Genomic DNA, 57,671 nt, shown 5'->3' on the forward strand with positions numbered 1-57,671 from the left:
GGGAGTGGGGGGCGGGGTGGGGGTGGGCGTCGGAGTCGGGGTGGGCGTCGGGTCGGTGCCCGGGCCGGGCGGGTCCCCGTAGATCTTGGTGCCGCCGGAGTACACCGGGATGTTTCGCACGGTCACCGGCGTCGCGCCGGGGGTGGTGGCGACCCCGGTGTAGGACCAGTCGTTGGCCGGATCCCAGGACCCCGACGAGCTAGCGATGCGGAACTGGACCTCCCGCCGCGACTCCGACTGCCCGGCGGGGGCGATGGCCGTGCCCGAGCAGTCGATCGTGACGTAGTAGACCTTGCCGGAGAACTGCGTCGGCCCGATCGGCGGCTTGCACTGGGTGTAGGCGGACGACAGCGTGATCTGGCTCGGCGTGGTGGCGCCGTCCAGCGTGAAGTAGTAGCGGAACGTGCCGTCCGCCAGCGCGCGTGCGGGCCAGGCCGAGTGGTTCACCACCAGCGCCTTGATCTCGGTGTAGGTGGTGCCCGAGGAGTTCACCGAGGCCTGGAGGTAGATCTCGGGCCCGTCCGGCGTCTCGGCGACCGGGAAGTTCGGCAGCGGGGATCCGCCGTACTCGCGGTACAGCCGGGCGAGCGCGCCGGTGAAGGCGGCGTTGTAGTCGGTGGCCACCTCGTTCATCACGTAGTCGCTGCGGCTGTCGGTGTAGGCGTCGTCGTTGGACTTCGGGCCGCCGACCAGCGCGCCGTACAGGATGTGCCTGCTGTCGGCCGGCTCGTTGAGGTTGTTGGACCAGGAGCCGTGAGCCGTACGGTGGTGCGGGCTCTTGGGCGGATTGGCGCCGAAGCCGATTACGTAAGAGGATTTGCGCGGGTTGTCGCCCAGCGCGTAGTTGATCTGCCTGACTCCGAAGTCGTGATATCTCGCCTTACGGGTGGCGTCGGTCAGCCAGTCGCTGTAGACGAGCGCGACGAACGAGGTGTTGGCCGCGTAGCGGAGCGAGCCCCACGAGTCGAGTGCGGCCTCCCCGCCCGGCGAGTAGTTCACCTTGGCGCCGTTCACGCCGATGGTCCACCAGTCGAGCCAGCGGTTGGCGTCGTCGGCGTACTTCTGCTTGCCGGTGAGCTTGGCGAGCAGCACGTAGGCGCCGTACGACTTGTCGTCCCAGGCGATGGTCCACTTGTAGGAGCGCGTCGTGGTCTGCGGCTCGGTGCCGAGGTTGTCGTAGTACGTCTCGGCCTTGGTCAGATACGAGGCGTCGTTGGTGGCGCGGTACAGCCAGATCGCGCCCCAGACGAGCTCGTCGTTGTAGCCGCTCCACGACTGGTAGTACCCGGCGGCGTCGGTGACGCAGTCGCTGTACTTCTTCCGCACCGTGTCGGCGAAGGTGTAGAGCTGCTTCGCGTGGCTGACCAGCGTGTCAGCATAAGTCGGATTTGTCGGGCGGAAGACCATCGACGAGGCCGCCATGGCCGCCGCGGTCTCACCCGCGAGGTCCGAGCCGCCGCACGATGCGTCGATCTTGTACGCCGGGCGGTCCATCGGCATGACCTCGGCGGGCCCCCACCACGCGTGGTCGGTGCCGCCGTTGCCCACCTGCCCGTACAGCACGTTCGGCGACGGGTGCGCCTTGATGAAGTAGTCGTTGACCCACTTGAGGCTGTCGAGCAGGTACGTCAGCTGTCCGGAGCTCTGGTAGGCGTCACGGTACTCGACACCGCCCCAGGCCAGCATGGTCGCGCTGGCCGCCATCGGCAGCCCGAACTTCACATGGTCACCGGCGTCGTACCAACCTCCGGTGAGGTCGAGGCCGGCTGACTTGCCGTCGTTCAGGCCGGAGTCGCCGCGCCAGGTGACGCGGTTGCCCGCGGGGAGGTCGCCGGAGCGCTGGGCCTCGTAGAAGAACAGCGACTTCTGCAACGCCTCGCCGTAGTTGTAGGAAGCCGCGGCCGCGGAGGAGGTGAGCACGGGGAAGAAGGTGGCCGACACGGCGAGGACGGCCAGGCCGGTGAGCGTGCGTCTGAGGGACATCTATGGCCTCTCGAACTGGAAGTGCAGGTGGAGCCTTTGGCCGCCCGAGATGGTGGTGAGCGGGGTGCGGTAGGGGTCAGGCCTGCCGCACCCCGCTGTCCGGGGGCGCGGTGGAGTGTCAGGCACCACCGCACCCCGCTGTTCGAGGATGCGGCGGAGTGTCAGGCTCCCCCGCATCCGCGGGCGGGTCGGATCAGGGGAACAGCCGGCCGTACTCGGCGAGGGCGACGGCGACGTCGACCTGCGCCCAGAAGCGGTGGTAGTTGAACGACGGCACCGCGCCGCCGTTCAGGTAGGCCTGGACCTTCGGCCAGTCCGGGTCGTTCTTGTACCAGGACCGGATGGAGATGAAGGTCGAGCTGGAGTTGATCGTGTCGCCGTTCGGCATCTTGCCGGTCCAGCCGGATGGGATGTAGATCGGGTCGTCCAGGCGGCTGTAGTCCGGCTTGGCCTCGGCCACCGACACGCCCTTGGCGTCCTGGTCGTTCTTCCAGATGCCGTCGAGCAGCCCCTTGGCCATGTTCTGCGCGGCGGTGTCGCCGGCCTTGGCGGCGTAGTACATCAGGACCTTGGCGTAGGCGCCGGCGACGCCGACATCGGTGGTGTAGTCGGCGATCGACACGTGCAGGCTCGCGTTGGAGCCCGGGCTGGACGCGTTCCATGTGTCCGGCTGGCCGGTCCACCTCAGCGTCGAGGGGATCTTGTAGGTCCCGTCGGAGTTGATGGTGGTGTTGGCCATGGCCCACTTGACCCACTTGTCGAGGATGGCCTTGGCGGTGGCGTTGCCGGTCTGGTTGTAGTACTCCGCCACCCGCTCCATCGACCATGCCTGGAAGCCGAACCACTGGTTGGACGGCGGGTCGTGGTACACCGGCTGCCAGTCGTAGGCCATGCCGTAGAAGGTCGGCGTGCCCGACGGCGGAGCGGCGTAGTGACCCTGCCAGCTGTTGGTCGCGCCACCCGCGATCGCACCTTCGGTGGACTGCAGCCAGCGGTAGAACTCCAGCTGCCGGGTCAGGCTGGTGCTCCAGTCGGTGACCGCGGTCGCGCCCTTCGGCTTGAGCACGTCCACGTTGGACAGGGCCCAGGCCGCGAGCGGGTTCTGGTAACCGGAGTGGTTGTGGCTGGAGCCGATGCGCCATGCCCAGCCGGCGGAGGTGTCGGTCGCGCCGCCCCAGGCGTAGTACCAGGAGAGCAGGTAGGCCGAGCTGTCCTTGCCGGTGCCCGCCGCGCAGGAGGTGCTGGTACAGCCCTGCTTCTTGAAGTACTTGTCGTACATCGCGTAGCGGAGGTAGTCGCCCATCTTCGCGGCCTTGGCCACCGTGGCCGAGATCTGCGAGTCCTTGCCCTGCGCCTTCGCCCAGGTGTACGCCCAGTACGCGGCCTGGACGGCGCGCGCGTCGGCGTCGGGGGCGTTGGTGTACTTCCACTGCTTGGCGTAGGAGCTGTCACCGGTGAACAGGTCCAGGTAGCCGTTCGGGCCGCCGAACTTCATCATGTCGCAGGACGGCTGGGGCACGGTCTCGAAGACCGACTCCTCGGGCCCGCGCTGGTAGGTGTTGATGTAGGCCGGCTTGGTGGTGCCGTCGCCGCAGCGGCCGAAGCCGTAGGTGTTGTCGACGTCGATCAGCCAGTGCATGCCGTAGATGTCGCGGGTGCCGTAGGCGCTCTGCAGCTCCGAGGCGATCGGGTCCCTTCCGACCGAGACGCTGTTGTCGAGCTTGGACGGGTACTGCTTGATGTCGTCCCACTCACCGGCGTAGGTGGCCGGCTTGCTCGCGTCGTAGAAGGAGTTGGTCGGCTGGTCGGCCGTGGCGGGGATGATGTACTTCTCCATGATCCCCCAGGCGTCGTTGAACCTGGTCCACGTGCCGGTGACCTGGCCGTACACCGCTTCCAGCCACAGGTAGTAGCTGAACGCCTCGGAGGTGGTCTCGTGGCCGTGGTCCGGCGCCTCGACCATCAGGGTCTCGACCGAGTGGTACGGCACGCCCTGCGGCGAGAAGTACCCGTTGGCCGGGTCGTGCAGCTTGTTGTACAGCGTCGTGAAGCGGGTGATGTACTCGTTGCCGCCGCTGCCACCGTCGTTGTCGGCCTCGGTGGCGGTCAGCGAGCCGCCGGTCCAGCCGCTGGCGGTGGAGTTGAACGTCGCCGTGCCCGCCGTGCTGTCGGAGTCCTCGGCCGCCCTGATGGTGACGGTCTGAGCGGTGTTCCAGTTCGACGTGGTGAACGTCAGGGAGCCGCCGGAGGACACGGTGAGGTCCGCGTCACCACCGCCGGCCTTCGAGGTCGCCACGGTCACGCTGCTCGTGGGGGCCTGGGACAGCTTGACCGAGTAGCCGGCGGTGCCGCCCTCGGGGACGACGAGGGTCGTCGGGCTCACGACGATGCTGGGCGTCGAGGCGCCGGAGACCGTGATGCCCACCGGGGAGGAGGTGGTCGCGGTGCCGGCGTTGTCGGTCGCCTTGGCGGTGAGCGAGTAGCTGCCGGCCGCGACGTTGGTCCAGCTGTAGGTATACGGGGAGCTGGTGTCGGTGCCGAGCAGCGTGGTGCCGTTGTAGAAGTCGACCTTGCTGACGGTGCCGTCGGAGTCGGCGGCGGTCGCGGCCAGGTTAACGGTCGCGGGCGCGGTGAAGGTCTGCCCTGCCGTCGGCGAGGTCAGGCTCACGGTCGGCGCCTGGTTGCCGGGGTTGCCCCCGCCGTTGCAGGTGGTGCCGTTGATCGTGAACGAGGCCGGCTTGCCGTAGGTGCCGGAGTAGGTTCCGTTGAAGCCGATGCTCGTCGACTGACCGGTATTGAGGTTGCCGTTCCAGCTCACGTTCGTGGCGGTCACGTTCTGACCGCTCTGCGACCAGTTGGCGTTCCAGCCCTGGCCGACCTTCAGGTTTCCTGGAAGGGTGAAGGCCAGGTTCCAACTGGTCCAGGCGTCACCGGTGTTCGTGATCTTCAGGTTGGCGCCGAAGCCACTGCCCCAGTTGTTGTCGGTGTACTCGACCGAGCAGGCGACGGCCGCGGATGCCGGTACGGAGGCCAGGACGGTGAAGAGGCCGGCCAGCAGGCTGGTCAGCGCTAGCCACACGCCACGTCTTTTCATCCCTAACCATGGGAGCGCTCCCGCCCCAAACGATGATGTTGACATTCTGGACGTACTCCAAAGTGATGAATGGCGATGGACGGTACAGAAGTTGGCACAGTGTCGGTCTCGTACCGGGTGGGGAAGATGAGGCGTGATGGGAGCGCTCCCACATCGGATTCTGGTGAGTACACCAAAGATGTCAATGACGTGTCAGGCGGATTTCACGTCGTAGCGGCGCCCATCCTCGCCAGCCTGCCCGTTCTTACCCGGGCCTTATGCCGGTCCGGTGAGAGGACCTGAAACTTTCAACTGATCGAGCGGCGTCGCCACGGGCGGTGCCGATACGGCGTCCACCGTCGTGCCGGGGATGAGGGCGCATGGGGGAGGGGCGCGTCGTGGCGGGCGCGGCGGCCGGGGCCGGCCCACGTCGCGGGCGGAAACCACGCGGCCGCCGATCTCTCGTCGCAGGGACGACGGGCGCGTCCCTGGACCGCTCGCATCGGGGGACCTAGATCACGAACGGGTCACAGGTGTGAGATATGCCGCTTTGTCAGGAGGTGACGGTTTCCGCTCGGGGGGTACAGGGTGGGGTTATGAACAGAGTCGATCCGAGAAACCTGAGCGTGCGAGACCTGCGCGCCGAGCTGCAAGAGCTCGAGGAGTCATGGATGGAGACGCTGCTACGCGGTTCTGAGGATGCCCTGGAGGACTTCGCGGATCGCACGCGCGAGTTGGAGGAGGAGTTCGATCGCCGCAAGGCAGGAGAGGCCCCGCCACCGGCCCCGGCCGGTGCCCACCACGGGGACGACGACGCCGCCGGCCCGGCGGACGTCCCGGAAGGAAGGTCGCCGGGGGAGGCGGCCTAGAAAGGTTCTCTACAGCGTTCGGGGCCCGTCCGAGGAGATCGGACGGGCCCCGCGAGCGTTCAGGCCGTCGCGTCCAGCCGGTGATGGAGACGCCGGGACGGTGCTGCGCCTGCCCGGGCAGACGGGCCGGGTGATGGTGTCGGTGTCCAGGGTGACGCCGCTGGTGCTTACCAGGACGCGGCCGTTCACGGTGACCCCCGTGCCGGCGGTGGCCGGGGTGAGCGCGAGGATGTTGCCGGCGAACGTCGCGCCCGCCCCGAACCCTGTCACGGTCATCCCCGGGCTCGCTCCGACCTTCCCGGTGCGACATGGGGAAGATTTAAATCCGAGCCCATCTGCGGATAAAATGGAAATGTGTCCCGTTGCCGGTGAATCGGGCCCCATTTTCCGTCCCCGGCCTTTTAGCGTGGCCCTGGTGAATCAGCCGGCAATAGTGCGGCCGTTTCGCGGGCGACGCGGGCGGGCGGTGCGCGCCCGCCCGGTCCTGCCTACGAGCAGATGAAACTCGCCGGGGCCGGCGTCGAGGGACCGTTGGCGGTGAAGCCCACGGAGACCGACTGCCCTGCGGCGAGGGTGGCCGCGTAACTCGGGGCCTTCGCGGTGAAGGTCGTCCCGCTCTGGGTGAACGTGGCGTTCCAGCCGCTGCCGAGGGTCACCCCGGACGGCATCGTCCAGCGCACCGACCAGTCGTTCCACGCCGCTGTGCCGTTGTTCTTGATGTTCAGCTCGGCCTGGAACCCGCCGGACCAGGAGTTGGTGATGGTGTACGTCGTCCCGCAGGTGGTGGACGTCGGGGTGGGCGTCGGCGTCGGGGTGGGCGTCGGTGTTCCGCCGCCACCGCCGCCGGCCGGCGGGATGAGGTAGGGCTGCAGGATGCTCTGCTTGGCCTGGTCGACCGTGGCCCAGTCGTCCTTCAGGATGCCGCCGGTGTCACCGGAGTTCGGGTTCCAGGACCAGTAGGTGAAGGACATGCCGTTCACCCCGGTGCCGGTGTACTTCATCAGCTCCTGGAGCCAGATCTTGTCGGTGTTGCTGGCCAGCGTGGTGCCGAACTCGCCCATCATGATGGGCGCGATGTTCTGCTTGTACAGGTAGCCCCAGAACTTGTCCCAGATGGCGGGCATGTTCGCGGGGTAGCTGGGGTCGTCGAACCAGGTCTGGTGGTAGACCGAGGTGGCGTACTCGTGGGGAGAGTAGACGAGCCGGTTGGCCACGTTGAGCCGTACGGGGTAGTCCTTGGCCTTGGACAGGTTGCCGCCCCACCAGCCGCACGGCTCGTCCGGGATGTTGTCCCAGGCGTTGGCGTTGCCGCCGCTCGGGCAGCTCACGCCCTCGACGAAGATCAGCCAGTTCGGCTGCACGCCGAGGATCGCGTTGCCGGCGCGCTCGGCGGCGAGCCGCCAGTCGCGGGCGGTGTCGCCGCAGCCCCAGCAGGAGCCGGTGCTGTTGGGCTCGGTGCCGTCCGCGTGCGGCTCGTTGTGCAGGTCGGCGCCGATGACGGTGGTGTTGCCCGCGTAGTGCTGGGCCAGCGTCTTCCAGTCGGCGATCCAGGTGCTCTCGGGCACGCCGCTGGTGTACCAGAGCGCGGTCTGGCCGGCCGAGGTGGGCCGGTGCCGGTCGAGGATGATCCGCATCCCCTTGCTCCCGGCGTAGTCGACGACCTTGTCGAGGATCTGCATCGGGGACAGGCCCACGAGGTCGGGGTTGCTGTAGGTGTTCACGCTGGTCGCGACCGCGCCGGGCTTGATCGCGTCATCGGAGAACGGCACCCGGATGGTGTTGTAGCCGAGGCTCGCCATGAGGTCGAGCTGGCTCTTCCAGGGGTTGTTCGCCCACAGGCCGTGGAAGGTCTTGTTGTCGGTTTCCATGCCGAACCAGTTGATGCCGGTCAGCCGGACGGTGGCGCCGGTGCTGTCGACGATCTTGTTGCCGTTCGTGTGGAGGTAGCCGGTTCCGGTACCGCCCGCCGCCTGGGCGGGGATCGAGCCGAGCGTGACCGCCAGCACGGTGGTGGCGGCGGTGGTCGCGACCGCGGTGAGCGCGGCCTGCCACCTCCTGCCGGTCCATGGAGATTTCATCGGGTGCCCTTCATGACTGAGGCGTGGCGCGACGGCCGGATACGGCGAGGCCGCTGGTACGCCGGGTCGCGCTGGTCATGGTTCGGCCGGATTTTCCGCCACGTCAACGGGAGCGGGGCGGTTCCCGTGATGACCTGGGCTGGGGCATGTAACTTTCAGCCAAACCTGGGAGCGCTCCCACGCCAGCCGGGACCGGAGACGCCTCCTCGATCGCGCCAGATGATCGCCCTGGACGGCATCGGCGTCGTCCCGGCTCCGATCCGGCCGTTTCGGCTGAACGCCGCAACCGGTCGCCCGGCCGATCTCAGTCAAGAACTCGTAGTCAAGAAGGCCGGCCGGTGGCGAAGGCCCCGATATTCCGGCCTATTCCGTGACCCAGGCACCGGTTCACTCAGGCGGCTCTCTCGAGCGCGGCGCCGATCAGCGTGAGCCCCCGCTCCAGTTCCTCCCGGACGCCGGAGGACAGGCTGCCCTCACGCACCCGCTCGTCGAGCTTCTTGCGCACGTCCGCGAGCCCCTTGCCGGGGTCGTCCAGGGACTGCAGGAGGTTGTGGACGACCTGCCGCAGGTCGAGCGCGACGTCGGCCCGGATGGACCCGACGCTCTCGCCGGCCTCCAGGGCGGCGTCGAACCGCCCTACCGCCTGGGTGAGCGTGGGTACGGCCTGCGTGTCCGGCGGGCCGCCCGTGCGCTGCCCGTCGGTGGACGGGGAGCGCGCCGGAGACCGTGACGGCCCGGGCGACAGCGAGGCGGTCCGTGAGGGGGAGGGGACGGGAGAACCGGACGGTGCGGGTTTCCCGCTCGAGCCCTCGTCCGCGTCGGAGATGGGCTCGGCCAGTGCTCCCGAATGCTGTTCGGTACGGCCGCTCGCCGATGGCGTGGCCTGAGCCGGCTCGGAGGTCCGGGTGCTGAGGGCCGCCGCGACCGGCGGGGGCAGGTCCGGCAGTATCCACAGCAGGGCCGCGGTCCAGGTGGCCAGCGTGACGGCGGCGACGGAGGCCATCCGCGCCCGCCGCACCCAGACCGCCGTCTCGCGTCCGGCGGTCGCCGAAGCGGTGAGCGAGGCGGTGAGGGTCTCGGCCACGTGCTGGGCACTCGGCCGATCGCCGGGCTCCTGGGCCAGGCAGTTCGCGCACAGCGCGGCCACCTCGGGCGGCAGGCCGGGCACCCCGCATGGGACCGGCGGCGGCCCGGTGCGGCGGGCCGCCTCCAGCGCCTCCCACGTGGTCTCCGGGTACGGGGGAGCGCCGGTGAGCATCTCGAAGATCAGCACACCGAGCGCGTACACGTCGACGGCGGGGTGGACGCTGGCGCCGGTGAGGCGTTCCGGCGCCACGTACGGGGGCGTGCCGAACTCGTCCAGCCGCTTGTCGACCTCCTCGCCGACGAACGCCGCTATCCCGAAGTCGAGCAGCTTGGCGCCCTCGGGCGTGAGCAGGACGTTCTCGGCGGTGACGTCACGGTGGACGATGCCACGCTGGTGGGCCGCCGCGAGCACCATCGCCACCCTGGCTCCGATGACCGCGGCCTCCCGCCAGGGCAGCGGACCCTCGTCGATGATCCTCTCCGAGAGCGGCCGCCCGTCGAGCAGGCGCATCACCACGTACGCGGCGAGCCGGCCACGTGCGGTGACCGTCTCACCGTAGTCGTAGACCTCGATCGCGTCCGGGTGGATCAGGCGGGCGGTCGCCCGCGCCTCCCTCCGGATGAGATCGCGGCCGCCGTGGTCGCCGCCGACGCAGCCGTCCAGCACCTTGATCGCGACGGCCCGGTGCAGCGACTGGTCGAACGCGCGCCAGATCGCGGACATGCCCCCTGATGCGATCTGCTCCACGAGCCGGTATCGGCGCGTGAGCACATCGCCTTCCTGCATGCCCCCCGAATCAAGTTGATTCACGTACCACCAGCTCCGTGGGAAGGATCGGGTTGCCGTGCGGGACGTCGTCTTCCGAGGTGATCGACATGAGCAGCATCCTGGCGGCGAGCACCCCGAGTTCCTCGACCGGCTGGCGGACGGTGGTCAGCGTGGGCGAGGTGTGCCTGGCGAGCGGGGCGTCGTCGAACCCGACCACGGCCACGTCGTCGGGCACCCGGCGTCCCGCGCGCCGCAGGGACTGCATCGCCCCGGCCGCCATGGGGTCGGAGGCGGCGAAGACCGCGTCGAGGTGCGGCGACCGCTGCAGGAGCCACTGCATGGCGTGCGCTCCTGACGCGTGGGTGAAGTCGCCGTAGGCCACAGGGACGTCGTTCATCCCCGCGGCGTGCAGCGTTCTCAGGAAGCCGTCGAGCCGGTCGCGGGCGCCGGGCAGCGTGGGCGGCCCGGCGATCACGGTGATCGCGCGGCGGTTCGTCAGGAGGAGGTGTTCGGCCGCCTGGCGTGCTCCGTCCATGTTGTCCATGTCGACGAACGGCAGGTCGATGCCGTCCGGCGGCCGCCCCGCGCTGCGCACGGCGATGCCCGAGGCGGCCAGGGTGACCGCCAGAGGATGTCGCTCCCTGGCGCCCGCGAGCAGGACCCCGTCGAAGGAGCCCGTCACCAGTGGTGGCGCGGCGATCGTCGAGGTGGCCGGGGTGGCGGTCATCACGACGAACGGCACGCCGTAACTGGTGAACACCTCGTCGGCGGCGGAGAGCAGCCGTGCGTAGAAGGGTTCGGAGAACATGCGTTGGGTGTGCTCGCAGATGACGGCCGCGACGAGTTGGTCGGACCGCCGGGCGGACGTTCCGCGAGGCGCGCGATGCCGTACGTAACCCAGACGTGACATGGCGTCGTGGACCTGACGGCGGGTCGAGGTGCTCACCCGGACGGAGCCGGTGAGCACTCGTGAGGCCGTGGCGGGGGAGACCCCTGCTTCGGCTGCTACCTGGGCAAGCGTGGGCTGGTCAGCCATCCGGCTTCCTCCGCTTTCAAGGTAAATCGCGAAGGCGTGGGAGCGCTCCCATTACAATAACAGCGTTTCTTGCGTGTCAACAGATGTTTCCGGTAAATGTTCCACGCCCGATCTGGAGGCGATGTTACGGACATATTCCATGCGAAGAAAGGTCCCAGTCAGAGATTCCTGGTCAGGTCGGGGGCCACGGGGCGCCCGGCGAAGCGCCGGGCGGGAGTGCCGCCCGGCCTCCGGTCCGCGGTGGACCTGCTCAGTCCCCTACCGCACGAGACGGACGCGCGCTCGTAACACTCGCCCGCGCTGGCGTAAGTGTTACCGCGGCGTTACCGGAAGTCTCTGGCGGGTGGTTGTTCCGTTCCATGCGGACTGAGCCGTCTACCCGTGTTACTTGACCTATGTCGGCTATACGGCCTTTGCGGGGATACGAGGGATTTAGTGTTCGCTGTCCTTCATGCCGTACGCCTCGGCGATCAGCTTGAAGGAACGGAGCCGCGCCGCGCCGCCGTGCACCCCGGTAGTGATCATAAGCTCGTCCGCGCCGGTGCGGTCGCGCAGCGCCTCCAGCCCGGCGCGCACGGTCGCCGGGTCCCCGTACACGACATTGGACAGCCAGTCCTGGACGAACTGCCGCTCGACCGGGCTGTAGGGGTAGGTCTCGGCCTCCTCCGGCGTCGGCAGCGGCCCGGGCCGGCCGCGCCGGAGCCGCAGCATGCCGAGCGCGGTCGTCCTGGCCCTGCGGAGCGCCTCCTCGGCCGTGTCGGCCGCCAAGGCGTTGACGCCGATCATCGCGTACGGCTTGTCGAGCACCTCCGAAGGCCGGAATCCCGTGCGGTACATCTCCAGCGCCGGGATCGTGTTGGTCGCGCTGAAGTGATGAGCGAAGGCGAACGGCAGTCCCAGGAGCGCGGCGAGCTGGGCGCTGAAGCCGCTGGATCCGAGCAGCCAGATCGGCGGGCGGCCGGAGCCCGGGGCGCTCGCCTCGCCGGGGACGGCCCGGATGTGCTCGTACGGATGCCCGGCAGGGAAGTCCGCGTCGAGGAAGGCGGTCAGTTCGGCGAGCTGCTGGGGGAAGTCGTCCGCGTCGGGGGTGGCCGTGCGGCGCAGCGCCCGGGCGGTCGCCTGGTCGGTCCCCGGCGCGCGGCCGAGGCCGAGGTCGATGCGCCCGGGATGCAGAGCGTGCAGAGTGCCGAACTGCTCGGCCACCACCAGCGGGGCATGGTTGGGCAGCATGACGCCACCGGAGCCGAGCCGGATCTCGCGGGTGCTCGCGCCGAGGTGGGCGAGGATCACGGCCGGCGAGGAGCTGGCGACGCTCGGCATGCCGTGATGCTCGGCCACCCAGAACCGGTGGTATCCCCATTCCTCGGCCCGCCGCGCCAGCTCGGTGGTGACGCGCAGGGCATCGGTCGGCGTGTCACCCGATCCCACGGTGGCCAGGTCGAGAATGGACAGCGGAACGCTCGCCTCGCCACGGGCGGCACCACGGATCAGCTCAGTCACAATCGCGACAACCGGGGCTGAAGTTCCGCTATTCCTCTAGTGCGTGCCGCTCAGGCCGGCGGCCGGTCGTTGGCGGGGACAGTGACGAGCTCGACCGTGCAGAACGCGCAGCGGCGGGCGTCGATCGGGATGTCGCTCAGGCACTCAGGGCACTGCTTCTCGCTGCTCTCCTTGTCCCGGTCGAAGAAGCCGATCAACCGGGTCATCGGCATGACGACCAGCCAGTAGATCACCGCGGCGATGATGAGGAAGGTGAGCAGGTGGTTGACGAAGTCGCCGTACTTGAACACGGAGCCGTTGACCGTGAAGGAGTACTTGGAGAAGTCGGGTTGCGCGCCGCCGGTCACCGCGCCGATCAACGGCGTGACCAGGTCGGCGACCAGCGCCTGCACCAGCCCGCTGAAAGTGGCTCCGACCACCACGGCCACGGCGAGTTCCACCAGATTGCCGCGCATCAGGAACTTCTTGAATCCGCCCATCCTTGAGCCTCCGGGGGGAGAGTTCGGGTGAAAGGGATCGGCTACCCAGACGTTTCCCCGCAAACCCGGCCCAGGTAGCGCGGTCGTGCGGTGCGTGCCCGCGGCCTCAGGACCCGCCGGTCATGTGAAGGCCGCCGGCCGCGCTCAAGGATTCATCGGCCGCGTAAGGATTCATCGGCGGCGATCGGAACCCCTCCCGTTATCGGAACCTCTCCCGCCATCAGGACCTGCCCGCCGTGATCAGGACTCGCTCGCCGTGATCAGGATCTCTCGGCCGCGAGCAGGTCGAAGTCGAACCGCCCCTGCTTGGCCGCCTCGATGAACGATCTCCACTCGGCCCCGGAGTAGACGAGGATCGGCCCGCCGTCGTGCTTGCCGTCACGTACGCCGATGAAGCCGCCGTCGTACGCGACCTCGACACAGCTGCCGTTGTTGCAAGCCGCGTACCACGTCACGCCGTGGAACGCAGGTCCGCTTGTCATGCGCCTCCTTCCCATGAAACCTTCACCCCTATTTCGCGCCCGATATTGCGCTCGGCGAAATTATAGTGGATCGCCTCCTGGAAAAAACGGGCGTCTCACGCTGGTGTTCCAGGAATCACAGGGATTGATGTGGCCAATGGGGTGGCCGATCACACCGGCGCCGGTGAAGGGCACGTGCGCGGACGCCGCCGTTCGGCGTGGGCGGCAGAAATATCGGAAATGAGCGGAAGAATCTCGCCCAGGCGGGAATTCGGCGGCATGGCCGGCCGGAGAAAAGCGAAGGCGGCGCCGGGACATCTGACCGGCGCCGCCTGCTCGGCTCTTCATTTGGATTCCACTGTCACGCATCATATGGGAAGCGGTTCTCCTGCGGCCGGCCGGACGCTCGTAACGTCCTCCGGACCGCCACCGTCTGCCTTCCGGTGAAGGACCCGGTTCTCCCTTCAGCGAGCGTCAGGGCTCAGAGGTCGAATTCCCCTGCCTTGACGCCGCCCACGAAAGTGCGGAACTCGTCGCGGCTGAATTCCAGGACCGGACCGCGGTCGCCGTGCTTGTTGTCACGGATGCCGACGCCGCCGTGCGGAAGTTCGGCGACCTCCACGCAGGTCCCGTTGTTGCATCCGCTCGCGGTCTTCCACTGCAGGCCGGAGTATCCGGAAGGGCGATGCGTCGTCATTGTCTCTCCTATGTCACGAAGGACCCCTCGTCCGTGACGCGCCCGCCGAGGGATCGCGTCCTCCGGGCAGGCGCGACCGACATGATCGGGCCGGATAAATAGGCATGAGCCCCCGCTGGAGAGGTGGCCGCGGAACGGCCGAGCTCTGTGTGCGGGGGCTCCTGGTGATCATTTATCGCAGTGACTGGGGACATGTCAATACGATCAAGGGGTTGAGCTGGTCGAAGTTGGAGAGATCTGTATTTACCCGGGAGCTTTCATCCCTTGTGTCCGCAGGATCTGTGCCCGATATAGACCTTTCGTCCCGAGTGTCGTCGTAGCGACTGCTAGCGCGCGCAGTACGGTTTGGCCGGTTTGCGCAATTCGTAGCCCTGGGTGGTCGGAGTGCCGCGGGCTCAGGTCACGGAGCGTAAAGCTTGCGCATGTCGGCGATCAGCGAAACGGAGTCACGCGGATTCAGCGCCGCCGCCCGCAGATGGGTGATGACCTCGCGGAAGCGCTCGAGCTCGCGCGGTTTCTCGAGATAGAAATCGCCCATCAAAGACTCGACATAGACGGTGTCCGGCACCATGTTGTCGGGGAATTCGAGCAGGATGAACATGCTGTCGAAGCCGATGTGCGCCCCGACCGTGAAGGGAATCACCTGGACGATCACATGGGGAAGGGCGGAAAGCTCGATCACGCGTTCAAGCTGGGCGTGCATTACGGCGTGCCCTCCGACGTGCCGGTGCAGGACCGACTCGTCGAGCAGCACCCAGCAATTGGGCGGGTCGTCCTGGAGGTGCAGGCGCTGCCGTTTCAGGCGGGCGTCGACGCGTTCTTCGAGGACCTCCTGCTTGATGCGCGGCAGGCATCCGCGGATCACTTCCCGGGCGTAGTCCTCGGTCTGGAAAAGGCTAGGAATCGTGGTCGTCTCGTACATCGTGATCGACGACGCCTCGCCTTCGAGGCCGATATAGGGGTCGAGGTCCAGATCCTCGTACTCCTGCCACCACCCCGCCTGCCGCGCCTCGCGGGCCATGGTGATGAGGGCGTCGGCCTCGGCCTGGTCGAGGCCGTAGATCTGGCACAGGTCGCGGACGTCACGGGGGATGACGCTGCGCTGCGCGGTCTCGATCCGGCTGATCTTGGCCGTGGAGCACTCGAGCCGCTGCGCGGCCTCCTCGAGGCTCAGCCCGGCGTGCTTGCGCAGCTCGCGCAGGCGGGTGGCGAGCTGACGGCGCCGTAGGGTCGGATTGGCCCCGGCCATCGACGCTCACCTCTTCCTGCCGCGGCGATCGCCGCGCACCCCGCATTCTCCCAGGCAGCCGACGCTGCTGACAGCCCACACTATGGGCCGCCGGCCGGCATCCGAGGTATCCGGCGGCGACACTTTCCTGTGGCAATTGCCAATGGCGGTTGCTCTTGGCACGAACCAGGGTAAACAGAAGGTTAGCCCCTAACAGAGAGGACGTCGCCCCCTTAAATGAGCCGCTCCCTCGCGGGTGGCCATCCCCTGCGGGAGGGGGAGGGCCCCGCCCGCGAGGTCGGCGGTCGAGGGGACCGTCTCTGGGGCCGCACGCAAGCCGGGTCCGGTGGTGGGGCATCGACCGGCTCCATACCACCGCGCAGCCGGAGCGAGAGGATCCGACCCATATGAATGTGACCCCCGCCGGGATCGCCGTCAACCTGTGGACCCACCTACGTGAGCAGGCCCTGGCCCGCCACTGGGAGCTCAGCGACGCCGTCTTCGCTGAGATCGACGGGTTCGCGTGGGTACAGGGATGGGCGATAAGCCGGCGTCGGACCCGCCACACCTATCGTGACCCCCGCTTCGACAGGGTGGTCGTCTGCTGTACCTGCGGGGGAGACGGCAGGGGAGAGGGCGGCCGTCCGTGCCGCACCTGCAAGGGCGACGGCCTGCTCAACTTCTTCGAGCCGCCGGCCGCCAAGAAGAGCGCCTGACCCGGTACGGCGGGGCCGTACCGGGGGCTTGACGCTGCTCTGAACTGCGCGGACCAGTCTCGCCGAATCCCGGCTCCCGCGTGCCCGACGGCGCCCATCGCCCGGTGTGCCTATGCCCAAGATTTCGCAACATGCCTCACCAGCGGTGTCCACCCGCCCGCTCGTGACCATGTTCATGTGACCTTCCTGTTACCGGCCGAGTGTCCCGGGGGGCCCGGCCCGGGAGGTCGAGTAGCCTGGCACGGGCCGCGCCAATCGCGCGGCGTCCCCGGTCGGCGCGGCATCGCGACAGCCAGGTCTTGGACGAAAAGTGCACGATGTCCCCCCCGCGGGAAGTGAAGAGCGCACTGAGCTGCGCTGAGGTGCATGGTCGGGGGAACATGGGGGCAAATCCCTATCCGGGTGGTGACATGATCGAAATTTGGCCCGGCGACCCCTATCCGCTCGGGGCTACATATGACGGCGCGGGAACCAACTTCGCGCTCTATACCGAGGTGGGCGAGCGAGTCGAGCTCTGCTTCTTCGATGACGACAACAAGGAGGAACGCGTCCCTCTCACCGAGTGCGAGGGCTTCGTGTGGCACGGCTACCTGCCCGGCATAGGCCCAGGGCAGCGGTACGGCTATCGCGTGCACGGGCCCTACGACCCGGCGCGGGGGCAGCGCTGCAACCCCAACAAGCTGCTCCTGGACCCCTACGCCAAGGCCATCGAGGGTTCGGTCAAGTGGGACCAGGCCGTGTACGGCTACCGCTTCGGCGAGCCCGACAGCCGCGACGACACCGACTCGGCCGCCTACGTGCCGAAGTCCATCGTCGTCAACCCCTTCTTCGGCTGGGGGCACGACCGCCCGCCGGCGACGCCGTACCACGACACGGTGATCTACGAGGCGCACGTCCGCGGGCTGACCACCCAGCATCCGCGCATCCCCGAGCGCATCAGAGGCACCTACGCCGCGCTCGGGCACCCCGAGATCATCGATCACCTCAAGGGGCTCGGGGTGACGGCGGTCGAGCTGATGCCGGTGCACCAGTTCGTCACCGACGACACACTCGAGCAGCGCGGCCTCACCAACTACTGGGGCTACAACACCATAGGCTTCTTCGCCCCGCACAGCGCCTACTCCAGCTCCGGCGAGCGGGGCGGGCAGGTGCTGGAGTTCAAGGCGATGGTGAAGGCCCTGCACGAGGCGGACATCGAGGTCATCCTCGACGTCGTCTACAACCACACCGCCGAGGGCAACCACCTCGGCCCGACGCTCAGCATGCGCGGCATCGACAACGAGGCGTACTACCGCCTGGTCGACGACGACCAGCGCTACTACATGGACACCACGGGCACGGGCAACAGCCTGCTGATGCGCTCGCCGCACACGCTCCAGCTGATCATGGATTCGCTGCGCTACTGGGTCATCGAGATGCACGTCGACGGCTTCCGCTTCGACCTCGCCTCGACCCTGGCCAGGGAGCTGCACGAGGTCGACCGGCTGTCGGCCTTCTTCGACCTCGTCCAGCAGGACCCGGTGCTCAGCCAGGTCAAGCTGATCGCCGAGCCGTGGGACGTCGGGCCCGGCGGCTACCAGGTCGGCAACTTCCCGCCACGGTGGACCGAGTGGAACGGCCGCTACCGGGACACGATCCGCGACATGTGGCGCGGCGAGCCGGCCGCGCTGCCGGAGTTCGCCTCGCGGCTCACCGGCTCCAGCGACCTCTACCAGGACGACAGCCGCCGCCCGGCCGCGTCGATCAACTTCGTCACCTGCCATGACGGCTTCACGCTGCGCGACCTGGTCTCCTACAACAACAAGCACAACGAGGCCAACGGCGAGGGCAACCGCGACGGCACCGACGACAACCGGTCGTGGAACTGCGGCGAGGAGGGCCCGGGCAGCGTCGCGGTGGAGGGGCTGCGCGAGCAGCAGAAGCGCAACTTCCTGGCCACGCTGTTCCTCTCGCAGGGCGTTCCGATGCTCTCCCACGGAGACGAACTGGGCCGCACCCAGGGCGGCAACAACAACGCCTACTGCCAGGACAACGAGATCAGCTGGGTCGACTGGTCCGACATCCGGGAGAACTGGCTGCTGCTGGAGTTCACCCAGCGGCTGGCCCGGCTGCGGCGTGACCACCCGGTGTTCCGGCGCAGGAGGTTCTTCTACGGGCGCGCGGTGCGCGGGTCCGGCGGCGAGCTGACCGACATCGCCTGGCTCACACCATCGGGCATCGAGATGACCGACGGCGACTGGCAGAACGGCTACGCCAAGTCGCTCTGCGTCTTCCTCAACGGCGAGGCCATCACCGAGCCCGACCGCCGGGGGCGCCGCGTCGTGGACGACTCGTTCCTGTTGATGTTCAACGCCTACCACGACACGATCAGCTTCGTGATCCCGAAGGACTTCGGCGACGCGTGGGTCCCCGAGATCGACACCGCGGTGCCCATCGCCATCGACACCAAGCTCTACCGTCCGGGGGAGGAGGTGCCGGTGGCGGGTCGATCGGTCCGAGTGCTGCGCCGTGCCTGACCGGCTCCCAGGGATGCCCGACCGACACTCAGAAGGACACGACGTGACCGAATCAGCGAAGCCCACGGCGACCTACCGGCTCCAGCTGACCCCCGACTTCGGGTTCGGGGACGCGGCGGCGCTGGCCGGCTACCTGGCGGAGCTCGGGGTGAGCCATCTGTACCTCTCGCCGATCCTGCAGGCCGTGCCGTCGTCGCTGCACGGTTACGACGTCACCGACCACACGCGGGTCAGGGCGGAGTTCGGCGGCGTCGAGGCGCTGCGCGGGCTGGCGGCCGCGGGCCTGCCGCTGGTCGTGGACATCGTGCCGAACCACATGACCGTGCCCGTCCCCGAGTCGGGCAACGCGCGGCTGTGGGACGTCCTGAAGCACGGTCCGGAGGCGGCCTCGGCGCGGTGGTTCGACATCGACTGGTCCGGCGGCGGGGGCAAGGTGGCGATGCCCGTGCTCGGCGGCGACACCGACGTCGAGTCCGAAGTGGTGGCCGACGGCGACGTGCTGCGCTACTACGACCACGAGTTCCCGGTGCGGCCGGGCGGCGACGGGCGCCTGGAGGAGCAGTACTACCGGCTGGTGCAGTGGCGTGAGCCTCCCGGCTACCGGCGGTTCTTCGACGTGTCGTCGCTGATCGGGCTGCGGGTGGAGGACCCCGAGGTCTTCGACGCGACCCACGAGGTGATCCTTTCGCTGGTGGCGGAGGGCGTGATCAGCGGGCTGCGCGTCGACCATCCCGACGGGCTGGCCGACCCGCGCGGCTATCTGGCCGGGCTCCGCGAGCGGGCCCCGGTGTGGACGGTGGCGGAGAAGATCCTCATCGACGGCGAGCGGCTGCCGGGCGACTGGGCCTGCGACGGGACGACCGGGTACGACGCGCTGAACGTGGTCACCCGGCTGTTCGTCGATCCGGCGGCCGCGCGGCCGCTGATCGACACCTTCGTCCGGCGCACCGCCTATCCCGCTGACTACGAAACCATCCGCTATGAGGCGAAAAAGCAGGTTCTGGCGCAGTTCTTCACGGGTGAGGTGGAACGGCTGACCCGGGACGTCCCCGAACTGCGCGACGCGATGGTCGAGCTGCTCGCCGCCATGCCGGTGTACCGCGCGTACACCGTGCCCGGCGAGGAGCCGCCCGCGGAGACGGTACGGCTGCTCCGCGCCGCCGCCGCGGACGCCGCGAAGCACGCCGACCCCGCCGCCGTCGACGCGGCGGTGGACCTCGTCCTGTCCGGCCCGGCCGAGACCGTCACCCGCTTCCAGCAGACCTGCGGCCCCGTCATGGCCAAGGGCGTGGAGGACACCGCCCTGTACCGGTGGTACCCCCTGGCCTGCCTGAACGAGGTCGGCGGCGAGCCCGACCGGTTCGGCGTCTCACCCGCGGAGTTCCACGCCTACTGCGCCGGCATGGCGCCGTACACGATGACCACCCTCTCCACCCACGACACCAAGCGGTCCGAGGACGTCCGCGCCCGGCTCGCCGTGCTGTCCGAGCTGCACGAGGAGTGGGCCGAGTCGGTCGCCCGCTGGTCCGAGCAGGTCTCCTTCGACCCCAAACTCGACTACTTCGCCTGGCAGAACCTCATGGCCGTCTGGCCGATCAGCGTCGAGCGGTTCGGCGACTACCTGTACAAGGCAGCCAGGGAGGCCAAGACGTCCATCTCCTGGATCAGCCCGGACGCCGCCTACGAGAAGGGCGTCCGTGACTTCGCGGCGCGGGCCATCGACGCCTGCGGGCCCTCCGTCGCCGCCTTCACCGAGCGCGTCGACCGGTACGCCCAGGTCAACTCGCTCGGCCAGAAGCTGGTGCAGCTGATGATGCCCGGTATCCCCGACGTGTACCAGGGCAGCGAGACGACCGACTTCTCGCTGGTCGACCCCGACAACCGCCGCCCGGTGGACTTCGCCTACCGGCGCTCCCTGCTCGGTGCCGCGCGGAGCGACGGCTGGGACGCCGCCAAGCTCCTGGTCACCACCTCCGCGCTGCGCCTGCGCGCGAGGCTCGGCCACGACCAGCCCTACGTCCCGATCGGCACCGGCGAGGACGGCGCGGGCCGCGACCACGCCATCGCGTTCGCCAGAGGCGAGGACGCCGTGGTGGTCGCCACGCGGCTCCCCGTGGGCCTGCGGCGGCGCGGCGGCTGGGGCCCGGCGACGCTCACCCTGCCCCCGGGCCGGTGGCGCGACGTGCTCGCCGGCGCTCGCCACACCGGGCGCATCCCGTTCGCGCACCTGCTCGGGCGTTATCCCGTGGCGTTGCTGGAAAGGGATTAACAGGCGACAGCCGCCGACATCACGGGGAGGAACATGTTCGAGGTCTGGGCACCGACGGCCGGTCGCGTCGAGGTGGAGATCGACAAGACGCGGCGCCACGAGATGGTCCGCCGCGGTGACGGCTGGTGGACGGCGGAGGTGCCCGGCGCCTCGCACGGCACCGACTACGCCTTCAGCGTCGACGGAGGAGAGGCGTTCCCCGATCCCAGGACGCGGCGCCAGCCGTACGGCGTCTTCGGGCCGAGCCGGGTCTACGACCACGACCGGTACACCTGGAGCGACCAGGCCTGGCGCGGGCGCGACCTCCCCGGCTCGGTGATCTACGAGCTGCACGTCGGCACGTTCACCCCCGAAGGCACCTTCGAAGCGGCGATCGGCAAACTCGGCCACCTGGTCGCGCTCGGCGTCGACTTCGTGGAGCTGCTGCCGGTCCCGCCCGTCCCCGGGCGCCACAACTGGGGGTACGACGGGGTCGACCTCTACGCGGTGCACGAGGAGTACGGCGGGCCCGACGGGCTCAAGCGGTTCGTGGAGGCCTGTCACCGGGCGGGCATCGGCGTGCTGCTGGACGTCGTCTACAACCACCTCGGGCCGTCGGGCAACTTCCTCGCCAAGTTCGGGCCGTACTTCCACGAGTCGGCGTCCTCCTTCTGGGGGCAGGCCGTCAACCTCGACGGCAAGCACTCCGACGAGGTACGTCGCTACTTCATCGGCAACGCGGTGCAGTGGCTGCGCGACTATCACGTGGACGGCCTGCGGCTGGACGCCGTGCACGCCCTGCACGACAAGCGCGCCGTGCACTTCCTGGAGGAGCTGGCCGTCGAGGTCGACGCGCTGTCCGCGGCGCTCGGACGGCCGCTGACGCTGATCGCCGAGTCCGACCTGAACGACCCGCGCCTGGTCACCCCCCGGGAGGCCGGCGGCTACGGCCTTGCCGCCGCCTGGGACGACGACGTGCACCACGCCCTGCACTCCGCCCTGACCGGCGAGCGGCACGGGTACTACTGCGACTTCGGGCCGATGGACGTGCTCGCCAAGGTGCTGACCCGCGCCTACCTCCACGACGGCACCTACTCCACCTTCCGGGGGCGCACGCACGGGCGCCCGGTCGACCGGTTGCGCGTGCCTGGGTACCGGTTCGTGTGCTGCCTGCAGAACCACGACCAGATCGGCAACCGGGCGATGGGCGACCGGCTGCCGCCCGAGGTCCTCAAGGTCGGGTCCGGCCTGCTGCTGACCTCGCCGTTCACCCCGATGCTGTTCATGGGGGAGGAATGGGGGGCGAGCACGCCGTTCCTGTTCTTCACCGACCATGTGGAGCCGCACCTGGCACAGGGCGAGAGCGAGCGCAGGGAACGGGAGTTCGTCGGCTTCGGCTACGACGACTGGGGCGCCAAGGCCCCCGACCCGCAGGACGAGGCGACGTTCCACGCCTCCAAGCTCGACTGGAGCGAGCCGTCGTCACCGGTCCACGAGGAACTCCTGATCTGGTACCGCGACCTGATCGCGCTGCGGAAATCCTGCCCCGACCTCGCCGACCCGCGACTCGATCGCGTGTCGGTGGAGGTGAACGAGGAAGGCCGCTGGATCGTCGTCCACCGGGGCGCCCTCCGCGTGGCCGCGAACCTCGGCGACTCCCCGGTCTCGCTGCCCCTGGCCCCCGGCACGATCCTCCTCGCCTCCGACCCCAAGATCACCCTGACCGGCCCCGAACTTACCCTCCCACCCCGCACCCTCGCCATAACCCGCCCCACTCCCTCGCCATGACCCGCCCCACACCCTGCTATGAGCACTGTCGCCCCCTCTTCCTACGCTCGGCGTGGTCTGTCCATCCGGCGCCGCGGCGGTGGGAAGGGGTACGGCGATGTCCGGCGCCGCCGTACGTTGAGCGACCCGGCGGTCTCTCGTGCCCTCGGCGGGTCAGGCCGCTATCGGGGACAGCAGGGATGAGAGGCGGCGGAGGCCGCGTGCCGTCCGGGCCTTGACGGTGCCGAGCGGCACGTGGAGCCTTTCGGCGATCTCGCGCTGGGTGAGGTCCCCGTAGTAGGCCAGCTCGATTGCCTCACGCTGCGGCTCGGGCAGTACGGCGAGAGCCCGCTGGACCTGGTCGCGACTGCCCAGCATGTCCGCCGTGTCGCGGCCGTCCCCGTCCACGGGCTCGCAGATGCTCTCCAGCGGGACGGTCGTGAGCGCCCGCGCCCGCAGGTGGTCGATGGCGCGGTTGCGGGCGATGCCGAGCAGCCAGCCCTCCAGGCTGCGGGCGGGGTCGTACCGGTGCCGCGACCGCCACACCTCAGAGAAGACCACCTGCCGCACGTCCTCGACGTCCTGCGGGGGAACGAGCCTGTGAAGGTAGGCGGCGACCAGCGCCGCATGGGTCCGGTAGCACTCCGCGAGCGCCGCGTCGTCCCCGGCGGCCAGCCGGATTTCGAGTGTGCCCGTCATGGAAACCCACCTTCGATCAAACCAAAAAGCTACTCAAAACCTATTCATATGCGCCCGCCCTACCTGGCACAACCAAGGCGCCCCCACGCTCGCCTCATGAGTGACCAAAACCGCCGTCCCATGTCGGCGCCGTTGGGCGGTGGGTCACCGGGCGGGCGCGGGGGACGCGTTGGCCTTTCCTTCGAGGGTGGTGCGGATGCGGGTCACGGCGTCGTCCAGGGAGGAGGCGCGGGTGACCCGGGCGGGTAGTGCCTCGCCCCACCAGCCCGGCCCGCCCACGATGACCCGGCTCGCCGGCCGCAGCGCCGGAAGGGTGCTCAGCGGAGTGGGATCGCCGGTCGCCCCGAGCTGGGACCAGACGAACACCACAAGTGGACCGAGACGGCGCATGGCGTCGGCGAGCGCGGGGTACGGCGTCCGCGCCCCGAGGACCCGCGTCTCCAGGCCGTGCTCCGTTGTCAGCGTGGCGGCCAGCGCGTACACCGGCAGGCTGTGCTGCTCGTCCTCGGCGCAGGCCAGCAGGATGGCGCGGGGATGGACGGGCCGTTCCGGCCGTCCGGTGAGTCGGCTGAGCGCGCTGAGCAGTCGCTCGCTGAACAGGTGCTCGATCTCGATGCCGCAACCCGAGGACTCCTGCCGCCTGCTGATCGCCCCGAAGACCGGCCGGACCAGCCGATCCCACGTCCATGCCACGCCGTGCTCGTCCAGAGCCGCGTGCAGCCCAGCGATGACGGTGTCCTCGTCGAGGTTCAGCGCGGCTCGGGCGAGGGCTGCGACGCTCGGGACCCGCGTCGCATCGCCCGCGCGCCGCCCATGCGCCCGCTGCGCCCGTTCCGCAGGCGGTGCGACGCCTTCGGCCGGTTCCCTGAGCTCGGCACGCGGTGCGACGCCTTCCGCCGGTTCCGCAAGTTCGGTGCGGCGCGGGGCGTCGCCAGCCGGCTTGATGGGCTTCCCGGCGGCGACCCGCAGGGCCGCCTGGGCGGCCTCCGAGGGAGGCAGACCGGCTTTGACGAGCCGGTTCATCTCCTCCAGGCGTCGCAGGTCGGCGCTGTCGTAGCGGCGGTGCCCGCCGGGGCTGCGGTGGCTCGGTCCGATTCCGTAGCGCAGGTTCCAGGTGCGCAAGGTGGACGCGGGCACGCCGAGCCGCCGCGCGACCGCCCCGATCCCGTGACCAAGCGCCTCGCCGGCCACCTGAGACGCGTGACCGAGTGACTCGCCGGTCGGTTCGGTGTCGTGATCGGGGTCGCCGGCCGGCGTGCCGCCCTGGTCGCCGGTGCCGTCGTCCATCTGTTCCGTCCTCCCGTCGAATTCTTCGTGCGGTCGCCCGCCCACGGACGCAACCGTTCAAGGGGCATCCTGCGAAGTCACCTTCGTGGACACCGTCATCGTGCTGCTCACCAGGGATCTGCGTGTGCACGATCATCCCGCTCTGGCGGAGGCCTGCGCGCGGGCCCGGTCGGTCGTGCCGCTGTTCGTCCTGGACCAGGGGATCCGCGGGCGTCACCGGCAGGGGTTCCTGATCGAGGCGCTGCATGATCTTCGATCGTCCCTGCGGGAGCGCGGAGGGGACCTGGTGGTGCGTGCCGGCGATCCGGTCACCGAGGCCGTCCGGCTGGCGACCGAGCTGGGGGCGGACGGCGTCTTCACCTCCGCCGACGTCAGCGCGTACGCCCGGGGGCGGGAGCGACGCCTGACGGAGGCGTGTGCCGCCCACCGGTTGCTCCTCCGGCTGTTCCCGGGTGTCACCGTCGTGCCCTCGGGCGAGCTGCGGCCGCTCGGTGGAGACCACTACCGGGTGTTCACCCCGTACTGGCGTGCCTGGTCGAGCCTCCCTCACCGGCCCGTCCTGCCGGCGCCGGACGTGGTCAGCCTGCCGGAGGGCGTCGATCCGGGAGGGTTGCCCGGGTCCCCGTACCCGCCGTACGGGCGCCTGCGCGGCGGGGAGACGCCCGCGCGGCGGCGCCTGGACGGGTGGCTGGCGCACGGCCTGGCCGGTTACCCCGATGGCCACGACGAGCTGGCGGCGGATCGGACGTCGATGCTCAGCCCGTACCTGCGGTTCGGTTGCGTGTCGCCGTCGGAGGTGGCCGCGCGGGTGGCCGGCCGTCCGGGCGCCGGGGACTTCCTGCGCCAGATCTGCTGGCGTGACTTCTACTACCAGGTCGCGCTGGCCTTCCCGGATCTGCCGCGTCGCGACTACCGGGCGCGGGACGTCGACTGGATCGACGATGAGAACGCCGCCCAGGCGTGGCGCGAAGGGATGACCGGGCTGCCGATCGTCGACGCGGGCATGCGGCAACTCGCCGCCGAGGGGTGGATGCACAACCGCGCCCGCCTCATCACCGGCTCCTACCTGACCAGGCGGCTGAAGGTCCACTGGCGGGTCGGCGGCGAGCACTTCGCCGACCTGCTCCTGGACGCCGACGTTCCGGACAACTGGGGCAACTGGCAGTGGGTGGCGGGTACCGGGAACGACACCCGGCCGAACCGCGTGCTGAATCCGATCCGCCAGGCCGGCAGGTTCGATCCGGACGGCGACTACGTCCGGCGGTACGTCCCCGAGCTGGCGGACCTGCCCGCGAGGGCGATCCACGAGCCCTGGAAGCTGCCCGTCCCGGTACCCGGGTACCCGGCGCCGCTGGCCGCCCTCGACAATGAGTAGATGATCGTAGCTTTCTCGGTGACCCCGCTCGGTGTGGGCGAGGGCGTCTCAGAACCGGTGGCGAGGGCCGTGCGCGTGGTCCGCGACAGCGGCCTGCCGAACAGCACCGACGCGATGTTCACCACCATCGAGGGCGAATGGGACGAGGTGATGGACGTCGTCAAACGCGCCGTCGAGGCGGTCGCCGAGGTCGCGCCCCGGGTGAGCCTGGTCCTGAAGGCGGACGTCCGCCAGGGCGTCACTGACGCCATGACCTCCAAGGTCGAAGCCCTGGAACGCCACCTGGACCAGGGGTGAGATCGTCTACGGCGGCTCACCGTCATGGTCCGCGGCCCTATTCGTGATCGACGGGGTCCACGTCATCTCCTCCGGGAGGTGCCGCGCATCGCCTCGGCGGTTGTGCGGTCGGTTTCGGTGCCTGTGAGCAGTCCGGTGACGACGCCTTCGATGTCTTCGGGGCTGCGGTTCTGGCTGAGCTTCCACTTCGCCTCTACGCGGGTGATGACCACTTCGATCCCGACGATGGCCCGTAGCTGCCCTCGAATATGGGCCTCGGGCGCGTCGTCCACCGTCCACGGGGCCGGGCGGGCCGACTCGTGCTTCTCGGTGAGGCGCCTGACCAGGGACTCGGTCCAGGCCGGGTCGTCGTGCGCCACCAGCCTGCCGTAGACGTGCGCCGTGACGTAGTTCCAGGTGGGGACGACGCGCCCGTGCTCGCGTTTGGTCGCGTACCACGACGGCGTCACGTAGGCGTCCGGCCCCCTGACGATCACCAGTGCTTCGGCGTCGTCCGAAGCGTGCCGCCACTGCTCGTTGTTGCGGGCGAGGTGCCCGAGCAGGGCGCCGTGCTCTCCGGCGGAGGGGTCGAACACGAACGGCACCAGGGTGGCCACCATGCCGCGCGGGGTCATGGTGACCAGGTCCGAGGCTCCGGAGCGGTCCAGCAACTCGGCGACGGCGGCCGGGCCGGGGGCGGCGAAGTGCTGGGGAATGTACATGGTCACTCCGGGGACGCGGGGCGATGCGTCGAGGTCCGCGACGATCAGGACGACGCGATCAGGACGACAGGATCAGGACGACGCGATCAGAATAGTTTGAGCTGCCCGGTGCGCTGGGCGTTGGCCTCCCCGAGGCGCAGTGCCACGACGGCGGCGAGGACGAGGAGCGCCGACAGCGCGGCGAGCCCCAGGAGGTCGGGTGCCAGTTCTGCGAGCGTCAGCCCGTCGAGGAGCGGAGCAGCGTGGCGAGGATCTTGATGGTGGTGGTCTTGCCGGCGCCGTTCAGCCCGAGCAGGCCGGTGACCCGTCCCGGCGGGATCGAGAGGGTGAGGCCGTCCACCGCCGTCTTGGTGGTGCGGCCGGCGCGGAAGTCCTTGCGCAGGTCCTCGGTGCTGATCATCAGTAACTCCTCTCCATGGCACGCCGCTCGGCGTGCGGCAGCCACAGCAGTCCAGCGACGGTGTAGGCCAGGCCGGGGGCGAGAGCGACGGCCAGCCGGACCGGTGCGAGGCCCGTGCCCGTGGTGAAGACCCCTCTGATGAGGTCCATGGCGGCCGTGGTGGGGACGGATTCGCGGCGACGCCGAGGGTGGCGAGCGCGATCAGGGCGTCTGCCACGCCGCTGGCCGACAGGCGCACGCCGAGCGCGTAGGCGCAGACGAGGAGCACCGCCACCTCCAGGGCGATGGCGGTGAACGCGAACGCCGCGAAGCCCAGCAGGTAGGGGAGCCGGCCGGCGGGTGCCACGAGCAGCGCGCCGAGCGTTCCCTCACGCTGTTCCTGGATGAGCGCCTTGGCGACCCAGAGGATGCCGTGGGTGGTGAACATGAACGCCGCGCCATCCACGGTGTGAGCACCCAGCGGCCCGACGAGCAGGCGGCGTTCGCCGCGGCCGAGGGCATCACCTTCCCGCTGCTCTCGGACATGGACCTGCGTTTCGCCGCGGCGCTGCGGCTGCCCACGTTCCGGGCGGGCCAGGGAGTCAGGCTCAAGCGCCTGATCCTCGTGGTGGACCCGGCGCGGATGATCCGCCACGTGATCTATCCCGTGATCGACATCCCGGCCGCCGTCGGCGAGGCTCGGGACATGGCCGTGAAGATCGCCGACGGCTCCTGAGCGCCTACCGCGGCCTGCGGCCGGTGTTCGACGAGCCGCCCGAGAACAGGGCCGGCTACGCAGGAAGCCACAGAGGTGCCGCGTGAGCACGCGGTACGGGCTGAATCCCCGGCCTTCAGGCCGAGGAGCGCGTCAAAGGTCCGGTGCTTTGGCCCTCGTCAGCTCGCGGACGAGGGTGTTGACGAACCTGCCACCGCGCTTTTCGACCTTGCGGAGATAGTAGGGCTGGACGGGATCGTGCTTGCGGCCGAAGCCCCATGATCCGCGGGGGCTGTCGATCGGGCCGATCTCGCCCAGCGCCCGCGCGATCCCCCGGCCGTCGGCGGTGCCGGGCCTGGCGAGTGCGGCGTCGAGCACGGCGGCCGCGTCGTAGGCCTGCACCGCGTAGACGGTGGGCCTGGCGTTGAAGGCCGCCTGGTAGTCCGCGACGAACTTCTTGTTCTTGGGAGTGTCGATGAGGTCGGTGTAGTGCAGCGAGGTCTGGGTTCCCTCAGCGGAGATGCCCTCCGCGTCCAGCGCGCCGCCTTCGGTCACGAATCCGGTGCCGAACAGCGGGAGGTCGCCGGCCAGGCCGAACTGCGCGTATTGCTTGACGAAACTGACGGCTTCGGCTCCGGCGTAGAAGCAGAAGACGGCCTTGGCTCCGGAGGCCTTGATCGTGTCGAGGTACGGCTGGAAGTCCTTGGTGGTGCCGAAGGGGGTGTAGGACTCTCCGGCGACCTTGCCGCCGGCCGCCTCGAACGCCTTCTTGAAGCCGCCGATCATTTCCTTGCCCGCCGAGTAGTCGGCGCTGATGAGGTAGACCGAGCCGTCGCCGACCTGCTTGGACACCTCGGCTCCCAGCGACGCTCCGACGGTGCCGTTGGTGAACGAGGTCCGCCAGATGTAGGGGGAGCCGTTGGTTCCCGTGACGCCGTCGGCTCCCGCGTTGGCGATGATGAGCGGGGTCTTGGAGTCGATGAAGGTGTCGCGCACGCCCATGGCGGTCGCGGAGTTCACGATGCCCACGACCGCGGCGACCTTGTCCTCCTTGATGAGCTTGGTGGCGGCCGGAACTCCGGTCTGCGGTCCTTCGCCCTCGTCGACGACCTTCAACTCGACATCCTTGCCGCCGAGCCTGCCCGCATGCTGGTCGAGATAGAGGTCGAAGCCGTTCTGCATGTCGATGCCGAGCGAGGAGTAGACGCCGGACAACGGCACGATCAGTCCGATCTTGGCCATGCCTACGGCGGGGTTCCGCGTGGTCTCCTCGGCGGGGGGCGCCGAGCCACCGCAGGCGCTCAGCGACGCCGCCAGCACCGCTGTGGCGATCAGCGAGAAGCCCCGGCGATGGACGGGCGAAGACATGGGCATGGGGGTGTCCATCAGATCCGGCTCCTCGTACGCGTTCGACCGCCCCGTGAACGTACCATCGCGGAGGTGCCGCTCATGAGATGTGATATCCGTATGAACCAGATCTCGCCGGGGTAGTGCCCATCTGACCGGTATGAGCGTGGGATGAGGAGTTCTCATGGTGCACGAGCGCGCTGGGCAGCCGGCGCAGGCGTCCGATCTGGTCGACGTACCCCGTCTCGTGACGGCGTACTACGCCCTGCACCCTGACCCCGGCCGCCCCGGGCAGCGGGTCTCCTTCGGCACCTCCGGCCATCGCGGGTCGTCGCTCGCCACGGCGTTCAACGAGGACCACATCCTGGCCACCAGCCAGGCGATCTGCGAGTACCGGGCACGGCAGGGCACCGACGGGCCGCTGTTCCTCGGCGTCGACACCCACGCGCTCTCCGAGCCGGCGCGCGTCACGGCGCTCGAGGTCTTCGCCGCCAACGGGGTCACCGTCCTCATCGACAGCCGCGACGGCTACACGCCGACACCGGCGGTGTCCCACGCGATCCTCACCCACAACCGGGGGCGCGCCACCGGCCTCGCCGACGGCGTCGTGGTCACCCCGTCGCACAACCCGCCGAGCGACGGCGGGTACAAGTACAACCCGCCGAACGGCGGCCCCGCCGACACCGACGCCACCTCGTGGATCCAGGACCGCGCGAACTCCCTGATCGCCGGAGGGCTGAAAGAGGTCCGGCGCATCCCGTACGAGCAGGCCGTGACGGCCGAGACGACGGGACGGTACGACTTCCTCGGCGCGTACGTGGACGACCTGCCCTCGGTGATCGACGTGGCGGCGATCCGCGGCGCCTCGGTGCGCATCGGAGCCGATCCGCTGGGCGGCGCGAGCGTCGAGTACTGGGGGGAGATCGCTGAGCGGCACGGGCTCGACCTGACCGTGGTGAATCCCGAGGTCGACCCCACTTGGCGGTTCATGACGCTCGACTGGGACGGCAAGATCCGCATGGACTGCTCGTCTCCGTACGCGATGGCCTCCCTGATCGCGAACCGGTCGGCCTTCCAGGTGTCGACCGGCAACGACGCGGACGCCGACCGGCACGGCATCGTGACCCCCGACGGCGGGCTGATGAACCCCAACCACTACCTGGCGGTCGCGATCTCCTACCTCTGGGCCCACCGTCCGGGATGGCCGGCCGGGGCCCGGGCCGGCAAGACCATGGTCAGCAGCAGCATGATTGACCGGGTCGTGGCCGACCTCGGCCGCGAACTGTACGAGGTGCCCGTCGGCTTCAAGTGGTTCGTCGGCGGTCTGCTCGACGGGTCGCTCGGGTTCGGCGGCGAGGAGAGCGCGGGCGCGTCCTTCCTGCGGCGCGACGGCTCGATCTGGACCACCGACAAGGACGGCATCATCCTCGCCCTGCTGGCCTCGGAGATCGTCGCGGTGACGGGCAGGTCTCCGAGCGAGCACTACGCGGACCTGGCCGGCAGGTTCGGCGACCCCGCGTACGCCCGGGTCGACGCGCCGGCCACCCGGGAGCAGAAGGCCGCGCTCGCCCGCCTCTCGGCCGGCGACGTCACCGCCGACACCCTGGCCGGGGACCCGGTGACCGCCGTCCAGACAGCGGCGCCCGGCAACGGCGCCCCCCTCGGCGGGATCAAGGTCTCCACCGACGTCGCCTGGTTCGCCGCCCGCCCGTCCGGGACGGAGGACGTGTACAAGATCTACGCGGAGTCCTTCAAGGGGCCGGATCACCTCGCCCAGGTGCAGGACGAGGCACGTGACCTGGTCACCGCGACCCTCACTCGCGCGAGCGGCCCCGCCTGACGTCCCGCACCGCAAGGCCCGCGCGAGCACGCGGACGCCCGCGGTGTCTCCGCCGGCATCGAAGGCCGGCGGAGGTCAGCGGCGGGAACAGGGACAGATCAGGGGAGTTTCCACTCGACCGGCGCGGCGCCCTGCTCCTCGAGGAGCTGGTTGGCGCGGCTGAAGGGGCGGCTGCCGAAGAAGCCGTTGCGGGCCGACAGAGGGCTCGGGTGCGCGGACTCCACGCACGGCACCGGCCCGAGCATCGGCTTGAGCGAGCGGGCGTCGCGGCCCCACAGGATGGCGACCAGCGGCGTGCCGCGGGCGACGAGCGCGTGGATGGCCTGTTCGGTCACCTGCTCCCACCCCTTGCCGCGATGCGAGGCCGGCTTGCCGGGGGCGACGGTGAGCACCCTGTTGAGCAGCAGCACGCCCTGCTCGGTCCACGGGGTGAGGTCGCCGTTCGACGGCGGCGGGTAGCCGAGATCGGCGTTGTACTCCTTGAAGATGTTGACCAGGCTGCCCGGAAGCGGGCGTACGTCCGGGGCCACCGAGAAGCTCAGGCCGACGGGGTGGCCCGGCGTCGGATAGGGATCCTGGCCCACGATCAGCACCCGTACCTGGTCGAACGGCTGCTGGAAGGCCCTGAGCACGTTCGCGCCCGCCGGGAGGTACTGGCGGCCTTCGGCGATCTCCGTACGCAGGAAGTCGCCGAGCGCGGCGACGCGCTCGGCGACGGGGGTCAGGGCGGAGGCCCACCCCGACTCGACGACTTCGTGTAATGGACGACCGGTCATGACCGGATTTTAGCCGCGGAGCCGCGTTCCCGGGTGCCCGTCTGCCCCCGCGAGACGGGCACCCGGGAGAGGCGGCTACTTCACCGAGCCCGCGAGCAGACCCTGGACGAAGTAACGCTGGAAGGAGAAGAAGAGCACCAACGGGATGATCAGCGACAGGAAGGCTCCCGGCGCGAGGATGTCGACGTTGGTGCCGAACTGCCGCATCTGCGACTGCAGTGCCTTGGTCATCGGCTGGGCATCGGTGTCGGCGTAGACCAGCGCGACGAGCAGGTCGTTCCACACCCACAGGAACTGGAAGATGCCGAGCGAGGCGACCGCGGGCTTGGCCAGCGGGAACACCACCGTCGCGAAGATCTTCCACTCGGCCGCCCCGTCCATGCGCGCGGCCTCGAGCAGCTCCTTGGGGATGCCGACGAAGAAGTTGCGCAGCAGGAAGATGGCGAACGGCAGCCCGAAGGCGACGTGGAACAGCACCACGCCGGGGATGGATCCGAAGATCCCGAGGAACCCGTACATCTTGGCGATCGGGATCAGGGCGATCTGGATCGGCACCACCAGCAGGGCGATGACCACCAGGAACAGCCCGTCACGCCCGGGGAACTCGATCCAGGCGAACGCGTACCCCGCCATGGCGGCGATGCCGATGACCAGGATGGTCGCCGGCACCGTGATGGCCACGGTGTTCCAGAAGGAGGAGGTGAACCCGCTCGCCAGCAGGTTGCTGTAGTTGTCGAACGTGAGCTGAGCGGGCTTGGTGAAGAACGTCCACCAGCCGCTGGAGTTGTTGTCGGTGTCGCCGCGCAGCGACACCACCAGCAGGCCGAGGGTGGGCAGCAGCCAGAACAGGGCGAGCACGATCAGGATGACCTGGACGAGTCCGCCGCCGACCTTGTCGAGCACCCGCGAGGCGATCCCCCGCTGGACGCCGCCCGCGCTGCCCGTCGTGCCCGGCTGGGACGCGGTGAGAGTCGTCATGCCTGCTCCCTCCGGAACCGCCGAATGTTGATTGCCATGAACGGCAGGACCAGCACGAGCAGGAAGATCGCCAGTGCGCTGCCGAGCCCCTGGTTCCCGCCGCCGCCGAACGAGACGCGCCACATCTCCAGCGCGATCACGTTGGCGTTGGGCTGCACGGACCCGGGTGCGATGACGAAGACCAGGTCGAAGACCTTCAAGGTATTGATGATCATCGTGACCAGGACGACGAGCAGCACGGGGGAGAGCAGCGGGATGGTGATGCGGCGGAACACCTGCCACTCCGTCGCGCCGTCGATGCGGGCCGCCTCCAGCGCGTCACGCGGGATGGCCGACAGGCCCGCCGCGATCAGCACCATGGCGAATCCGGCCCACACCCAGATGAAGGCGCCGATGATGGCCGGGGTGATCAGCGCGGGGCCGAGCCAGGTCACCCCGCCGAACGGCTGGGTGAAGTTCGACTGCGGCAGCCGCACCTGGTAGGTGCCGGCGGGGAGCCCGGCGAAGTGGAAGGTGCCGTCGGCGGCCGTCGTGGTGGTGGCCTTGACCGCGCCGCCGGAGACCGCCTCGACGGTGATCTCGGGCAGGCCCTTCTCGTTGCCGTCCATCTGGTTGACCGTCCCGCCGCCTGGGGTGAAGTCCAGCCACACCGTGCCGGAGAGCCCTCCGGGCGTGGCGGGGGCGGACCTGGCGGCGGCGGCGTCCGAGGGCAGAGCCTCGGGCTTCATCCCGACCAGCGGGATGAGCACCTGCTGCCCCGCCTGGACGGGCTGGCGGGTGACGACCGCGCCCTTGTCCACGAGCGCCGGCGCCTGGTCGTTCTCACGAGGACGCGCGCCGGGGTAGCCGCTGCTCGCGGCGAACACGTCGTGCACCGAGGTGATGACGGCGTTGGCGAGGCCCTTGTCGGGGTCCTGCTCGTAGACCAGCCGGAAGATGACTCCGGAGGCCAGCAGCGACACCGCCATGGGCATGAACACGACCAGCTTGAAGGCGGTCGCCCAGCGGATCCGCTCGGTCAGCACCGCGAAGATGAGGCCGAGCACGGTGACCAGGCTCGGGGCCACGACGACCCAGATCAGGTTGTTCCTGATCGTCGTGAGCGTGCCGGAGTCACTGAAGATCGCCCCGTAGTTCTCGAGGCCGACGAACGTGCCGCCGTTCGCGTCGTACAGGCTGCGGATGATCGAGTAGACGATCGGGTAGACCACCCAGGCGCCGAGCAGGATGAACGCCGGGAGCAGGAAGTAGATCGCTACTTTGGGGGAGGGGCCGAGGTTGCCCGAGCTGCCGAAGGCGGCGGCCTTGCGGGCGGCCGTTTCCGTGGTCTCGCTTGTCTCGTGGGTCGCGTCTGGTCCGGGGGAGCCCCCGCGGGCGACGACGTCGTCATCGTCGCCACGCGAGGTCTGCGGGCCGTCCAACCGATCGGTCACGGCCTACGCCCCTACTTCTTCCAGGCCTTGGCGGCGTCGGACTCGAGCTTCTCCTGAATGCCCTTGATGTCCTTGGGGTTGCGCAGGAAGTCCTGGAGGGCCTTCCACTCGCCCTTGCCGTCGGTGCCGCCGAAGGCGCTCGGCGCGAGGTCGGACATGTCATACCGCACCGACTCGCCGGCCGAGATGATCGTCTGCGCGAGCTGCTTGGTCAGCGGGTCCGGGTAGTTGTCGGGGGAGACGTTGCGGTTCGGCGAGAGGTAGCCGGGGTTCTTCGCCCAGATCGAGCCGCCCTCGGCGGAGGCGAGGTACTCAAGCAGCGCCATGGCGCCCTTGGAGTCCTTCATCGCCACCGCGACGTCACCGCCGAGCACCACCGGGGCGGTGTCACCGGCCTTCGGGAACGGCATGATCTTGGCGTCCTCGCCGACCTTGGCGCCGGACTGGACGGCCGAGGAGGCGACGAAGTCGGCCTCGATGACCATGGCGGCCTTCTTCTGGCCGTAGACCTGGGTGGCGCAGGTCGGGAAGTCGGTCTGCAGGGCGCCGGAGGAGCCGCCGAGCATGAACTCCTTCTTGCCGAAGATCTGGCCCAGCTTCTCCAGCGCGGTGGTCACCGAGGCGTCGGTCCACGGGATCTCGTGCTTGGAGAGCTTGTCGTAGTTGTCCGGGCCCGCCGTGGAGAGGTAGACGTTCTCGAACAGGTCGGTGAGCGTCCAGCCGGAGGCGCCGCAGAGCGCGAACGGGGCGGTGCCGGAGTCGGCCAGCGTCTGGGCGGTCTTGCCGATCAGCTCGTCCCACGTGGTCGCGGGCTGGGTGCCGGCGTCGTCGAACGCGGGGGCGCGGTACCAGATCAGCGACTTGTGCGCGGCCTTGACCAGCACGCCGTACACCTGGCCGCCGGCGGAGCCGAGGCTCTTCCAGTACGGGGTGTAGTTCGTGTCGATCTGGGTCTGGACCTCGGTCGACAGCGGCTTGAGGGCCTTCTGGTCGGCGTACTGCTGCACCAGGCCGGGCTGCGGCAGGACCGCGACGTCCGGCGGGTTGCCGCCCTGGATGCGCGGGCCGAGGTAGGCGCCGGTGTCCTCACCGGTCGAGGCGTAGGTGACCTTGGCGCCGGTCTTCTCCTCGAAGGCGGTGAGCACCTTCTGGAAGCTCTTCTGCTCGTCGCCGGTCCACTTGGCCGCGATCTCGATCGTCGTCCCCGCGAGGGACTTGGCGGCGGGAGCGCTGGCGCTTCCGCTGGCCGAGGGCGTGGTCTCGTTGGACTGACCGCCGCACGCGGCGGCGGCGAGCATGAGCCCGGCCACCACCACAGTCGTCTTGGCACGCATGGTGCTACCTCCTGTTTGAGGCCTTGTATCGAATGTTGAGTTTTTTGGGATGAGGGGGCGGCGGGGGGATCGCCCTCGCCTAGGGGGTGCGAATGATCTCGCTGAGTTGTTGCTTCAGGGTGGCGACGGTCTCGTCGCTGGGTTTCCTGAGGTTGAGCGCGTCGGAGACGGCACTCGAGATCACCAGGCTGACCTGGTCGTATTTGGAGCTGACCGGCCTGGGCCGGGCAGACATGATGCTCTGCTTGAGCACCGGGAGATAGGGATAGCGCTTGATGAGGGCCGGGTCGTCGTACAGCTCGGACCACACCGGGGGGAAGGATCCGTCGGTGAGCACGCTGCGCTCGTTGGCCAGGCCGGTGAAGTAGCGGATGAACTCGAGCGCCGACTTCTGGTGCTTGGAGTACGCGCTGATGGCCAGGTTGAGGCCGCCGAGCGTGCTGGACCCGGGCCCGTTGAGGCCGGGGAGCCGCGTCACCGCGAACTTGCCGGCGATGGCCGAGCGCGTGGCCGGGCCGTACGCGTGCGGCCAGTTGCGGGCGAACAGCAGCTTGCCCTGCTGGAACGCCAGGCGGGACTCCTCCTCCTTGAAGGCGAGGGACTCCTGCGGGATCCAGCCCTGGCGCAGCCCGCCGACCAGGAAGTCCAGCCCGGTCGTGGCGGTGCCGAGGTCGAGGGTGACCTTGGTGCCGTCCGGGCTGAGGATCTGGCCGCCCGCGGACTGCACGGCTTCGGTGAAGTTGACGGTCAGTCCCTCGTAGGGCAGGAACTGGCCGGCGTACCCGTCGAGCTTGTACTTCTTGCCGAGGCGGGTGGCCTGGTCGCGTAACTCGGCCCAGGTCTTGGGCGGCTTGAGGTGCTCGGCGTCCAGGATGTCCTTGCGGTAGTAGAGCAGCCCCGCGTTGCTGGTGTACGGCACCGCGTAGAGCTTGCCCTGGTACAGCGCGGTGTCCACGACCGGCGGCAGCAGCTTGTCCAGCGGGAACATGCTCCGGTCCAGGGGGACGATCCAGCCCGCGTCCGCGAACTCCGCCGTCCACACCACGTCCAGGCCGAGCACGTCGTACTGCTCGCTGCGCGCCTGCAGGTTGGCGACCATCTGCGCCCGCTGCTCGTCGGCGGCCTCCGGGAGCTCAAGGAGGCTGACCTGCTCCTTGGGGTGCGTCCGGTTCCACTTGTCGATCAGGGGCTGGATGTAGCCGGTGGTGTCTCGCCCGGTCGCGAAGGTCATCGGACCTGTGCCGTCCGTGGCCCCGCTCTGGACCGTCTCGCGCTCTCCCAGCCCAGCGCAGCCGCTGACCAGCAGCGCTGCGATGAGTAAGGGAGCCAGGCGCCGCACGTGTCCTCCGGGTTTTGATTGGGTTACATACGTGTTAGGTAGATGCATGCATGTTATGCATAGCGATAATGTGGACGTCAACGGATCACTCCGTAACACTCCGGTAACGTGAGGCCCGAGGGAGGTGGGGCGTGCGGCTCCAGTTGCTGGCGCTCCTGTCGAAGGAACCTGCCCACGGGTATGAGCTGAAACAGGCACTCGAGCAGATATTCGGCACCGCCTACCCCTCTCCGAACATCGGGCAGATCTACGTCACGCTGGGGAGGCTCGAGAAGGACGGCCTGGTCCGCAGCGTCGACGTCGAGCAGTCCAACCGTCCGAACAAGAAGGTCTACTACTGCACGGCTGAGGGTCGCGAAGCGCTGGACGAGTGGGTGGATTCCGCCACGGAAGGGCCCAGAGTACGGGACGAATTCTTCATGAAGCTCGTGCTGGCGCCCATGACCGGCATCGCCGACCGCATGACGTTGATCAACCGGCAGCGCCGACATTACCTCGCCATCATGCGCGATCTGGTAGAACTCGCCCAGCAGACCGATCAGGACAACCGCCCAGCGCACCTGCTGATCGAAGGTGCCATGCTCCATCTCCAGGCGGATCTCGACTGGCTGGAACGCTGCCAGGAGGATCTGCTCTGATGGAGTGAACCAACAGAAAAGTGGTGAGCGACCAGTGACCACCGCGACCCGACCCCGCGCCGTCCTCACCGGCGGCCTCGCCCCACGCGAGCGGGGCGAGCGCCGATGAACACTCCAGCGATGCACACGGTCAATCTGGTGAAGATCTACCAGACCGGTGGCCTGCCGGTGCCGGCGGTGCGCGGCATCGACCTGCGGGTGGAGCGCGGCGAGTTCGTGGCGATCATGGGCCCGTCGGGTTCGGGCAAGTCCACGCTCATCCACATGCTCGGCGGCCTGGACACCCGCACCAGCGGCGAGATCTGGGTGGAGGGCAAGCGGGCCGACACCCTCAACGAGAGCGCGTGGGCGATCCTGCGCCGCCAGAAGATCGGCTTCGTGTTCCAGTTCTTCAACCTGGTCGACAACATGACCGTCGCCGACAACGTGGAGCTGCCGGCGCTGCTGGGCGGCGCGTCCCCCAAGCACGCCCGCGAGCGCAGGGAGTACCTCCTGTGCGAGCTGAACCTCACCGACAAGGCCGACGCCGCCCCCGCCCAGCTCTCCGGCGGCGAGCAGCAGCGCGTCGCCCTGGCCAGGGCGCTCGCCAACCAGCCGCAGGTGCTGCTGGCCGACGAGCCCACCGGCAACCTCGACAGCCGCAACACCCGGGACGTCCTGCGACTGCTCGGCGAGGTGCACCGGCAGGGCCAGACGATCGTCATGGTGACCCACGACGCCCGCGTGGCCGGGCTGGCCGACCGCGTCGTCACCCTCCTCGACGGCCAGATCATCGACGACGGGGCCATCGCCCCCACCCGCCGCCGCCCCAAAGGCGGCGCCGGCGACGTCGTGGAACTCCGCGGATGACCCCGCGAGGCCGCGCCGGTGTTCTGAGGGAGGAAGGCGGAAGTGCGAGGAACGAGTGCTTCCGCCTGACGACCGAAGAGCGCCGGCTTAAGGGCGGCCTCGCGCTGCGTGAGCGGAGCGAGCGCCGTGAACACAGCTGAGTGGCGGTGGGTGCGGGCCGATCTGCGGGCCAGGCGGGTCCAGGCGCTGCTGACCGTCCTCGCGGTGGCCGGCATCGTCACCGCGCTGATCACGGCGGCCACCCTGCTGGAGGACGGCACGAACCCGTGGCGGGGCCTGTTCACCCGCGGGAACGGCGCCCATGTCTGGCTGCACACCAAGGACGCCCCCGACCCGGCGACGCTGAAGGCGCTGGACGGTGTCACCGACGTGGCGGGCCCGTACCGTAGCGCCCCCGCGACGCTGGTCCAGGGCGGCAAGAAGACGCCGGTGGCCCTGTGGGAGATGGCGGCCGTGCTCCCGGCGGTCGGGCGTCCCGTGGTGCGCGAGGGCCGCTGGCTGGATCCGGAGGACCTGGGCGGGGTGGTGGTGGAGCGCTCGTTCGCCCGCGCGGTCGGCCTGCGTCCCGGCGGGTCGTTCTCGGTCATCGGCCTGAACGGCGCCACGCACGCGCTCAGGGTGATCGGGCTCGCGGAGAGCGGCGACCAGGGCTTCTATCCGGAGTGGACCCCCGGCCTCGCCTGGACGCTCGCCGGCACGCTGGACCAGGTCGAGCCGGCGCTCGGCCGCAGCGAGTCGGTTACCGGGCTGCGGCTGGCCGATCCCGACGACACTTCCCTGGTGGTCCAGCGCACGATCACCGAGTTGGCGGGCCAGGTGCAGCGGGTGTCCACCTGGCGTGAGGTACAGGCGTCGATGGAGCTGGACAACCGGCTGCTGGGAGTCCTGCTCGCGCTGTTCGGCGTGGCGGGGCTGGTGGCGGCGGCGCTGGCCATCGCCAACGCGACCGGCGGCCGGGTGCTCACTCAGCGGCGTGACATCGCCACGCTGAAGTCGCTGGGGTTCACCCGCCGCCAGGTCGTCCGCATGCTCGTCGCCGAGCACGGCGCCCTCGGGCTGGGGGGCATCGCGGCCGGGGTGTTGTGCGGCCGGCTGATCACCGCGTACGCGCTGGCGGAGACCGTCGTGGTCCCGCTCTCCTCCGCCCCGCTGCTGGCGATCGCCTTCGGGACGGCCCTGGTGGTGCTCGTGGCCGTCTGGCTGCCCGCCTGGCGCGGCGGACGCACCCCACCTATCCCCGCCGCGCCGGTGGCCCCGCCGCGCGGCCACCTGTCGCGCATGGCCCGCCTGGCCCTGCTGGTACGGCTGCCGCCCGCGCTCGTGCTCGGGGCCAGGGACGCCTTCACCCGCAGGCTGCCGGCGCTGCTGACGACGTTCGGGGTCGCGATCCCGATGATGATGATCACCATCGGCCTCGGCTGCTGGGCGACGCTGGACGCCTTCAAGAGCAACCCCGAGCAGGTCGGCCAGGCCGCCGCCCTGACCGTCCGGCCGGGCAGTCTCACCGCGGGGGACGCCAACCGGCTCGCGCTCGCCGACCCCGACGTGGTGGCGGCCTTTCCCGGCACGGAGGTCGACGCGCTGGTCCCCGGCCAGACGCGCACCGTACGCACCCGGGCGCTCGGCACCGTCACCGACCCCTACCCGTTCTCGGTCGTCGAGGGACGCCTGTTCCGCGACCGCGGCGAGGCCGTCGCCGGGCAGGGCCTGCTGGACCTGCTGCACGTCCGCATCGGCGACCGCACGCGGCTGACGATCGGCGGCACCCCGCTGATCGTCAGGATCGTCGGGCGGGTGCTGGAGCCCGAGCAGGACGGCGAGGTGCTCTCGGTCCCGCTGGACACCCTCGCGCCGAAGGACGCGCTGCCGCCGCAGTACTACAGCCTGGCGCTGCGCAAGGGCGGCGACCCAGCGGCCGTACGCTCACGGCTGCAGGCGCAGGGCCTGGAGGTCTCCCAGGCGGTGAACCCCGCCGACCGCCTCTCGGTGATCCGCGTGATCATCGTCGCGCTGGTGGCGGTGCTGGCCCTGCTGGGCCTGGCCAACCTGCTGACCGCGAGCGCGGTCGGGCTGCGCGACCACGCGCTGGACCTCGCCGTGCTGAAGGCCATGGGGCTCACCCCGCGCCAGGTCATGGCCACGCTGGTGACCGGCACCGGGCTGCTGGTGGTGCTCGGCGTCGGCGCGGGCGCGGCGACGGGAGCCCTGGTCTCGGCCGGCCTGATCGACCTGCAGGGGGCCGCCAGCGGCATCGGGGCCGGCATCGGCCGCTCGCCCGCGCCGGCGACACTGCTCGTCGCGGTCCTCACGGCCATCGGCGCGGCCCTGCTGGTCGCGCTGATCCCCGCCCGCAAGGCCGCGCGGGCGAGGGTGCCGGTGACCTCGCGCTAGAAGCCATGGATCCCCGGTGGCCGGTGCCTCCGCGCTGATAGCGATGGATCCCCGGTGGCCGGTGACCCGGCGCCGGGGTTGAGCGATCCCCGGTGGCGGGTGGCCACCGGGGATCCGGGGCTCACCGCTCGGTGAGGGAGAACCAGTAGAAGCCGTGACCGGGCAGGGTGAGCAGGTAGGGCAGCTCGCCGATGACCGGGAAGTTCACTCCGCCCCGGCACTCCACCGGGGTCATGCCCGCGAACCGCCGCAGGTCGAGCTCGACCGGCTGGGGGTGCTTGGAGAGGTTGTTGACGCACAGCATCCGGTCGTCGCCCTCCTCCCTGACGAACGCCAGCACGCTGAAGTTCGGCGACCACAGCTCGGTGTAGGCGCCGGTGCCGAACACCGCGTGGCGGCGGCGGATGGCCAGCATGTTCCTGGTGAAGTGCAGCAGCGACGAGCCGCTCTTCATCTGGGCCTCGACGTTGACGGCCTGGTAGCCGTAGATCGGGTCCATGATGGTCGGCAGGTAGAGGCGTCCGGGGTCGCCGCCGGAGAAGCCGGCGTTGCGGTCCGGGCTCCACTGCATCGGCGTGCGGACCGAGTCGCGGTCCTCCAGCCAGATGTTGTCGCCCATGCCGATCTCGTCGCCGTAGTACATGATCGGGGAGCCGGGCATGGACAGCAGCAGCGCGGTGAACAGCTCGATCTGGTCGCGGTCGTTCTCCAGCAGGGGGGCCAGCCGGCGGCGGATGCCGAGGTAGGCCCGCATGCGCGGGTCCTTGGCGTACTCCGCGTGCATGTAGTCGCGCTCTTCCTCGGTGACCGTCTCGAGCGTCAGCTCGTCGTGGTTACGCAGGAAGATGCCCCACTGGGCGTTCTCAGGGAGCTTCGGGGAGCGGGACATGATCTCGGAGATCGGCTCCCGCGACTCCCGGCGCACGGCCATGAAGATGCGCGGCATGAGCGGGAAGTGGAACGCCATGTGGCACTCGTCCCCGCCCACGGTCGGGTCGCCGAAGTACTCCACGACGTCCTCGGGCCAGCCGTTGGCCTCCGCCAGCAGCACCCGGTCGGGGTACAGGCGGTCGATCTCGGCCCTGATCCGCTTGAGGTAGGCGTGCGTCTCGGGCAGCCCGGAGCAGGCGGTGCCCTCGCGCTCGAACAGGTACGGCACCGCGTCCAGGCGGAAGCCGTCGATGCCCAGGTCCAGCCAGAAGTTCAGCACCTCGACCATGGCGTCCTGAACGGCGGGGTTCTCGTAGTTCAGGTCGGGCTGGTGGTGGAAGAACCGGTGCCAGTAGTACTGGCCGCGCACCGGGTCGTAGGTCCAGTTCGACTCCTCGGCCCCGACGAAGATGATCGGCGCGTCGGCGTAGCGCGTCGGGTCGTCCGACCACACGTAGAAGTCGCCGTAGGGCCCGGCCGGGTCGTGCCGGGAGGCCTGGAACCACGGGTGCCTGTCACTGGTGTGGTTCATCACCAGGTCCGTGATGATCCGGATGCCCCGCTTGTGCGCCTCTTCGATCAGCTCAACGAAGTCGGCCAGGTCGCCGAACTCCCGGAGGATCTTCATGTAGTCGGCGATGTCATAGCCGCCGTCGCGCAGCGGCGACTCGTAGAGCGGCAACAGCCACAGGCAGTCGACGCCGAGCCACTGAAGGTAGTCGAGCTTCTCGATCAAGCCCCGCAGGTCGCCGGTGCCGTCACCGTTGGAGTCACGGAAACCGCGGACCAGCACTTCGTAGAAGACGGCTCTCTTGTACCACCGGGGGTCGGACGAGATGAAGTTCTCGGAAACAGATTCCGGGCATGGTGAAGCGCTCATAGGTATCGCTCGCATGGAAAGAGTAGGGCGGTACAACACAGGGGCTCGCGCCGTCGGAGCCGTCATCCCTGCGGCTCCCGCCCGACGCCGTCACCGAAGGGGTGGCTCGGTGCTCAGCGTGTTTCGGCGCTGTTTCGCGGAAGACTAGCAGGCCATTAGGGCTGCCCGAAGACGATCAGCGGAGGTCACTCAGCGTGCCAACCGCGTAATCGTCCGCACTCCCTGGAATGCTCACGTATTCCGGCGGCCACCCTGCGTGCTTCCGCTGGTAGAGCGCGGAATTCGCCCTCGTTGGTGAAGCGGTTCACAAGGCGCTCGCCCAGGGTGGTGTGAGATCGCCGAGGACGTCCTCGTAGTCCGTCAGCCAGGAACCGAAAAGCACCAGACCACGGAGCCAAAACCGCGAGTTCCACGAGCCGAAGGCCGTCAGCGCGTCCGGGCCCTGGGTGACCACGTCCAGCATCGGACCGGACATGAGCCCGGGGATCGTGGCGGCCTTCACGAGCATCCGGTGGTTCCACTCGCGGGCCGCCGGGCCGCCCGAGCGGAGCGGCACCCGCCGGTGCGGCAGCGCGCCGTTGGTGGACGGCAGGGCGGCCACGCGCGAGTTCGCGGCCCGCAGGATCTCCCGGTAGAACCTCCCGCCCTCCTTGCGGTCCACCGGCACCGACAGCGCGGCGTCGAAGAACTCCGGATGCAGGAAGGGGAACACCGGAGTGGCCTCCGGCCCGACGAGGTTCACCGGGGAGCGGGCGATGCCGCGCGCCGTCCGGGTATGCAGCACGCTCAGCGGCAGCTCCGACCGGTGGCCGCGCAGCATCGAGGTCGCCTGGGCGAACGCCGTGCCCACCCGGTCGTCGACGAAGGCGAGCGCCTGGTCCGACAGCATCGGCAGGTGCGGCTCGCCGGTCGCCAGCGCGGCGAGCAGCGCGGACTGACGGTCGGCGGAGGTTCCGGCGCCCACGGCGTCGGCGGTGATGAGGAAGTTCTTCATCAGCGGCCCGCCCGCCAGGCCGTCCACGACCGCCCGGCCCGCCTTGTGCACCTCGCGGGCGAAGGGGGAGTACCAGGCGTGATGGCTGGTGAGGTACTCCAGCCGGCGTGCCGCCCACCGCGCCTCGCCGGGATAGGCGGTGGCGTCCTGCGGCACGATGCGGTGCGGGATGCCCAGCTCGCGGGTGACGTAGCGGGCGAAGTCGATGTCGTTGTCCAGGCCGTCGTCCGGGCTCGTCGTCCACGACTCGACGTCCATCTTGCGCGCCATCGCCACCGAGGCCAGCAGCCGCGAGTCGTATCCGCCGCTCACCGGCACCAGCAGCGGCCGGTCGTCGAAGGGCTTCAGCGCCTCGTGCAGCAGCGCCACGACGTCCCCGGCCGTGACACCCCGGTCGAACGGCTCCTCGCGCACCCAGCGCGGGGCGCGCTTCTCGACGGTGATCCTGCGCTGCGGGCGGGACCAGACCAGGGCCGTCGAGCCGGGCAGGCGCCTGACCTGGCGGTAGGGGGTGTCCTCCAGGAGCGGGTAGGTCAGCTTGAGAATGGCCGCCCAGGCGTCCCAGTTCACCTCGTACGGCCGCCGCGCCAGCGCCAGCAGCGGCTCGATGTTCCCGGCGAAGTACAGCGCCTCGCCGTCGGGGCCGGTCTCGCTGAGGTAGTAGACGTCGATCAACCCGAAGGCGCCGGTGTGCAGGGTCACCGTGTCCGGCTCGTCGATCAGCCCCGGGGTCTCCCAGGTCTCGGCCGCCGCCCACCACGGCGCCGCCCGGTCCGGTACGCGCTCCGCCCACGCGAACCACGCTCCCGGGGGCGGCGGGCCTGAGCCGGCGGGGGACGTCTCCGGGGCTGGGCCGCCGGCGGGCGGGGAGCCCGCGTACGGGGGGAGCGGTGCGGAGCTCAGCAGTGCCGCGCCGGGCGCCCGGTGCACCTCGCGCACCGACGGACCCGCGTTCCTGAGAACGTCGAGCCTGGCCGGGTCGTAGGCCCCGATGGCGCCGCACACGTACGGCCGCGCCCTGTGCTCCGGCCACTTCCCGTTGCGCACTGGATCTCTCCCCTCAGCGAGTACCTGCCGAGTGTACGGACTTGTGACGGTTCGAGAAGGTCGGCCCGGATCTGCGATTATTCTTGCTCGACCTCTGGGACACGGTGATGGCATGAGTGAAGAGCTGGAGAGCACCCGTCAGGCGCTCGAAGCGGCCGTGGCGGCCGCTGCGGGCGCGGCCGAGCTGACCCGGCTGCTGGCCGACTACCAGGAACGGCTCGCGAGGGCCGCTACCTCCGAGGCCGAGGCCCTGACCCGCCTGCGGGAGGCCGAGGCCAGGCTGAAGGCCGCCGAGAAACAGGTCACCCAGCTCGCCAAGAACCTCGCCGAGCAGCGCTACCAGGCCGAGGCCGCCCAGTGGCGCCTTGAGTCGGTGCAGGCCAGCCGGTGGTCCAAGCTCGGCGACGCCATCCACACCAAGAACCCCGGCGAGGTCGCCCGCACCCTCCGCGCTCCCATCAGCAAGCGCCCGGCGCCCAAGCGGTCCGACTTCAGCCCGGCCCCGCCGGCCCTCGACGTCGCCCCGGTGCCGCCCGTCGTGCCCGCGACGGCCGGGCCGGCGGTGTCCACGGCCATGGCCGAAGGCTTCGTCGTCCCCAAGGGCCCCCTGACCCGCCCTTACCTAACCGTCGCCGCCATCGTCGACCGGCAGTCCGAGGCCCTGTTCCGCTACGAATGGCGCCAGGTCACCAACTTCGGCCCCGGCAACTGGCAGGCCATGCTGGACCAGCACCGGCCCCACCTGCTGTTCGTCGAGTCGGTCCAGCCGGGGCCGCGCCAGGGCAACGGCGGCCGGTGGCTGGAGGAGCTCGCCGGCCGCAGCCGGGGGCTGCGCGACCTCGTGGAGGAGTGCGCCAGGCGGGGCATCCGCACGATCTTCTGGCACTCCGGTGGCCCCCTGTCCGCCAGCGTGCCGATGGCCACCCTGTTCGACCAGGTGCTGGCCACCTCGGAGGCCAGGGCACGCGAATGGCGGGCCGCGCTGCGCCACGACCGCGTCGGCGTGCTCCCGCACGCGGTCCAGCCGCGCGTCCACAACCAGATCCGTGCGGCGGAGGGCCGGTCCGGGGTGGGCCTGCTCGGCACCGCCCTGCAGGGCGACCTGCCGCCGGACGCCGGATGGCGGCCGCTGATCACCGACAAGGCCACCTACGACGACCTGCTCACGACATACCGCGCCGTCTCGATGGTGCTCGCCGGGCCGGACGCCGACGCGCGCACCGTGGAGGAGCTCTCCGCCTGCGGGACCCCCATCATGCAGCTCACCACGCCCGTGGACCAGGCATCACTGCCGCAGGCGCTCGACTCCGTCCGCGAGAACCTGGCGGCGGAGATCGAATGCGCCTCCGAGGCCCACCTGGCCTGGCGGGCCACCGCGCCGGTGACCCCGCTCCTCGATCCGATCCTGGACACCGCCGGGGTCCCCTCGGTGCGCAACGCCGCCACCGTCACGGCCGTCACCGCCGTCTCCGGCCCGGCCGAGCTCGACCACCTGCTCACCCAGCTCCGCCGGCAGTCCCACACCCCCGGCCAGCTCGTCATCGTCGCCGACGGGCTCGACGCCGCCGTCGTCGAGAAGGCCGCGCGAGGCGCCTTGGCCGGGCGGGGATCGTCACACGCGGAGGGCGACCTGGTGATCCGCGAAGCCGGTACCCCGATGACCCGCGGCGCCGCCCTCGACCGGGCGCTCCGCCTCGCCGACGGCGACCTCGTGGCCGTCCTCGACCCACGAGACCTGTACGGCGAGCACTACCTGGCCGACCTGACCCGCTACTTCACCGCCGTCGACGCCGACATCATCGGCAAAGCCTCCTTCTACGCCCACATCACCGGCACGGGCGGGGGCGCCAGCACGGGGACGGGCACGGGCGGTACGGGGACGAGCACCGGCACGAGGACCGGTGGCGGCGCCGGCGCCGGCGCCACGCTGCTCCGCCAGCCCGGGGCCGACCACCGCTTCCTGCCCGAGGTGGCGGGAGGCACCCTTCTGGCCCGCCGCCAGGCCCTGGTCGAGCTGGGCATCGCCGACGTGTCGGAGGAGTGGGACGAGGTCCTGATGCGCCAGTGCCGCACGGACGGCATCCGCGTCTACTCCGCCGACCGCTACTCCTACGTCTGCGTCCGCCCCTCCACCGAAGGCCGCCTCCTCACCTCCGCCCACTTCGAGGGCTACGTCCAACCCCACCCCCTGGCCATGATCTGACCCCCGGACGGGCCGGTGCTGAAGTTTCCTCGCGGTGAGTGGGAGGCGTTCATCGCCGGAGTGAAGGACGGCGCCCTGGCTCCGTGAGCGGCTGGGCCCTGCGAGGGCGCCGCCATGGTGTGACCATCGGGCCGGGGGGCGACCCGAGGCGTGGCTCGGGTCGCTTCCCATGTTCGTGAGGGCCTTGAAGGCGCGGGGTCAGTGTGAACCCTGGAGGCCGCTGGCGATGAATATCGCGGCGAGTAGGGCGAACAGGTATGCCTGCAGGAACTGGATGAACATCTCGAACGCGGTCATCAGGATCGTCATCACCACGCCGAGCGCGCCGACGCCCACGCCGAGCGGGCTGAGTTTCTCGAACAGGAACCAGAAGCCGACCGAGCTGAAGAAGGCCAGGATCATGTGTCCGGCGAACATGTTCGCGAACACCCGGATGAAATGGGTGAACAGCGAGTTGATGAAGGTCTCGGCGAGGATCAGCGGGGCATAGAGCCCGTACGCCCAGCCCGGCAGCCCGGGCAGATAAACGACGCCTTTCAGGTAACCGCGCACGCCGTGGTGCTTGACGCCCATGTAGAGCTTGATGCCGTACACGTTGATCGCCAGCACGAGGGGAAAGGCGATGTGCGCGGCCACGGGGAATTGGATGAGGGGAATGATGCCCATCAGGTTCCAGACCAGTACGGTCAGGAAAACGGTGAGCAGGAGGCCCATCCACCGGTCGGCGTCCTTGCCGAGGCTGGGCTTGGCCACCTGTTCGCGCACGAACACGTAGGCGTACTCGCCGATGCTCTGCCAGCCCCGTGGCACGATCTTCGGTTTGGCGAACGCGGCCCAGCACACGGCGATGATGACGACCGAGCTGAGCATGGCGATCAGTACCGGCTTGGTGAGCCATTCCGGCCCGCCGGGGAAGATCGGGGAGAAGTGGAGAAGTTCGAGTCCCGGGGCTTCGAAGGTGCCGGGAGAGGTGATCAGGATCGTCGTCCGCACGGCGGTCCTTTCTGGGGTTATCCACGCTGGACAATCACCTTAACCGGATATATCGGGTGGCCTTTATCATGGGTTTCATCCGTCAAAAACCATGCAATGCGGTAAAGCCGTATCCCGGTGCGGCCACCGGTGGCCACTGCGCTCGACCTCCCAGGTCGTTCCGTGTGGAATCTGTGATCGGCAGGTACATACCGACTGGTCGGTGTGTGTGGCAGTATCTGCAGATGGTCGATCCTCACGTCGCTCGCCAGGCATGGCGTCGCCTCGAACCGCTGCACGGCATGATCTACTTCGTGCCGGAGGCCCTCAAGCGGTACGCAGCCGTTGGCCTGGCCGATCCTCGGCATGCGTACTTCGCGTCCCGCGCCGCAGCCTTCGGGCCCGCCTCGCCCGAAGTGGTCATCGCGACCTTCTACAACTTCTCTCCCCATCTCGTACGGCAGGCCCTTCCGGCGGCCTGGGAGGTGACGAGCCCCGAGCAACTGCGTGCCGCAAGACTGGAGGCGGCGGACGCGGCCCTGCGAAGGGCGGGCATCCATTCGAATCCCGAGCTAGAGCTGGAGGAGACGCTCGCGCTGGCCCGCAGGGCGGCCGAGGCGGCCTGCGAGCGACTCGACGGGCGCCCGCTGTTCGCCGCGCACGCGGCTCTTCCCTGGCCGGACGATCCGCTGCTCGATCTGTGGCACGCCCAGACGCTGCTGCGCGAGTACCGCGGCGACGGCCACATCGCGGTTCTGGTGAACGAGGGACTGACCGGCCGCGAGGCGCTGATCCTGCACGCGGCCACCGGGGACCTGCCGGTCGTCTTCCTCAAGATCAGCCGAGGCTGGACCGAGGAGGAATGGGCCGAGGGAGAGGACGGCCTGCGCTCGCGGGGCCTGCTGGGCGAGGGGCTGACCCTGAGCGATCAGGGCCGGGAACTTCGCGCGCGAATCGAGAGCCGCACCGACGCGCTCGCCCTGCCGGCCTACGCCGCACTGGGCGAGGAGGGGTGCGCCCGTCTGGCCGAACTGGCCAGGGGATTCGGCCGGGCCGTGGTGGACGGCGGCCTGCTCAAGCTGGCCATATGACGGCCTGACAGCGGGCGCGCCGGGACAAATGGCACGGCGCTCAGGTGACGTGGAGGGAGCCGTCCTCGTTGAAGTCGAAGGCGCCCCAGGCGATCTCCCACAGGTAGCCGTCCGGGTCGGTGAAGTAGCCGGAGTATCCGCCCCAGAAGGTGTCGGCGGCCGGTTTGACGAGGTCGGCCCCCGCGGCCGCCGCGAGGGCCAGCACCTCGTCGACCTGCTGCCGCTCCCGGACGTTGTGCGCCAGCGTGATGCCGGTGAACCTCGACCGTGGCTCGTCCCAGCCCGGGCCGACGTCCTCGGCCAGCTTCGCGTACGGGTACAGCGCGAGGGTCACCCCCGAGGTCTGGAAGAACACGATGCCGTCCTCGGGCTTGCGGGTCGTGGGAAGCCCCAGGCCGTCTTTGTAGAAACGGTACGAGCGCTCCAGGTCGGCGACGCCCAAAGTGATCAGCGACACACGAGGTTCCATGGCGGCAGTATGCCCGCCACCACCGACAGAACCGCCGGCCGAAGCGTCAGGGGGCGTTCCGGCCGGTCGGCACGCGGCGGGCCGCGAGCTTGGCTTCGAGGCCGTCGAAGATGGCCTGGAGGCCGAACTCCTTCTAGGCCGTCGGCGTCCAGGAGTTCGATGGCGGTCTGTTCGCTCGGCCCTCGCCCTGGCAGCGACGATCATCGCCTGACGGGACCGCGCAAGTGGTGGAAAGCTCGCTCCACGGCCCCCGGGCCGCGCGGATACCTTTACACCCGGTGGAGGCGAGCGGCGGCCGGTCGCGTCGCCTGGGCGAGAGCGGCAGGACTGTTGACGCGTGACTATTTGGTCACGTATTTTGGACAGGTGACCGACGACGACCGCGTGTTCAGGGCGCTTGCCGACCCGACGCGCCGGTTCCTGCTCGACCTGCTCTTCGAGCGTGACGGCCGCACGCTCACCGAGCTGGAGTCCGAGCTCGCGATGACCCGTTTCGGCGTGATGAAGCACCTGCGGGTGCTCGAGGAGGCGGGCCTGGTGGTCGCGCGGCGGTCCGGCCGGGAGAAACTCCACTTCCTCAATCCGGTGCCGATCCGGTTGATCCACGACCGGTGGATCGACAAGTACACCGAGCGTCAGGTCTCGGCGCTCACGGACCTGAAGGCGGAACTGGAGCACGAGGCCTGAGGACCTGGCGGCCACGCCGGGTCCTCAGCGAGCTCAATGGCGGCCGGGACGGTCATGTGATCTATCACGTCGAAGCCCTGCGGCGCCCCTCCGCCCGGGCTGCCGGCCCTGCGAGCCACCGATCACGCCACGGCGGCGCGCTGCGGTGCGCGCGAAGGCCGGACATCGGTCACCTCGCCGCCGGAGGAAGCACCGTAGCGTGAGCCCTGTGGTCGTCCGGCATGCCGAGGGGGTGATCGTGGAGAGGCTGCGCGCCATCCTCGGCTCGTCTCCCGTTCCGCAGGGGTCGTGGGAGCGGGAAGCGGCGTACGTCTCGACGGCGGCGCTGAGGCGGGCGGGCGCGCGGGCGCGCGAGGTCGCCGAGGAGCTGGCGGTACGGCTGCGCGCCGAGCCGGGAGTGCGGGCGGTCCACGTGCGGCCGAACGGCTTCCTGGTGATCGAGGTGGCCGAGCCCGGCGAGATCGTCCGCGAGATCCTGGCCGAGCCCGCCAGGCCCGCGCCGGCGCTTCGTGACCGGGCGGAGGCGTCGTGGCCGGACGCGCCGCGCACGTGGGACAACCCCGGATTCGTCGTGAGGTACGCCTACGTGCGGGCGGGAGCCGTCGAGCGGTGGTGCCGCGACCTCGGCATGGACGTCCAGATCTTCCGGCCCGGGCTGCTCGGCGATCCCCGCGACCGGGCGGTGCTGCGGGTGCTGGCCGAGGCGCCGAGCAGGCGGGAAGGGCAGGACGCGGGCCGGGTGGCGTATCTGGAGCGGCTGGCCGGGGTCTACCACGACGCGTTCGAGCATGTCCCGGCGATCCCGAAGGGCGACGAGGCGCCGACCGGCGCCCACGCGGCCCGCGTCTGGATGGCGCGAGCGGTCCGGAAGGTCCTCGGGGAGGGGTTGACAGAACTGGGGGAGACCCCTTCCGAGAAAATATGACCAAAACCGGCAAATAGCAGGAAGTGGTACGCCAGGCGGCCTGCCGTTCTGGAGATCTTTCATGTTGCCGTCTCGCAGGGTGAGCATCGGGCGCAGGGGGATCACGAGGTCGGATAGCCTCGTTCGGGTGAGTCGATTCGCCCATCCCGCCGGTGACCGGCACGCGGAAGTGCCGCACGAGGAGCGTCCTCCCCAGGCCCCCGCCGACCTCAACACGCTCGTCCCCACGATCTGGCCGCGAACGTCCGGGCGTGCCGGCGGCGCGCTCACGATCGCCGGCGTGGACGTGCGCGACCTCGCGAGAGAGTACGGCACGCCTCTCTACGTGGTCGACGAGGACGACTTCCGGTCGCGCTGCCGTGACTACAAGGCCGCCTTCCAAGGTGACGACGTCTATTACGCGGGCAAGGCGTTCCTGTGCAAGGAGGTCGCCCGCTGGGTCGACCAGGAGGGCCTGGGCCTCGACGTCTGCAGCGGCGGCGAGCTGGCCGTGGCGCTGAGCGTCGGCTTCCCGCCCGAGCGCATCGCCCTGCACGGCAACAACAAGTCCTACTCCGAGCTGGAACGGGCCCTCGAGGCCGGCGTCGGCCACATCGTGGTCGACTCATTCCAGGAGATCGCCCGCGTCGGCTACCTGGCCGACAAGCTGGGCGTGCGGCCCAAGATCCAGATCCGGGTCACCACCGGCGTCGAGGCGCACACGCACGAGTTCATCGCGACGGCCCACGACGACCAGAAGTTCGGCCTCTCCCTCAACAGCGGCGCGGCGGCCGAGGCCGTGCGCCGCGTCCTCGCGCTGCCGCAGCTCGAGCTGGTGGGCCTGCACTCCCACATCGGCTCGCAGATCTTCGACACGGCGGGCTTCGAGGTGGCCGCCCGGCGCCTGGCCATGCTGCTGACGCAGGTCAAGCAGGAGCACGGCGTGGTCCTGCCCGAGCTCGACCTCGGCGGCGGGTACGGCATCGCCTACGTCGAGGGCGACGACGCGCCCGACATCAAGGTGGTCGCCGACAGCCTGCGCGAGATCGTCACCCGGGTCTGTGAGGACGCCGGCCTGCCCGTCCCCCGGCTCACCGTCGAGCCCGGCCGGGCCATCTCCGGCCCCGGCGGGGTGACGGTCTACGAGGTGGGCACGGTCAAGGACGTCGAAGGGCTCCGGTCCTACGTCAGCGTCGACGGCGGCATGAGCGACAACCTCCGCACCGCGCTGTACGGGGCCGACTACACCTGCGTGCTGGCCTCGCGGTGCAGCGACGAAGCGCCCATGCTGTCGCGCGTGGTCGGCAAGCACTGCGAGAGCGGCGACATCGTGGTCCGCGACGTGTGGCTGCCCGGTGACCTCGCCGCCGGCGACCTGCTCGCCGTGCCGGCGACGGGCGCCTACTGCCGGTCGCTGGCGCACAACTACAACTACCTTCTCAAGCCCGCCGTGGTGGCGGTCAAGGACGGCGCGTCGCGCGTGATCGTGCACAGGGAGACCGAGGACGACCTGCTGAGGGGGCAAGTATGAAACCGGTCGAGCCCGAAGGGCCACAAGGCGAGAGTCTCGATCCGTCGACCGCCGGCGAACGGGGGCGGCACGAGAGAAACGGTGACCCGGGAAGGCCGCTGAAGGTCGCCCTGCTCGGCTGCGGCGTCGTGGGGTCGCAGGTCGTGCGGCTCATGCACGAGCAGGCCGGCGACCTCGCCGCCCGCATCGGCGCCCCGCTGGAGCTGGCGGGGGTGGCGGTCAGGCGGCTCGCCCGCAAGCGCGACGGCGACGTCGACCCGGCACTGCTGACCACCGACGCCGAGGCCCTGGTGACCAGGGACGACGTCGACATCGTCATCGAGGTGATCGGCGGCATCGAGCCGGCCCGGTCGCTCATCCTGGCCGCCATGTCCGGCGGCAAGTCGATCGTCACCGCCAACAAGGCCCTGCTGGCCGAGGACGGCGCGACGATCCACGGCTCGGCCAAGCGCCAGGGCGTCGACCTGTACTTCGAGGCCAGCGTCGCCGGGGCGATCCCCCTGCTCCGCCCGCTGCGCGAGTCGCTGGCCGGTGACCGCGTCCACCGCGTGCTCGGCATCGTCAACGGCACCACCAACTACATCCTCGACAAGATGGACTCCACGGGCGCCTCGTTCACCGACGCGCTGGAGGAGGCCCAGTCGCTGGGGTACGCCGAGGCCGACCCGACGGCGGACGTCGAGGGCTTCGACGCCGCCGCCAAGGCGGCCATCCTCGCCGAGCTGGCCTTCCACAGCCGCGTGACGGCTGCCGACGTGCACCGCGAGGGCATCACCGAGATCACCGCGACCGACGTCGCGAGCGCCAAGGCCATGGGCTACGTCATCAAGCTGCTGGCGATCTGCGCCCGGTCCGAAGACGGGCGCTCGGTCGGCGTCCGGGTCCATCCGGCGATGATCCCGAGGAGCCACCCGCTGGCCGGGGTCCGCGAGGCGTACAACGCGGTCTTCGTGGAGGCCGAGTCCGCCGGCCAGCTGATGTTCTACGGCAAGGGCGCGGGCGGCGCGCCCACCGCCTCGGCGGTGCTCGGCGACCTTGTCGCCGTGGCGCGCAACCGCCTGGCCGGCACCCACGGCCCGCAGGAGTCCACCTACGCCGACCTGCCCGTCCACCCGATGGGCGAGACGGTCACGCGCTACCACGTGTCGCTCGACGTCGCGGACAAGCCGGGCGTCCTCGCCAGGGTCGCCGACATGTTCGCCAAGCACGACGTGTCGATCCAGACCGTGCGCCAGGAGGGTCACGGCGACGACGCCCAGCTCGTCCTGGTCTCCCACCGGGCCAGCGACGCCGCGCTGTCGGCCACAATAGACGGGCTGCGCGAGCTCGACATCGTCAGAGGCGTGACGAGCGTGATGCGCGTCGAGGGCGACGGCACGCCCTGACCCGGGTGCTCCGGGACGTCTTCCCCCGCCCCCGGCGGGGCCGGACCTGAAAGGGTGACGTGTTGGGAGAGGGCGATCCCACACCGCTCGGCTACGTGCGGACGCCGACGGCCGGACCGGCCGATCTGTCCTTCGAGGACGGCAGGCCCCTGCTCGCCGGGCAGGCGGCGGACCTGCCGCTGACGGCGGCCGACGTCGTACCGCTCCGCCCCTGCGACGGGGTGCGCGTCCGCTGGCCGCGGGGCCGGGCCGGCGTGCTGGAGACGATCCACGCTCTCGCCGCCGCCGGCGTCCCCGTCCACGCGGAGGACGTCCCGGCCTGGGTGAAGGAGGCCGACCCCGACCTCGCCGGGCTGCTCGCCTCCTGGGCGCCGGCTCCGCGTGCGGAGACGCCGCGGTCGGTGAGCGACCTGCGCCGGGAGGAGCACAGCCTCCGGCTGCGCCGCCACGCGCTGCGCCGGGGCCCGGCCGCCGCGACGCCCAAGGTGAGCGTCGTGATGTCCAGCAAGCGGCCCCACCTGCTCGGGTCCGCGCTCGCCCAGATCGCGCGCCAGCGCCATGTCGAGGTGGAGGTCCTGCTCGGCCTGCACGGCGTCCCGGCCTCGCACGAGGACGTGCGCCGGGCCATCGCCGCGTTCCCGTCGCCGATCACGGTGGTGGAGGCGGACGAGGCCACGCCGTTCGGCGAGGTGCTCCACCAGGTGGCGGCCAGGGCGAGCGGCGACGACATCGCCAAGTGGGACGACGACGACTGGTACTCCCCGGAGCACCTGTCCGACCTGCTGCTCGCGCGCGCCTACAGCGGGGCCGACATCGTGGGCACCGCCGCGGAGTTCTTCTACCTGGAGCCGCTGAACGTCACGGTGCGCCGCACGGACTACACCAGCGAGATCTGGTCCGATCACGTGGCCGGCGGTACGATCTTCCTCGCTCGTGCGAAGTACCAGGAGACAGGCGGGTTCGAGGGGGTGTCACGGGGGGTGGACGCCCAGCTGCTCAAGACGGCCCACGCCGCCGGCGCCCGCATCTACCGCACCCAGGGCCTGGGCTACGTCCTGCGCCGATCCCTCGCCTCCGGCCACACCTGGCAGCTGCCCCTCGCGCACTTCCTGCGGGTCGCGACGAACCAGTGGCGCGGCTTCCGCCCGAGCCGGATCCTGGAAACCCCATGACCCGCCCCCGGACCCCTCTGACCCGCCTCGACGCGCCCCGCCCCGACATGCGTCCGGCCCGTCCCCTCACCAGTCCGACGCGTTCACACGTCCCCCTCACCGGCCCCGGGAACCTCTCATGACGCGGCGAATCCGCGGCAACGACTACACCGTGCTCGACCCGCCCGCGCTCGGCGCCTGGACGCCCGGCATGCGGGTGAGCGTCGTCGTACCGGCCTACAACGGCCAGGACAAGCTCGACCTGGCGCTCGCCGGTCTCGCCGCGCAGACCTATCCCGAGGAACTGATCGAGGTCGTCGTCGTCGACAACGGCAGCAGCCCGGCGCTCCGCCTGCCGGAGATCCGTCCCGCGGGCGCCCGGCTGATCGTCTGCGACGTGCCCGGCAGGGCGAGCGCCCGCAACGCCGGGCTGGCCGCCGCCACCGGCGACGTCGTCCACTGGCTCGACTCCGACGTGGTCGCCGACCGGCACGAGGTCGAGGCGCACATGCGCTGGCACCACCTCGCCCCCTACCTCGTGGTGACCAGCTACCTGCGGTTCACCACCGCCGCGCTGCCCTCGCCGGACGTCGTGGCCTCCACCGCCGACCTCGCCGAGCTGTTCGAGCCGGCCGAGCCGCACGAGTGGCTGGTCGACCTCGTCCAGCGGACCAACGGGCTCACCGACACCCCGAGCCGGGCCTTCAGCCTGCACGTCGGCGGCGCCACCTCGGTCGGCCGCCGGCTCATCGAGGCCGCCGGCCCGATGGACGAGGAGCTGATCCTCGGCCAGGACACAGAGATGGGGTACCGCCTGGCGCAGGCCGGAGCGGTGTTCGTCCCTGAACCGCTCGCCCGCGGCTTCCATCTCGGCCCCTCGATGCGCATGCGCGACAAGGACCCCATCGACCGGGTCAGCCACGCGCTGATCGGCGACCGCATCCCCCAGTACCGCTGGCTCCGGGCGCACCCGGCCCGCCAGTGGAAGGTCCCCTACCTGGAGGTGGTGGTCGAGGCCGAGGGGTACGAGGACACCCGCGCCACCGTGGACGCCGTCCTGGCCGGCACCGTGCCCGACGTCTCGGTGCTGCTCGTCGGCCCGTGGGACACCCTGGAGCCCGAGCCTCGCGCGCCGCTGACCGACCCCCGGCTCGACCTCGCGCTCATCCAGGGCCACTACGCCCACGAGAGCCGGGTACGGCTCACGCCGGACGACGCCGAGCGCCTGGCGCCGTTCCGGCTGCGCCTGCCGGCCGGGTGGGTCCCGGGGGAGGACACCCTGGCCCGCCTGCTCGACCTGGGGGTGGACGGCGGCCACGGGCTGGTCGGCGTCCTGCTCGCCGAGAGCCCCGAGGGCATCGTGACGGCCCGCCTCGAACGCCGCGCCGCCTTCGCCCGCGCCGCTCTCATCCTCACCCCCGAAGCCTCCGCCGGTGGGGCCGCGCACGACGGCGACGCGGTGGACGACGCGGTGGACGACGTCTTCGGCACGGTGTGGACCGACGGGGAGACGCTGGGCTTCGTGCCCGCCTCGCAGACCTCGGCCGCCAAGGGACGGCGGATGGCCTATCGCGCCCGGCTGGAGACCGAGGCCGAGGTGGTCAAGCTGACCAAGGAGATCGAGCGGCTGCGCGGCCAGGTGTCCAAGTGGCGCGAGGAGGCGGGCCGGTGGCGCAAGAGCGCCGTCGACCTGCGCCGCGAGGTCGGCGCCCTGCGCCGGGAGGTGTCCCGGCTCAAGGCCGGCCGCCTGCGAACCATGATCAAGCGTATCTCCGTCAGGCGCACCACCCCGGCCGCGATCGAGGGCCCGAACGGCTCGAGCCCCCTCACCCCCCGAGAAGGCCCCCCGGCGACCCCCGCCGGGTGACCCGCTATCGGCCTCGCAGGGCCGTGCGGAGGCGTTTGACCAGCTTTTCCGGCGCCAGTCGCGGGGTCGGCGGGACGGGCTTGCGCGTACGGCCCGTGGAGCCGGAGCCGCCCGGCTCGCCCGTGGAGGGCTGCTCCGGAGAACCGGCCGATCCCTGCCCGGCCTCGGATCCGGCACCGGACCCGGACGTGGACGCAGGCTTGGCGTCCGGCTTCGACCCGGGCTTGTCGCGCTGGGACGGGGGCCAGAACTTCGCCGCGTCCGCGCGACGTACCCCGTAGGTCTGCTCGATCACCTCGGTGAGGTCCTCGCCCGGTGCCGCGAGCAGGCGGGCGCGGTTGACGGCGTCGGTGCGCTCCAGGCGTGCCGTCCGGCCGTCGGGGAACTCCACCACGAGCAGCCCGGCGCGGTCCTCCGTGACCGCCTTGATCATGAGCTCCAGCGCGCGGCGGTGCAGCGGCACGTCCACGGGCCCGACGTACCGGAACGGGACGGGGGCGGGGTCGGCGGCCGCCTCCGGGGCGAGCCGGACGCCTTCGTCGTGCTGGAACTGCTCACGGATCAGCCGTAGCTCGAACCTCGGGTCGTCCAGCACGCGATGGCGTCCGTCGGACAGCTCGTCCCACGGTCCGGTCAGCGTGACCCGCACGTCCGGCAGGCTCCCGCCGAGCGCAGC

General features: G+C 70.1%; 47 protein-coding genes and 1 pseudogene (1 of these 48 running past the window's edge). 21 read left to right on the forward strand and 27 right to left on the reverse strand.

The window, feature by feature from the left end:
• Positions 1-1,983, reverse strand: a 1,983-nt coding sequence (locus tag MYF83_RS30920; RefSeq protein ID WP_308201525.1) for a glycoside hydrolase family 9 protein, incomplete at its 3' end; no start/stop codon positions are given.
• A 193-nt stretch (positions 1,984-2,176) separates the two neighbouring features.
• Positions 2,177-5,077 (reverse strand): glycoside hydrolase family 48 protein, encoded by a 2,901-nt coding sequence (locus MYF83_RS30925; protein ID WP_248964279.1) that lies wholly within the window; start codon positions 5,075-5,077, stop codon positions 2,177-2,179.
• A gap of 575 nt (positions 5,078-5,652) precedes the next feature.
• On the opposite strand from MYF83_RS30925, the gene MYF83_RS30930 reads away from it, so the two are divergent.
• Complete coding sequence (locus MYF83_RS30930) at positions 5,653-5,925, forward strand: DUF6158 family protein (protein WP_248964280.1); 273 nt, start codon at positions 5,653-5,655, stop codon at positions 5,923-5,925.
• Positions 5,926-5,934: 9 nt separating this feature from the next.
• Here the strand turns inward: MYF83_RS30930 and MYF83_RS30935 are convergent, their stop codons facing one another.
• The 9 genes from MYF83_RS30935 to MYF83_RS30975 form a co-directional block, all read right to left on the reverse strand.
• Positions 5,935-6,201, reverse strand: coding sequence for an ice-binding family protein (locus MYF83_RS30935; RefSeq protein WP_248964281.1), 267 nt, complete (start codon positions 6,199-6,201; stop codon positions 5,935-5,937).
• 212 nt (positions 6,202-6,413) lie between these two features.
• Complete coding sequence (locus tag MYF83_RS30940; protein ID WP_248964282.1) at positions 6,414-8,003, reverse strand: cellulase family glycosylhydrolase; 1,590 nt, start codon at positions 8,001-8,003, stop codon at positions 6,414-6,416.
• 391 nt (positions 8,004-8,394) lie between these two features.
• Positions 8,395-9,861: a serine/threonine-protein kinase gene (locus tag MYF83_RS30945; RefSeq protein ID WP_248964283.1), complete on the reverse strand. Its 1,467-nt coding sequence runs from the start codon at positions 9,859-9,861 to the stop codon at positions 8,395-8,397.
• Positions 9,862-9,886: 25 nt separating this feature from the next.
• A complete protein-coding gene (locus MYF83_RS30950; protein ID WP_248964284.1) occupies positions 9,887-10,894 on the reverse strand; it encodes a LacI family DNA-binding transcriptional regulator in 1,008 nt (335 codons plus the stop codon).
• 432 nt (positions 10,895-11,326) lie between these two features.
• On the reverse strand, positions 11,327-12,394 hold the full coding sequence (locus MYF83_RS30955; protein ID WP_308201526.1) for an LLM class flavin-dependent oxidoreductase: 1,068 nt from the start codon (positions 12,392-12,394) through the stop codon (positions 11,327-11,329).
• A 50-nt stretch (positions 12,395-12,444) separates the two neighbouring features.
• Positions 12,445-12,873: a large conductance mechanosensitive channel protein MscL gene (mscL, locus tag MYF83_RS30960; protein ID WP_248964285.1), complete on the reverse strand. Its 429-nt coding sequence runs from the start codon at positions 12,871-12,873 to the stop codon at positions 12,445-12,447.
• A gap of 260 nt (positions 12,874-13,133) precedes the next feature.
• A complete protein-coding gene (locus MYF83_RS30965) occupies positions 13,134-13,355 on the reverse strand; it encodes a DUF397 domain-containing protein (protein ID WP_248964286.1) in 222 nt (73 codons plus the stop codon).
• Between the two features lie 460 nt (positions 13,356-13,815).
• Positions 13,816-14,031 (reverse strand): DUF397 domain-containing protein, encoded by a 216-nt coding sequence (locus tag MYF83_RS30970; protein WP_248964287.1) that lies wholly within the window; start codon positions 14,029-14,031, stop codon positions 13,816-13,818.
• Positions 14,032-14,431: 400 nt separating this feature from the next.
• Complete coding sequence (locus MYF83_RS30975) at positions 14,432-15,280, reverse strand: helix-turn-helix domain-containing protein (protein ID WP_248964288.1); 849 nt, start codon at positions 15,278-15,280, stop codon at positions 14,432-14,434.
• Positions 15,281-15,666: 386 nt separating this feature from the next.
• Between MYF83_RS30975 and MYF83_RS30980 the strand changes: the two genes are divergently transcribed.
• The 4 genes from MYF83_RS30980 to treZ all read left to right on the forward strand — a co-directional run bounded on the left by MYF83_RS30980 (position 15,667) and on the right by treZ (position 22,527).
• Positions 15,667-15,975 (forward strand): hypothetical protein, encoded by a 309-nt coding sequence (locus tag MYF83_RS30980; protein WP_248964289.1) that lies wholly within the window; start codon positions 15,667-15,669, stop codon positions 15,973-15,975.
• A 410-nt stretch (positions 15,976-16,385) separates the two neighbouring features.
• Entirely contained in the window at positions 16,386-18,491 is a 2,106-nt protein-coding gene (gene glgX / locus MYF83_RS30985) for a glycogen debranching protein GlgX (protein WP_248964290.1), read from the forward strand.
• Between the two features lie 43 nt (positions 18,492-18,534).
• Complete coding sequence (treY, locus tag MYF83_RS30990) at positions 18,535-20,760, forward strand: malto-oligosyltrehalose synthase (protein ID WP_248964291.1); 2,226 nt, start codon at positions 18,535-18,537, stop codon at positions 20,758-20,760.
• A 33-nt stretch (positions 20,761-20,793) separates the two neighbouring features.
• Positions 20,794-22,527, forward strand: a complete 1,734-nt coding sequence (gene treZ, locus MYF83_RS30995; protein ID WP_248964292.1) for a malto-oligosyltrehalose trehalohydrolase — start codon at positions 20,794-20,796, stop codon at positions 22,525-22,527.
• Between the two features lie 153 nt (positions 22,528-22,680).
• Here treZ and MYF83_RS31000 read toward each other — a convergent pair whose 3' ends face one another.
• Together MYF83_RS31000 and MYF83_RS31005 are read right to left on the reverse strand one after the other, a co-directional pair.
• Entirely contained in the window at positions 22,681-23,205 is a 525-nt protein-coding gene (locus MYF83_RS31000) for an RNA polymerase sigma factor (protein ID WP_248964293.1), read from the reverse strand.
• Positions 23,206-23,349: 144 nt separating this feature from the next.
• A complete protein-coding gene (locus MYF83_RS31005; protein ID WP_248964294.1) occupies positions 23,350-24,492 on the reverse strand; it encodes a MerR family transcriptional regulator in 1,143 nt (380 codons plus the stop codon).
• A gap of 85 nt (positions 24,493-24,577) precedes the next feature.
• Here MYF83_RS31005 and MYF83_RS31010 point away from each other — a divergent pair, with 85 nt between their 5' ends.
• A complete protein-coding gene (locus tag MYF83_RS31010) occupies positions 24,578-25,867 on the forward strand; it encodes a cryptochrome/photolyase family protein (RefSeq protein ID WP_248964295.1) in 1,290 nt (429 codons plus the stop codon).
• Positions 25,868-26,164: an MTH1187 family thiamine-binding protein gene (locus tag MYF83_RS31015; protein WP_248964296.1), complete on the forward strand. Its 297-nt coding sequence runs from the start codon at positions 25,868-25,870 to the stop codon at positions 26,162-26,164. It begins immediately after the preceding gene.
• A 62-nt stretch (positions 26,165-26,226) separates the two neighbouring features.
• Here MYF83_RS31015 and MYF83_RS31020 read toward each other — a convergent pair whose 3' ends face one another.
• The 3 genes from MYF83_RS31020 to MYF83_RS31030 form a co-directional block, all read right to left on the reverse strand.
• Positions 26,227-26,865: an FMN-binding negative transcriptional regulator gene (locus MYF83_RS31020; RefSeq protein ID WP_248964297.1), complete on the reverse strand. Its 639-nt coding sequence runs from the start codon at positions 26,863-26,865 to the stop codon at positions 26,227-26,229.
• A 217-nt stretch (positions 26,866-27,082) separates the two neighbouring features.
• Complete coding sequence (locus tag MYF83_RS31025; protein ID WP_248964298.1) at positions 27,083-27,265, reverse strand: ATP-binding cassette domain-containing protein; 183 nt, start codon at positions 27,263-27,265, stop codon at positions 27,083-27,085.
• On the reverse strand, positions 27,265-27,414 hold the full coding sequence (locus MYF83_RS31030; protein WP_248964299.1) for a hypothetical protein: 150 nt from the start codon (positions 27,412-27,414) through the stop codon (positions 27,265-27,267). Before MYF83_RS31030 ends, MYF83_RS31025 begins: the two co-directional genes overlap by 1 nt.
• Positions 27,415-27,677: 263 nt before the next feature.
• On the opposite strand from MYF83_RS31030, the gene MYF83_RS31035 reads away from it, so the two are divergent.
• Positions 27,678-27,980 (forward strand): redoxin domain-containing protein, encoded by a 303-nt coding sequence (locus MYF83_RS31035; RefSeq protein ID WP_248964300.1) that lies wholly within the window; start codon positions 27,678-27,680, stop codon positions 27,978-27,980.
• A gap of 132 nt (positions 27,981-28,112) precedes the next feature.
• Here MYF83_RS31035 and MYF83_RS31040 read toward each other — a convergent pair whose 3' ends face one another.
• A complete protein-coding gene (locus MYF83_RS31040; RefSeq protein ID WP_248964301.1) occupies positions 28,113-29,345 on the reverse strand; it encodes an ABC transporter substrate-binding protein in 1,233 nt (410 codons plus the stop codon).
• 145 nt (positions 29,346-29,490) lie between these two features.
• Between MYF83_RS31040 and pgm the strand changes: the two genes are divergently transcribed.
• Positions 29,491-31,146: a phosphoglucomutase (alpha-D-glucose-1,6-bisphosphate-dependent) gene (gene pgm / locus MYF83_RS31045; protein WP_248964302.1), complete on the forward strand. Its 1,656-nt coding sequence runs from the start codon at positions 29,491-29,493 to the stop codon at positions 31,144-31,146.
• A gap of 98 nt (positions 31,147-31,244) precedes the next feature.
• On the opposite strand, the gene MYF83_RS31050 is transcribed toward pgm, so the two are convergent.
• The 5 genes from MYF83_RS31050 to MYF83_RS31070 form a co-directional block, all read right to left on the reverse strand.
• Positions 31,245-31,922, reverse strand: coding sequence for a uracil-DNA glycosylase (locus MYF83_RS31050; protein WP_248964303.1), 678 nt, complete (start codon positions 31,920-31,922; stop codon positions 31,245-31,247).
• A gap of 75 nt (positions 31,923-31,997) precedes the next feature.
• A complete protein-coding gene (locus tag MYF83_RS31055) occupies positions 31,998-32,900 on the reverse strand; it encodes a carbohydrate ABC transporter permease (protein ID WP_248964304.1) in 903 nt (300 codons plus the stop codon).
• Positions 32,897-34,333, reverse strand: a complete 1,437-nt coding sequence (locus MYF83_RS31060) for a carbohydrate ABC transporter permease (protein WP_248964305.1) — start codon at positions 34,331-34,333, stop codon at positions 32,897-32,899. The genes MYF83_RS31055 and MYF83_RS31060 overlap by 4 nt, the downstream gene beginning before the upstream one ends.
• A gap of 11 nt (positions 34,334-34,344) precedes the next feature.
• Positions 34,345-35,667 carry an ABC transporter substrate-binding protein gene (locus tag MYF83_RS31065; protein WP_248964306.1) on the reverse strand — a complete coding sequence of 441 codons (1,323 nt, stop codon included), beginning with the start codon at positions 35,665-35,667 and terminating at the stop codon, positions 34,345-34,347.
• A gap of 79 nt (positions 35,668-35,746) precedes the next feature.
• Positions 35,747-37,006 (reverse strand): ABC transporter substrate-binding protein, encoded by a 1,260-nt coding sequence (locus tag MYF83_RS31070; RefSeq protein ID WP_248964307.1) that lies wholly within the window; start codon positions 37,004-37,006, stop codon positions 35,747-35,749.
• Between the two features lie 131 nt (positions 37,007-37,137).
• On the opposite strand from MYF83_RS31070, the gene MYF83_RS31075 reads away from it, so the two are divergent.
• From MYF83_RS31075 to MYF83_RS31085, 3 genes are all read left to right on the forward strand, one after another.
• Positions 37,138-37,644 carry a PadR family transcriptional regulator gene (locus tag MYF83_RS31075; protein WP_248964308.1) on the forward strand — a complete coding sequence of 169 codons (507 nt, stop codon included), beginning with the start codon at positions 37,138-37,140 and terminating at the stop codon, positions 37,642-37,644.
• Positions 37,645-37,749: 105 nt separating this feature from the next.
• Positions 37,750-38,493, forward strand: coding sequence for an ABC transporter ATP-binding protein (locus tag MYF83_RS31080; protein ID WP_248964309.1), 744 nt, complete (start codon positions 37,750-37,752; stop codon positions 38,491-38,493).
• Positions 38,494-38,619: 126 nt separating this feature from the next.
• Positions 38,620-40,884, forward strand: a complete 2,265-nt coding sequence (locus tag MYF83_RS31085; protein ID WP_248964310.1) for an FtsX-like permease family protein — start codon at positions 38,620-38,622, stop codon at positions 40,882-40,884.
• 121 nt (positions 40,885-41,005) lie between these two features.
• On the opposite strand, the gene treS is transcribed toward MYF83_RS31085, so the two are convergent.
• Together treS and MYF83_RS31095 are read right to left on the reverse strand one after the other, a co-directional pair.
• Positions 41,006-42,694, reverse strand: a complete 1,689-nt coding sequence (treS, locus tag MYF83_RS31090) for a maltose alpha-D-glucosyltransferase (RefSeq protein ID WP_248964311.1) — start codon at positions 42,692-42,694, stop codon at positions 41,006-41,008.
• Between the two features lie 304 nt (positions 42,695-42,998).
• Positions 42,999-44,735, reverse strand: a complete 1,737-nt coding sequence (locus tag MYF83_RS31095) for an asparagine synthetase B family protein (RefSeq protein WP_248964312.1) — start codon at positions 44,733-44,735, stop codon at positions 42,999-43,001.
• A gap of 112 nt (positions 44,736-44,847) precedes the next feature.
• Between MYF83_RS31095 and MYF83_RS31100 the strand changes: the two genes are divergently transcribed.
• Both MYF83_RS31100 and MYF83_RS44530 read left to right on the forward strand, forming a co-directional pair.
• The gene (locus MYF83_RS31100; protein ID WP_248964313.1) at positions 44,848-46,938 is read left to right on the forward strand and encodes a glycosyltransferase family A protein; all 2,091 of its coding nucleotides are present in this window, start codon (positions 44,848-44,850) and stop codon (positions 46,936-46,938) included.
• A gap of 6 nt (positions 46,939-46,944) precedes the next feature.
• A pseudogene (locus MYF83_RS44530) lies at positions 46,945-47,025 on the forward strand (DUF397 domain-containing protein); the annotation flags it as partial.
• A gap of 111 nt (positions 47,026-47,136) precedes the next feature.
• Here MYF83_RS44530 and MYF83_RS31105 read toward each other — a convergent pair.
• The gene (locus tag MYF83_RS31105; protein WP_248964314.1) at positions 47,137-47,931 is read right to left on the reverse strand and encodes a F0F1 ATP synthase subunit A; all 795 of its coding nucleotides are present in this window, start codon (positions 47,929-47,931) and stop codon (positions 47,137-47,139) included.
• 224 nt (positions 47,932-48,155) lie between these two features.
• Here MYF83_RS31105 and MYF83_RS31110 point away from each other — a divergent pair, with 224 nt between their 5' ends.
• Positions 48,156-49,001: an SCO6745 family protein gene (locus tag MYF83_RS31110; RefSeq protein ID WP_248964315.1), complete on the forward strand. Its 846-nt coding sequence runs from the start codon at positions 48,156-48,158 to the stop codon at positions 48,999-49,001.
• A gap of 40 nt (positions 49,002-49,041) precedes the next feature.
• Here MYF83_RS31110 and MYF83_RS31115 read toward each other — a convergent pair whose 3' ends face one another.
• Positions 49,042-49,458 (reverse strand): VOC family protein, encoded by a 417-nt coding sequence (locus MYF83_RS31115; protein WP_248964316.1) that lies wholly within the window; start codon positions 49,456-49,458, stop codon positions 49,042-49,044.
• A 378-nt stretch (positions 49,459-49,836) separates the two neighbouring features.
• Here MYF83_RS31115 and MYF83_RS31120 point away from each other — a divergent pair, with 378 nt between their 5' ends.
• The 6 genes from MYF83_RS31120 (at position 49,837) to MYF83_RS31145 (ending at position 56,995) form a co-directional block, all read left to right on the forward strand.
• Positions 49,837-50,157, forward strand: coding sequence for an ArsR/SmtB family transcription factor (locus MYF83_RS31120; RefSeq protein WP_248964317.1), 321 nt, complete (start codon positions 49,837-49,839; stop codon positions 50,155-50,157).
• Between the two features lie 199 nt (positions 50,158-50,356).
• A complete protein-coding gene (locus MYF83_RS31125; RefSeq protein WP_248964318.1) occupies positions 50,357-51,082 on the forward strand; it encodes a DALR anticodon-binding domain-containing protein in 726 nt (241 codons plus the stop codon).
• A 127-nt stretch (positions 51,083-51,209) separates the two neighbouring features.
• Positions 51,210-52,592 carry a diaminopimelate decarboxylase gene (lysA, locus tag MYF83_RS31130; protein ID WP_248964319.1) on the forward strand — a complete coding sequence of 461 codons (1,383 nt, stop codon included), beginning with the start codon at positions 51,210-51,212 and terminating at the stop codon, positions 52,590-52,592.
• Positions 52,589-53,977, forward strand: coding sequence for a homoserine dehydrogenase (locus tag MYF83_RS31135; protein ID WP_279340302.1), 1,389 nt, complete (start codon positions 52,589-52,591; stop codon positions 53,975-53,977). Before lysA ends, MYF83_RS31135 begins: the two co-directional genes overlap by 4 nt.
• Positions 53,978-54,039: 62 nt before the next feature.
• Positions 54,040-55,149 carry a glycosyltransferase gene (locus MYF83_RS31140; protein WP_248964320.1) on the forward strand — a complete coding sequence of 370 codons (1,110 nt, stop codon included), beginning with the start codon at positions 54,040-54,042 and terminating at the stop codon, positions 55,147-55,149.
• A gap of 118 nt (positions 55,150-55,267) precedes the next feature.
• A complete protein-coding gene (locus tag MYF83_RS31145; protein WP_248964321.1) occupies positions 55,268-56,995 on the forward strand; it encodes a glycosyltransferase family 2 protein in 1,728 nt (575 codons plus the stop codon).
• Positions 56,996-56,999: 4 nt separating this feature from the next.
• On the opposite strand, the gene MYF83_RS31150 is transcribed toward MYF83_RS31145, so the two are convergent.
• Positions 57,000-57,671: the 3' end of a glycosyltransferase gene (locus tag MYF83_RS31150; RefSeq protein ID WP_248964322.1), read on the reverse strand. The gene runs 972 nt beyond the window's last position; 672 of the gene's 1,644 nt are visible here — the last part of the coding sequence; its start codon lies beyond the right edge, outside the window; the stop codon is at positions 57,000-57,002.

Source organism: Sphaerisporangium perillae (genome assembly GCF_023276435.1).
Taxonomy (GTDB): domain Bacteria; phylum Actinomycetota; class Actinomycetes; order Streptosporangiales; family Streptosporangiaceae; genus Sphaerisporangium; species Sphaerisporangium perillae.

Excerpts from the sequence above, each read along its gene's own strand:
- MYF83_RS31000 (WP_248964293.1), bottom strand. The coding sequence starts at position 23,205 with ATGACGGGCACACTCGAAATCCGGCTGGCCGCCGGGGACGACGCGGCG.
- pgm (WP_248964302.1), top strand. The coding sequence starts at position 29,491 with ATGGTGCACGAGCGCGCTGGGCAGCCGGCGCAGGCGTCCGATCTGGTC.
- MYF83_RS31020 (WP_248964297.1), bottom strand. The coding sequence starts at position 26,865 with ATGTACATTCCCCAGCACTTCGCCGCCCCCGGCCCGGCCGCCGTCGCC.
- MYF83_RS31100 (WP_248964313.1), top strand. The coding sequence starts at position 44,848 with ATGAGTGAAGAGCTGGAGAGCACCCGTCAGGCGCTCGAAGCGGCCGTG.
- MYF83_RS31080 (WP_248964309.1), top strand. The coding sequence starts at position 37,750 with ATGAACACTCCAGCGATGCACACGGTCAATCTGGTGAAGATCTACCAG.
- MYF83_RS30980 (WP_248964289.1), top strand. The coding sequence starts at position 15,667 with ATGAATGTGACCCCCGCCGGGATCGCCGTCAACCTGTGGACCCACCTA.
- MYF83_RS30935 (WP_248964281.1), bottom strand. The coding sequence starts at position 6,201 with ATGACCGTGACAGGGTTCGGGGCGGGCGCGACGTTCGCCGGCAACATC.
- MYF83_RS30970 (WP_248964287.1), bottom strand. The coding sequence starts at position 14,031 with ATGACGACGCATCGCCCTTCCGGATACTCCGGCCTGCAGTGGAAGACC.
- MYF83_RS31040 (WP_248964301.1), bottom strand. The coding sequence starts at position 29,345 with ATGGACACCCCCATGCCCATGTCTTCGCCCGTCCATCGCCGGGGCTTC.
- MYF83_RS30930 (WP_248964280.1), top strand. The coding sequence starts at position 5,653 with ATGAACAGAGTCGATCCGAGAAACCTGAGCGTGCGAGACCTGCGCGCC.
- mscL (WP_248964285.1), bottom strand. The coding sequence starts at position 12,873 with ATGGGCGGATTCAAGAAGTTCCTGATGCGCGGCAATCTGGTGGAACTC.
- MYF83_RS31030 (WP_248964299.1), bottom strand. The coding sequence starts at position 27,414 with ATGGACCTCATCAGAGGGGTCTTCACCACGGGCACGGGCCTCGCACCG.
- MYF83_RS30975 (WP_248964288.1), bottom strand. The coding sequence starts at position 15,280 with ATGGCCGGGGCCAATCCGACCCTACGGCGCCGTCAGCTCGCCACCCGC.
- MYF83_RS31065 (WP_248964306.1), bottom strand. The coding sequence starts at position 35,667 with ATGCGTGCCAAGACGACTGTGGTGGTGGCCGGGCTCATGCTCGCCGCC.
- MYF83_RS31055 (WP_248964304.1), bottom strand. The coding sequence starts at position 32,900 with ATGACGACTCTCACCGCGTCCCAGCCGGGCACGACGGGCAGCGCGGGC.
- MYF83_RS31135 (WP_279340302.1), top strand. The coding sequence starts at position 52,589 with ATGAAACCGGTCGAGCCCGAAGGGCCACAAGGCGAGAGTCTCGATCCG.
- MYF83_RS31050 (WP_248964303.1), bottom strand. The coding sequence starts at position 31,922 with ATGACCGGTCGTCCATTACACGAAGTCGTCGAGTCGGGGTGGGCCTCC.
- MYF83_RS30965 (WP_248964286.1), bottom strand. The coding sequence starts at position 13,355 with ATGACAAGCGGACCTGCGTTCCACGGCGTGACGTGGTACGCGGCTTGC.
- MYF83_RS30950 (WP_248964284.1), bottom strand. The coding sequence starts at position 10,894 with ATGGCTGACCAGCCCACGCTTGCCCAGGTAGCAGCCGAAGCAGGGGTC.
- glgX (WP_248964290.1), top strand. The coding sequence starts at position 16,386 with ATGATCGAAATTTGGCCCGGCGACCCCTATCCGCTCGGGGCTACATAT.
- MYF83_RS30925 (WP_248964279.1), bottom strand. The coding sequence starts at position 5,077 with ATGAAAAGACGTGGCGTGTGGCTAGCGCTGACCAGCCTGCTGGCCGGC.
- treZ (WP_248964292.1), top strand. The coding sequence starts at position 20,794 with ATGTTCGAGGTCTGGGCACCGACGGCCGGTCGCGTCGAGGTGGAGATC.
- MYF83_RS31025 (WP_248964298.1), bottom strand. The coding sequence starts at position 27,265 with ATGATCAGCACCGAGGACCTGCGCAAGGACTTCCGCGCCGGCCGCACC.
- MYF83_RS31110 (WP_248964315.1), top strand. The coding sequence starts at position 48,156 with ATGGTCGATCCTCACGTCGCTCGCCAGGCATGGCGTCGCCTCGAACCG.
- MYF83_RS30940 (WP_248964282.1), bottom strand. The coding sequence starts at position 8,003 with ATGAAATCTCCATGGACCGGCAGGAGGTGGCAGGCCGCGCTCACCGCG.
- MYF83_RS31145 (WP_248964321.1), top strand. The coding sequence starts at position 55,268 with ATGACGCGGCGAATCCGCGGCAACGACTACACCGTGCTCGACCCGCCC.
- treS (WP_248964311.1), bottom strand. The coding sequence starts at position 42,694 with ATGAGCGCTTCACCATGCCCGGAATCTGTTTCCGAGAACTTCATCTCG.
- MYF83_RS31005 (WP_248964294.1), bottom strand. The coding sequence starts at position 24,492 with ATGGACGACGGCACCGGCGACCAGGGCGGCACGCCGGCCGGCGACCCC.
- MYF83_RS31015 (WP_248964296.1), top strand. The coding sequence starts at position 25,868 with ATGATCGTAGCTTTCTCGGTGACCCCGCTCGGTGTGGGCGAGGGCGTC.